This is a genomic window from Rhizobium sp. C4, assembly GCF_021026315.1.
GTDB lineage: Bacteria > Pseudomonadota > Alphaproteobacteria > Rhizobiales > Rhizobiaceae > Ensifer_A.
In genome coordinates this window covers 171,549-227,415 of the sequence record NZ_JAJNCX010000004.1, presented here as the reverse complement: position 1 = coordinate 227,415, position 55,867 = coordinate 171,549, and the positions used below count along the sequence as shown (strand labels likewise).

Sequence of the window (55,867 nt, the reverse complement as noted above, 5' to 3'; positions counted from 1 at the left end):
TCCTCGGCGGCGTGATCTTCCGCGAGCCGATCATCTGCAAGAACGTTCCGCGCCTCGTTCCCGGCTGGACCCAGCCGATCGTCGTCGGCCGTCACGCCTTCGGCGACCAGTACAAGGCCACCGATTTCAAGTTCCCCGGCAAGGGCACGATCACCATCAAGTTCGTCGGCGAAGACGGCCAGGTCATCGAGAAGGAAGTCTTCAAGGCTCCGGGACCGGGCGTCACCATGGCCATGTACAACCTCGATGAATCAATCCGCGATTTCGCCCGCGCCTCGATGAACTACGGCCTGATGCGCAAGTGGCCGGTTTACCTCTCCACGAAGAACACGATCCTCAAGGCCTATGACGGCCGCTTCAAGGACATCTTCGAAGAAGTCTACCAGAACGAGTTCAAGGCCGAATTCGACAAGGCCGGCATCATCTACGAACACCGCCTGATCGACGATATGGTCGCCTCGGCACTGAAGTGGTCCGGCGGTTATGTGTGGGCCTGCAAGAACTACGACGGCGACGTCCAGTCGGACACGGTCGCTCAGGGCTTCGGCTCGCTCGGCCTCATGACCTCCGTTCTTCTCTCGCCGGATGGCCGCACGGTTGAAGCCGAAGCGGCTCACGGCACGGTGACGCGTCACTACCGCCAGCACCAGAAGGGTCAGGAAACTTCGACCAACTCGATCGCATCGATCTTCGCCTGGACGCGTGGCCTCGCCCACCGCGCCAAGCTCGACGACAATGCCGAGCTCGCCAAGTTCGCCGACACGCTGGAAAAGGTCTGCGTCGCGACCGTCGAAAGCGGCTACATGACGAAGGACCTCGCCCTCCTCATCGGTCCCGATCAGCCGTGGCTCTCCACCACCGGCTTCCTCGACAAGGTCGACGAAAACCTCAAGAAGGCCATGGCTGCCTGATCGGCCCATTGCCACTCATCAAGAAGCCCGCGCGAAATTCGCGCGGGCTTTTTTCGTTGTTTGATCATCTCACATTGGTCGGTTCAAGCTGCGACAACGTGCAATTCAGTCAGGGCCATTGAAAACTCTTCTGCCGTCTTGAGATAATCCTTGCTCAGATTCTTCTCGAGGAGCTTCGTGTTGTCGTAGACAAGATCGCGGACGATCGCGAGCGGTGCGGGAAGGTGGTGAAAGACCCTGCCCAGCTTCCTTGCGAATTCGACGTGATGATTGCAATAGGCAACGCGTTGCGCCTCGTAGGCGCCAAAGGCGCTTCTCAACACGGACCGGTCGGCGAGGTCGCCTCCATCCAGATACTTTGCGAGAAAATATCCATCCTCGATGGCCATGCCCATGCCGTACGCCGCGTATGGCGAGACCGGATGGACCGCGTCGCCGAGGCAAACGACCCTCCCCTTGCTCCAGGACTTCAATGAAGGCCTGTTATAGACCTCCCAGCGGAACATCTGCGTGGAGAAATCGGTGTGCCCTGGGAATCGCGGCATCGGATCGGCAAACTTGCTCACGATATCGGTGATGTAGGCCTTCGGATCCGAGGGCACCGGGGCCTCAGGAGACGATGCCTCCACCACCCACCATTCGAAGCCGGGCTTTCCATCATGCAGCATCGGGAAAAAGCTCGCTTGATGAGTTCGCGAATGCGAGATGCATCCGACATTCGCAGGTATGCCTTCAAAGTGGTTGCACCAGGCAAGCCAGACCCGCACGCCGGCGTGAAAGAGACCCGCATCGCCGAAGGCCTGTCTTGACACTACCGAATTGACGCCGTCTGCACCAATCAGCATGTCGGCCTCGACCGTTTCCCCATTCTCGAAAAGGAGGATTACCGCGTCCCCTTTGTCGTTATAGGACGTCAACCCATGCGACCCGACGATCATGCCTTCCGGGATCAGCTTGAGCATATGGGCGAAGGCCGATGAACGCAGCACCCCATAATGCCAGCCGTTAATGCCGAATTGCTTCTCGACTACCGGGTTGAAGGGAAGCGTGGCGCGAAGCTTTCCCTTGCTATTGCGAAATTGCGTGACCGTATAAGAGCCGAAATTACTCAAATCGACGCCATATTGGCGAAGGATTGCCAGCACCGGGACGCTAAGCAACACAGCGCCGCCCAAAGGCCGTGGGGCCTGATGGCGCTCGAAAATCCTGACATCATAGCCCTTCGCATTGAGCGCCAAGGCCGCCGACAATCCTCCCGGCCCTGCCCCCACGATGGCCACACGTTTTCCTGCTCTCCATGAAAGTCCCATTGCCTGCTCCTCCTTGGCTCTGATATTTTCTAGATACTAGAATCATAATTCTAATTCAAGAAGGATTTGAACCGGAGCCCTGTTTGCGGTAACCCGAGCACATGAACGACATCGTCAAGACGCCCCGCCAAAAGCGCAGCCGCAACACGCTGGAACAATTGATGACTGCTGGTGTCGACCTGCTGATGCAGGGAGATGACGCGGAATTTTCCGTCGCCGCGCTGTCCATGAAGTCAGGCGTCTCGATCGGTTCAATCTATCAGCGCTTCGGCTCCAAGGACATGATCTATCTTGCGCTGCAGGAACGGGTTCTGGAGGCAATGGATCGTGAAGTGACCCAGTTGTTCCCTCCGCGGCGGCCAGACGACCTGGACGACGCGGGCCTCATCCGGGATGCTGTCGCACGTTTCTGCGGCCACGTTGCCCGCAACGAGAAAATCATCCTATCGCTGTCGCGTTTTGACGCGGGCAACCCACGTGCAATGGAACGTGGTGCGCGATCATGTGGCAAAGTCGGCGAAGCATTCAGCACCTACTTGGAAACAGCATTTGGCGTTGGGCGGCGGGATGACTACGACAACTGTTTCCGGATGATGTTTGCCTGCACCTGGACCCGCATCACCGGCGCACCACTCACCTTCGACCCCGCAAACGTCGACTGGGCGTCGCTTTCAGGCTTTCTCGGCGACCTCTGCGTCGCTTTCCTCCTGCCAACCAAAAAATGAGCGAAGGCGATTTGCCAGCCACGCTCACCGACGAACAGGCAGGACGTGTCCGTTGCAGGCTGTTTCAGGCCGTACCCTGAGTGGCAAGAGGGTCAAATTTCTGCGGTCGAGCCCTAGGTGAAAACGGAAGTTTAACCGTCGGACGCCATTATTCGCACAACTGTGGAATGAACGAATGACGCCGCAAACGCCCCGCTACAAGCATTATGATCTCGGCAGGCAGCCCGCCGGTACCGTGGTGGAGGTCGCTCTGTCGTCGATCAACAATGTTCGCTTGATGGACGAGCGGAATTACCGGCTCTATGCCTCGTCGAAGCCTTATAAATTTCTGGGCGGCCTCACGGTGAAAACGCCAGCGAAGCTCACCGTGCCGGCGGTCGGCCAATGGCATCTCGTGGTCGACCGCGAGGGATTGCCCAAGCTCGCCAATTCGAACGTCCGCACGATCCAGCCGGGACACAAGCAGTTCCGCGTTCAGGAAGCCGATGCCGTCGATCCGCAGAAGACGGGGGCGGAAGGCGAAGCCGTCGTGGCCGGACAGCCGCCATCCGAACCCGCAGCTGCCGCAGGCGAACACAGCCCGGCAGTGATGGGCGAAATCCTGAAAGAACTTCACCAGTACAAGCGCATCGCCAACACCGACGCGCTGACGGGCCTCGCCAACAGGCGTGCCTTCGACGAAAAGCTCGCTTCCATCTTTGCACCCGGCCAGCCGCACAGGGCGGCGCTGGTCATCTGCGATGTCGACCACTTCAAGAAATTCAACGACACCTATGGCCATCTGGTCGGCGACAAGGTCCTGACCATCGTCGCCGAGATCCTGCTCAAACATGCACGTGACGACGTCTTCGTGGCCCGCGCCGGCGGCGAGGAATTCGTGATGGTCATCGAAGGACGCGACGCGGCTGAAGTTCTGAGCATCGCCGACAGCGTGCGGATCGCCCTTGAGCAGACACCGTTCAGGGACGAAGAGGCAGGCGCGGACTATGGCCGCATCACCATCTCAATGGGCATCTGCATGAAGGCGGATGCCACGGATGCGAAAGACATCTACTCGAAGGCCGACAGCGCACTCTACGCCTCCAAGAAAGGCGGCCGCAATCGCTGCACCGTCTTTGACGCCGCCCTGCAGGCGGCGAGCTGACGGCGCATCAGACCTGAAAATCAGGCCTTGCGCCGCCCGACCTCATTGGCAAATTCCGAAGCGAAAAGCTCCAGCGCGGCCCAATCGGTAAATTCGCGATCGCCCTTCTCTTGCCCAGCCGGCGCGTTGCGCGACAGGCGCCGCACCATCCAGCGCTTGAAGAAATCATACTCGGCGAGCCGCAACGCCCCGCCCGCATGGTGGATGGCCAGCGGCTGCCAGCCGGTCTCGGCCAGCAACCCTGTCGGATAGTCCTCGCCCTCCTGGCGCTCATCCGCATTGTCGCTGACGATGGACAACGAAACGGAGACGAAGGCGGACGGAACGGAATTCAGCCAGTCGGCTTCCTGCCGGACGAAATGCGTAAAGGTCGTGGGATAACGCCCCGCGTGAACCGGCGCGAGCAGGATAGCCGCATCCGGCCGGTTGAGAATGAATTCCATCATCCCCGCCGTATTCTGCAGCGCGACCTGCCAGCCGCGATTCTCAAAGATTTCGGCAAGCTGCGCAGCAATCTTCCGTGTCTGCCCCTCGACGGTGGCATAGGCGATCAGAATGTTCATAGGTCCGCTCCCGTTCAATGTTGAACGGATCATGGACGGGAACAGGCAAGCGCGCTTTGAGGAAGATCAAGTCGCCTGAACTTCAGAACGCTCAGGCAACCGCGCGTTCAGTCGCCTTGAAACCCTCTGCATCCTGATGCGTCGCATTCAGCCGGCGCGCCACGATATCGTGGTTCAGCCACAAGACCGGACCCGACGGCTTCGAGGTTTCGCCGAAGATCAGCTTGCCGGTTGCCTGCACGACCAGCGCGCTCAGGTGATCGCTGATCAGCGCCTTCCCGTCGCGATGCATCTGGGTGATTTCGTTGGACGTGCCGATCGTCAGGTCCGCCTGTTCCTGGCTGTTGGCCTTCGGCCAGGCCGAGAAGTCGTAGAAGGGTTCCATGACCGGACTTGCCTGCATGTCGGCGATCTTGGCGAAGACATCCTTGAGGCTGTAGCCGTCGGCGAGAAGCGCCTCGCAGGCCTGCCACTGCGCCTCGGCCCAGGCGCCGCCGTTTTCCTGCTTCAGCGCCAGCAGAAGCGGGATCAGCGGCAATTCGATGCCGGCGAAGACGTCGGAAGAATTGGTGCGGATTTCCGGGCAATTGTAAACGGTGGCCTTGATGCCCTTTTCCCATGCCGCCTGCGCGACATTCTCGAGCCGCATCTTGGCATAGCCCTGCGTGTAGTTGGTATAGGTCTGCCAACGGTAGCTGCCGTCGATGAGAACGGCGGAACCGTGATAGCCATAGGCCGTGTAACGCACCTTCCCGCCCGAGGCGGTGATGCGCTCGCGGATCGCCGCGCTGCAATCGATCAGATGCTGGAACGTGTAGGCCGTGACCTCGTCGAAATTCTGCAGGATCAGCTTGCCGAGATCGCTGTCGAGCAGCGCCTGCGACGACATGTGACGCGCGCCGCGGCCCTTGTAGATCCGGTTTGCGAGAACCAGGAACACCTTGGCCTTCGGAATGCCGCCCGCCATCGTATGGGCGAAGAAGACATTGCGGCCATCGGCGATCATGCCGTCGAGAACGGCCATCACCTCGGTCAGCGTGTCCTTGAACCGCTTCGTGCCGATCTCCCGGCATTTGGCGATATGATCCCAATCCAGCTTCTCGTCCTGCCAGCCTTCGAGCGTCAGCTTTGCCAGAAGATCGGTCGGCGTCTCGCCGCCCTCGGGTGCATCAAGGTCAAATCCGGCCATCAGCGGCAGGTTGATGATTCGGCCGCCCAGCCGGGCTTCCGCTTCGGCAAGTTCATCGGCGTTCAGCGGACGCAGCGCGTTGTTCTCGTCGCGCCGGCCGACCGTGATACCGATGATCTCCATGCCCACCCGCCGGGCTTCGTCCAGCAGACCGGTTGCGTAACCGCGACCGAACAATTCCCCGAAAAGCACGAAAACGTCGCCCTTGCGAAAGACAGTGTTTTCCGCGATGCGATTCAACGAGACCGGATTTTCCATACTGTGCACTCTTTTGTTCTTGTCAGGTCAGGAGACGGCGAATGTAAGCGTTGACTATGACATGGCTGTAATGGTGCAAAATGGGAAGTCATTTTAAATAAACGTTTATTTCAGAACGTGAACGGACGCCGGAATGTGCCGGATTGGTGCACCGCCAGAGACGGTCCGACTCACGCTTTCCCGCCCCGTTCGGCTCTGAGTTTCGACCACCAGTCCAGCCTCTTGCGGATATCCCGCTCAAATCCCCGTTCCGGCGGATCATAGAAGGTCTTGCGGCCCATCTTCTCGGGGAAATAATCCTGGCCCGAGAAGGCATCCGGCTCGTCGTGATCATAGCGATAGCCCTCATTGTACCCCTCGGCCTTCATCAGCTTCGTGGGCGCATTGAGGATATGCTTGGGCGGCAGCAGCGAGCCGTATTCCTTGGCCGCGCGCATGGACGCCTTGTAGGCAGTGTAGACGGCATTCGATTTCGGCGCGGTGGCGAGATAGACGCAGGCCTGCGCCAGCGCCAGTTCCCCCTCCGGCGAGCCGAGAAAATCATAGGCGTCCTTGGCGGCATTGGCGACAACGAGCGCCTGCGGATCGGCAAGCCCAATATCCTCCACCGCCATCCGCACCAGCCGACGTCCCAGAAACAGCGGGTCCTCGCCCGCATCGAACATGCGCGCCAGATAATAGAGCGCCGCATCAGGGTCCGAACCGCGCACCGACTTATGCAGCGCCGAGATCAGATTGTAATGCCCGTCCTGCCCCTTGTCATAGACCGGCGCCCGGCGCTGCACGACCCGCGTCAGACCGGCTGTGTCGAATCGCTCCCCGGCCCGCGCCGCGCGCCAGACTTCCTCAGCCAACGTCAGGGCCGCGCGTCCATCGCCATCGGCCATGCGGATGAGGCTCACGCGCGCGTCCGGGTCGAGCGGAAGCGCTTTCCCCTCCTCTTCCTCAGCCCGTTTCAGGAGCGCCTCAAGGCTCTCCTCGTCATGCGGCTTGAAGGTCAGCACGCGTGCTCGCGAGAGAAGAGCGGCGTTGAGCTCGAAGGACGGGTTTTCGGTCGTGGCGCCCACGAGTACGATCGTACCGTCTTCCATCACCGGCAGGAAACTGTCCTGCTGCGCGCGGTTGAAGCGATGGATTTCGTCGACGAAGAGCAGCGTCTGCCGCCCCGACATGCGCCGGGCGCGTGCCGTCTCGAACACCTTCTTGAGGTCCGCCACACCGGAAAAGATCGCCGAAATCTGTTCGAAGGCCAGCCCCGTCTCGCCGGAAAGCAACCGCGCCACGGTCGTCTTGCCCGTGCCGGGTGGGCCCCAGAAGATCATCGAGCCGAGCGAGCCCGCCTCGATCATCCGCGTCAGCGCACCATCTGGTCCCGTCAGATGTCCCTGCCCGGAGACTTCTGCCAGCGATTTCGGCCGCAGCCGTTCTGCCAGCGGCCGCTTTGACGCAAAGTCTTCCGGTTCGTGCGCGGCAAACAGATCGCTCATCGGAAGACTTGCCGGATGCGCTGACCGCCGCGATTGATCTCGACGCGCCAGAGGTTCGGATCGCTGTTGGCGATCTGTGCCAGCGTCTTCGTATCCTCGATCGCTGTGCCATTGACGGAGACGATGATGTCGCCCTTGGCAAAACCAAGCTGATCGGCGGGCGAGCCATCCTCGACCTTGCGGATCGCAACGCCGGTATTGTCACCCGGCATCTGGAGTTCATCTGCCACGCGCGGCGAGAGGTTTACGGCGACAATGCCGGCAAACGGGTTGCGACCATCGATACGGCGCTCGTCACGCGGAGGATTTTCCGGTGCACGGTCGAGCTTCATCGAGACTTCGCGCTCCTTGCCATCGCGATAGACTGTGAGCTTGGCCTCGTTGCCGAGGCCCACCGTCAGCATGCGGTAGCCGAGCGCGTCGGGATGCTGGATCGGGATGCCATTCAGCGCGACAACCGTATCGCCTTTCACAAGCCCCGCCTGCTCTGCCGGCCCGCCCTTGGCCACCTTGGTGATGAACGCCCCGCCGGCGCGCTTGAGGCCAATCGCCTCCGCGACATCAGCGGAAACCGCATCGAATGAGGCCCCGACATAAGGCCGTTCAAACGTCTTGTCGCCACGCTCGGCTGCCGCGATGAAGACCTTGGCAAGGTTTGCCGGGATGGCAAAGCCGATGCCGTTGGACCCGCCGCCCTTGGAGAAGATGGCCGAGTTGATGCCGATGAGTTCGCCCTGCATGTCAACGAGCGCACCGCCGGAATTGCCGGGGTTGATCGAGGCATCGGTCTGGATGAAGAAGCCAAAATCGGACACGCCGATATTGCCGCGGGCGAGACCCGAGACAATGCCGCTCGTCACCGTCTGGCCGACACCGAAGGGATCGCCGATGGCCAGAACCAGATCGCCGACCTCCAGTTTGTCGGAATCGCCGAGCGGCAGGGGCGGTAGCTTTTCCTTCGTGTCGATCTTCAGTACCGCAAGATCGACCTTTTCGTCCTTGAGCATCACCTTGCTCGTGAACTCGCGCCCGTCGGAAAGCGCCACCTTGATCTCGTCGGCGCCCTCGATGACGTGGTTGTTGGTGATCACGATGCCATTCTCGCCGACGATGACCCCGGAGCCCAGCGAGCTTTCGGTCTGACGACGCCCCTGCCCGCCGCCGAAGAACTGGCGGAAGAAGGGATCGTTGTCGAAGATCGTGCTGCGCACCACGGTGCGCTCGGCATAGACGTTGACGACGGAAGGCGCGGTCTGCTTGACCAGCGGCGCATAGGACAGCCGCACCTCGCCCTGGCTCTGCGGCAGCTTGCGCACATCCTCGGAAACCGCCGTGAAGGCGAGACCACCGGCAACGAGAAGCGCGGCGGCGAAAACTGCGGGCATTTTGAAATTCATGGATCAACCTCGGCATTGGGTCGGAAGGGGTCGCATCCGACACGCCCGAAACTGGCCCAAAATGCCGGCCGTTTCAAACCCTTCCGGAGCTCAACTCACCGGAAAAGCGCATCGTTTGCCTGCCTCACGGCCAGAATTATGTGGGCTTGGGCCTTTCCATTTGAAAGGCCTGTGCGGCACGGATTTTGGGCCACCGGAATACGGCCAAAATGGGGATGCGGCTCAGGCCGCCAGCTCAACCGACTTGCCGATCGAAACGACGGCGCCACGAATATACTCCGCCAGCGCATCCACCGTCTCGGGCGCGCCCGTGCGCCGCGCCATTCCGACATCGTAATAGCCGATATCGGGAAGGCCATGCACCTCGCCCAGCTCCACCATATCGTCGGCGATCAGGAAGCGGGCGAGCGGCGCGATGGCAATGTCGGCACGGATGGCGGCGCGCTGGCCCATATGATGGGCACTGAGATAGGCAATGCGGTAGGGATGACCGGACTTGTCCAGCGCATCCAGAGCCTTGGAGCGCCAAATACACCCCGCCTCCCAAACCGAGATCGGCACGGGCGTGCGGGCGTAGGCCGTGCCGCACTTCTTGCCGGCCCAGACGAGCTTTTCACGATAGAGCAACTCGCCCTCGCCGTTGAAATTACCTGCCGTGCAGTTGAACAGCGCGATGTCGAGCTTGCCTTCGGCCACCTGCCGGCGCAGCGCGTCGCTGCTCTCGATGCGCACATCGACGGCAACCATGGGATAGGCCTCTGCAAAGCGGCGCAGAACCTCGGGCAGGACCAGATCGCCGATATCGTCCGGCGCGCCGAGATTGACCACGCCGTTCATATGCGGCCTCACGAAGCGGCCGACGATCTCGTTGTTCATCGCCAGCATGCGGCGCGCGGCGCTCAGCAGGATCTCACCGTGATGCGTGAGCGTGACGGCGCGGGCGTCGCGGCGAAACAATGTCGCGCCCAGCATGTCTTCCAGCTTCTTGATCTGCATGGAAACAGCCGAAGGCGTTCTCAGCACGGCTTCCGCCGCCGTCGTGAAATTGCCGGTATCGGCAATGGCGACGAAGGTCCTCAGAATATCGAGTTCCAGAAGCGGCAGGTTTTCACGGCGCGGCTCGTCCATCGCGGGACCCTTTTTCAATTTTTCTGAACCTTAAAGCGACTGCAATTCGTTTCATTGAACTTCGATCCCATGCGATAGTCAAGATGCAAGCTTGGCCAAGCGAACAGACGTGAAGATACATCACCAAATCGAATGTCAGAAATTCAATCAATTCGTTGGATTGATGAATTGCCCTGGCATAGGTTCCAGGCAAATCAGGTCGCAAAGGCGGCCGGGAAAGGAGAGCAGTCATGGCATCGTATTTTTGGGAAGTTCCGCTTGCAGCCCCCCGCCGGAGAAACATCGTCGCCATTGGCGTCGCCCTCGCCCGTGTCGCAATCGCGCCAATGGCCGCGGCTAACCGCTCCTGGAAGCGCTATCGCACCGAACGGCTTCTGGAAGGCCTGCCGATGGATGTGCGCAAGGACATCGGCTACCGCACCCCGGCCGACATCGATCATAAGCGTTTGCGCTGACTGGATTTTCCAGAATCACCTCTCGCCTTATGCACCGCCTCCGGCAAAACCGCGGGGCGGTGCTTGCGCATGTGGGCTCAACAAAATTTCGAACGGACAGCGACTATCCTCTTCACGACAGGGGTCTTTCATGCGAATGTCGCAATCAGGAAAGCAGACGCCGCCAGTCCAACTAGGCTGACAAGCGTCAATTTTCATGGTGGCGCCCGCCCTCACGCTTGGAACATGTCGCAATGAGCACACAACAAACGACCAAGCGCTGTCTGGTCTTCTTCCTCGTCAACGACTTCACCATCCTGCCGTTCACGGCGGCCATCGAGGCGCTTCGCATTGCCAACCGCATGCTCGGCTACCAGGCCTACAAATGGCGTCTGGCGTCTGCCGATGGCGAAAAAGTCTCCTCTTCGAGCGGCATCGAGATCGCCGTGCAGACCTCGCTTGCCCAGGAGCGCCGCATGCTCTCCGGCGCCGAGCGCCCGTCGATGGCGATCATCTGTTCCGGCATCGATGTCGAGAACTTCAACAACAAGGCAGTGCACGCCTGGCTCCGCGAAGCCTATAACCGCAGCGTCCAGATCGGCAGCCTCTGTACGGGCGCCCATATCCTGGCGCAGGCCGGGCTGCTGAATGGCAAGCGCTGTGCCATTCACTGGGAAAACCTGCCCGGCTTCTCCGAAGCCTTCCCGGAAGTGGAAGTCTATGCCGATCTCTATGAAGTGGATGGCAACATTCACACCTGCGCCGGTGGCACCGCCTCGCTCGACATGATGCTGAACCTGATCGGTCAGGATTTCGACGACAATCTCGTCAATCGCATCTGCGAACAGGCCCTCACCGACCGCGTCCGCGAACAGTCGGACCGCCAGCGCCTGCCCTTGCGCGCCCGCCTCGGCGTCCAGAACTCCAAGGTTCTTTCGATTATCGAAGTGATGGAGAAGAACCTTGCCGAACCGCTGTCGCTTCTGGAAATCGCCGATGATGCCGGCCTGTCGCGCCGGCAGATCGAGCGTCTCTTCCGCCAGGAAATGGGCCGCTCGCCTGCCCGCTACTATCTGGAAATCCGGCTGGAACGCGCGCGCCACCTGCTCGTCCAGTCGACCCTGCCGGTGGTCGAAGTGGCCGTTGCCTGCGGTTTCGTCTCCGCGTCGCATTTCTCGAAGTGTTATCGCGAAATCTACAATCGCTCGCCGCAACAGGAGCGCGCCGAGCGCCGCCTGCGGCAGGCGGCCTGAGGCCCCTCAGCTCGCCTTCTGGCGTTCGGCGAACAGCTGCGTGATCGAATAGTCGGAGAAGACCCGGTTGCGGCCGGAATTCTTGGCCATGTAGAGATACTGGTCGGCAGCGTGGAGATAGTTGTCGAACGTCTCCTCCGCCGAAATCACCGCAACGCCGATCGAGACGTTCACCGACAATTCCTCGTCCTCGAACACGATATGGGTGCGCGCGATTTCCTCGCGCAGCAGATCGCAATATTCGGTCGCCTCGCGCACATCCATGTTCCTGAGAAGGATGGCAAACTCCTCGCCGCCCAGTCGCGCGATCAGATGCATGTCACCGTCGATCATCTGCCGCAGCTTGCGGGCCACCGTCTTCAGCACAAGGTCCCCGGTTTCGTGACCGTAGGTGTCGTTGAACTTCTTGAAATGATCGATGTCCAGCACGACAGCGCAGCACGGTTCCTGGCGCGCCAGGCAATGCTGGACCAGAACGGGGCCGCGCTCGAAGAAATAGCGCCGGTTATAGGTGTCGGTCAGGAAGTCGCGCGATGCAATCGCCTGCAGCTTCTTGAACCGTGCCAGCGTATCGATGCTTTGCGCGACCCGGCACTGGAACTCTTCCTGGACGAAGGGATGGTAGAGAAAATCGCTGGCCCCCGCCTTCAGAAAGGAAGCGCAGGTCAAAGGATTATCGCGCGTCGAAAAGCCGATGATGCGCATGTCGTCGGCAGACGAACTGCGCCGGATCTGCTTGATCAGTTCAACGCCTCCGCCGCCGGGCAAGGCATCGTCGACGATCACCAGTTCGATGTCGCGATACTTGTCGAACCTGTCGACAGCCTCCTCCAGGCTCTGGGCATGGGTGACGAGAAATTGCTGCGCCTGCAGGAGCTGCACGGCCTCGCTCTCGGCCGGGTCGAAACCTTCCGCAACGAGAACCCGGATGTTGCGGTTCTGAAGCACGCGCCTGACCGCGTTGACGATGGAGTCAATCGCACGACAATTGTCCTTGAGCACGTAGTCGACCACATTCTTCTTCAAAATGCATTCGCGCACATGGAAATCGAAACTGGCCGTGAAGACGATGGTCGGCAGATCGGCGTCGAGCGAATAGTCCAGCACTTCGCCGTTGGGCGAGTCCTCGAGATTGAGATCGATGACGGCGAGCATGAAGCGACCGTGCTCGGAGGAGAGCAGCCGTTTCATGTCATGCAGCGTATGACAGGTCACGACATCGACGGCGAGTTCGGTCTCGAAGCGGTGCGCGAGCACGGTCGTAAAGGTCCGGGTATCCTCAACGATCAGAACGCATGGGCGGCTTCCCGAAAGAGCGCCGCCGCGGGTTCTGATCTGCGCTGTCCTCAGATTGCCGTGCAAGTCCAACCCTCTCCTCGGACCCGCACGCCTTCCCGCCGACTCGACGCGCGCCGGAAGCGCGCGACGGTGACGCTGGCAATTCTCCACCGAACCGACAGGTCGGTTCATGGGAAACACCTGAGGCATCAAGTCGATGACGGATCGGATTGCGACTTTCTTCACGCGCGCATCCGCCAAACGCATGAGAAAGCCTCTCGAACACCGGCAGCAACATGCGCCGCCTCAATGGTCATTAGAGACTTCTCATTTAACGTCAGGTAGATTGAGCAAAACTTAATAATCGCAGCGATTGTTTGCCGTGATAACAATTTCAGGCTGTTGCCCGGCGCCGGCCGCCGCCGTGCCGGACCTGTCCTAGCCCCGGGACTTAATGCGTTCCTGTGCGGACTTGATCTGCACCAGCGTGTCGAGGTTCTGGTTGACGCGGCAGTAGAATTCCTCGTCGATAAAGGGCCGCATCATGAAGTCGTTGCCGCCGGCCTTCAGGAAACGGGCCGAAAGCAGCCGGTCGTTGGAGGACGAAACACCGATGACGCGCAGCTGGTGCGAGCCGCGAACATGGCGGATACGCCGTGTCAGCTCGAAGCCGTCGATGTCGGGCATGTTATAGTCGGTGATGACCAGGGTGATATCGGGGTTCTTCTTCAGCGTCTCGATGGCGACTGCGCCGTTCTCCGCGGAGCTGACGCGGAAATTGTAACGCTTCAACCGGCTGGTGAGGAGCGCACGCGCGGTCGCGCTGTCGTCCACGATCAGCACATGATGGCGCTGGTTGGTCAGGAAGCGGCAGACTGATTCTGCCAGCATGTCGATGGCAAAGACGCTGTCCTTGATGATGTAGTCGACCACTTCCTTGGCCAGCAACCCCTCGCGGATACTGTCCTGGAAGGTCGCGGTGAAAACGATCGTCGGCACGCTGAGGTCGACGAGATAGTTCAGCGCCTCGCCACTTTCCGCCCCCGGAAGGTTGATGTTGGAAATGGCAAGCGTAATGGGCTCAGGATTGAGTTCATAGGCCTGCTGCAAGTCTTCGAAGGTGCGGCAGATCTCGACATCGATGTTGAAAAGTTCTTTCAGCTTCTGCCGGATCATGGAGGTGAAGACATTGGAGTCCTCGCCAACAATGATTCTGTGTTTCTCCAGCGTTTCGCCAGAATATTGCATGCCTGAAATGCCAAGGAAATTCATGATCCGCCCACTTTAACAACCGAATTTACTCAAGTCTTACGCAGCCGTTGTTGAATTTTCGTTAAGCGGAATCCCTGAGGATTCGGGGGGAGAAATCGTTCCCAGATTGCCGTTCAAGAAGCCCGGGTCGCTTCCCCGTCGCGCTGTTCAATGATTATGTCGTAGACAGGATTTGGTCGCGTCGTTTTGCGATCTAAGATCGCGCCAAAATACCAACCGGGGCATATTCCATGGCAGAGTTTCCGACCAAGGCAAAAGTGGTCATCATCGGGCTGGGCGGCATTGTCGGCGCCTCCATCGCCCATCATCTGATCGAACGCGGCTGGGACGACATTGTCGGCATCGACAAGTCGGGCATCCCGACGGATATCGGCTCGACCGCCCACGCCTCGGACTTCTGTTACACCACCAGCCACGATTATCTCTCGGTCTGGACGACGCAATATTCGATCGATTTCTACGAGAAGATGGGCCACTACGCCCGCATCGGCGGTCTCGAAGTCGCCCGCACCGGCGACCACGCCTGGATGGAAGAGATCAAGCGCAAGCTCTCCTCCGCCCGCGCCTTCGGCACCCGCGCCCACTATGTCTCGCCCGCCGAGATCAAGGAAAAGTTCCCGCTGATCGAGGAAGATCAGGTCATGGGCGGCCTCTTCGATCCGGATGCCGGCCTCGTCATCCCGCGCTCGCAGACGGTTGCCGGCAAGCTGGTCGATGCCGCTGAAAAGTCCGGCAAGCTGCAGATGTTCGGCAATACACCGGCCAAGTCGCTGATCGTCGAGAACGGCCGCATCAAGGGCGTGGTCACCCATCGCGGCACGATCATGGCCGATCACGTCATCGTCTGCGCCGGTCTCTGGGGCCGCCTGATTGCCGAAATGGTTGGCGAAGACCTGCCCGTCATGCCGGTCGACCACCCGCTGACCTTCTTCGGTCCCTATAACGAGTTCGAAGGCACCGGCAAGGAAATCGGCTTCCCGCTGCTGCGCGACCAGGGCAACTCCGCCTATATGCGCGACACCGGCGACCCGAAGACGACCGAAGGCGGCCAGATCGAATGGGGCTATTACGAAACCAAGGAACCGCGCCTGTGCCATCCGCGCGAGCTCCTGGAAAAGCATGAGGCCCGCCTTTCCCCCTCGCAGCGCGATCTCGACATGGAGCAGATCCTCGAGCCGCTCGAAAAGGCGATCGAACTGACGCCGATCCTCGGCGAACTCGGCTACAATGAAAGCCATTCCTTCAACGGCCTGCTTCAGGTGTCGGCCGCTGGCGGCGCATCCTGCGGCGAGAGCCAGAAGGTCCGCGGCCTTTGGTATTGCGTCGCCATCTGGGTCAAGGACGGCCCCGGCTACGGCAAGCTGATCGCCGACTGGATGACGGATGGCCGCACCGAGATCGACCATGCCTCCATCGACTATTCGCGCTTCTACAAGCACCAGCTGGAAGAAAAGTTCATCGAAGGCCGCTGCTATGAAGCGGCCCAGAAGATCTACTTCCCCGCAATCCACCCGCGCGAGCCCTATGCCACGGGCCGCAACGTCAAGCGCTCGCCCTTCTATGAACGCGAAGTTGAGCTCGGCGGCTATTTCATGGAACTTGGCGGCTGGGAACGTGCGCATGGCTACAAGGCCAACGAACATCTTCTCGAAAAATACGGCGACAAGGTTCCCGTCCGCGAGAACGAATGGGACAGCCGCCATTTCTGGCGCGTCTCGAATGCCGAACATCTGGCGATGAGCGAGGATTGCGGCATCGTCAACCTGTCGCATTTCTACATGTTCGACGTCGAAGGTCCGGATCATGTCGCGCTGATGGAATGGCTCTGCGCGGCCAAGATCGGTGGCGACGCCAATATCGGCAAGGGTATTTACACCCACTTCCTCGATGACGAGGGCAATGTCCGCGCCGACCTGACGGTCATCCGCATGGCCGACCGCTGCCGCATCATCGACGGCGCCGACGCCGGTCCGCGCGACTTCCACTACGTGAAGCAGGTGGCCGAGGACAAGGGCTTCAACGTCACCGTCACCGACGTGTCGGAAAAGTTCGTCACCATCGGCATCTGGGGCCCAAATGCCCGCGACACGCTGAAAAAGGTTGTTGCCGATCCGGTAGCCCTCGACCCGGAAAACTTCGGTTTCGCGGCAATCAAGCCGATCGAGATCGCCGGAAAGCACGTCACGGCCTTCCGCATCTCCTATGTCGGCGAACAGGGCTGGGAACTGCATATGAAATACGAAGACGGCCTCGCCGTCTGGGATGCGCTCCGCTCCACCGGCGTCATGGCCTTCGGCGTCGAGACCTATGCAAACTCGCGCCGCATGGAAAAGAGCCTGCGCCTGCAGAACGCAGACCTCATCACCCAGTATAACCTCATCGAAGCCGACCTCGCCCGCCCGAAAGTCAAGGAAGCCGACTTCCGCGGCAAGGAAAAGCATCTGGAATACAAGGCGCGCGAAAAGCAGCCAGCCATGCTCTGCACGCTGATCATGACCGAAAACACCGATGCGAATGGCGTCAAGCGCTACCCCGTCGGCTCGCTGCCGGTCGTTGATCCGGCCACCGGCGAAGTCCTCGTCGACAGCCTCGGCCGCCGCTCCTACACGACCTCGATCGCCTATGGCCCGACCGTCGGCAAGAATATCGCGCTGGCCTATCTGCCGGCCGAATATTGCGAAGTAGGCCGCAAGCTCAACGTCGAATATTTCACCGAGACCTACCCGGTCGAAGTCTTCGGCGTAGGCTACAAGCCGATCTACGATCCGGAAAACCTGAAGCCGCGCAGCTGATCGGCGCAGGTTTGGAATAGCTATGTGGCCCGCGCAGCAATGCGCGGGCTTTTTCGTTTTCGCGACCTCACATTGGGCACCGCGCTGACCCCATTCTCTCCGTCATGCCGGACCTGATCCGGCATCCAGCCAGCGCGCGTCCGCGCGCTGAGAGAACTCCTCAGGAGGAGCCCCCACGTGAAAGGAGTCTCTCGCGCGATAGACACCGCGCAGAGGATCCCGGATCAAGTCCGGGATGACGGCGGAGAGGTGGTGCCTCGCCCATCCCAAAGAGACCGATGCACGCTCCCAATTGTCACAGCGACAAGAGAGCGGTTGTCGCAAACACTATTTCATGCAAGGCGTAAACCACGCCCGATTTGAAGCAGACCCCGGCACCAAGGCGATTTCGGCCAACGTGCTGTGCGGTCTCACATCCGGAATTGCGGACAACAAAAGACAGAGCGCTTCAGCGTGTCCGGTGAAGCGCTCTATGGAGCATATACGCATGAGCCTGACACCCGCCCTCACCCGTCACCTGAGCAACCCCGACCTTTTTGGCGATCTCACCTCCATGCAGGCGCTGGCAAAGCCGGTCGGCAGCCGCACATTCCAGGTCTTCAACCCCTCGACCGGCGAACTGCTCGCCGAACTCCCCGACATGGGCGTCGCCGAAACGAAGGAAGCGATCGACAAGGCCTATGTGGCACAGGCCGAATGGGCCGCCATGACCGCACGCGCCCGCAGCGACGTGCTCTGGCGCTGGCACCAGCTGATCGTCGACCACACCGACGACCTCGGCGCGATCCTGACCGCCGAGATGGGCAAGCCGCTGGCTGAGGCGAAATCGGAAGTGAGCCACGCAGCCGCCTATCTGCAATGGTATGCGGAAGAGGCAAACCGCATCTATGGCGAAACGATTTCCGCCCCCTCGAATGACCGCCGCATGCTGGTGATCAAGCAGCCGATCGGCGTCGTCGGCACAATCACGCCGTGGAACTTCCCGGCCTCCATGGTCGCCCGCAAGATTTCGCCGGCGCTCGCCGCCGGCTGCGCCATTGTGCTGAAACCCGCCGAACAGACCCCGCTGGTCGCCGGCGCCATGTTCGCGCTCGCCGAAAAGGCCGGCTTCCCGGAAGGCGTGCTGAACCTCGTCTATGCCGCAGAAGGCGATGCGGTTGGCCATGAGCTTTGCACCAATGCCAAGGTGCGCAAGATCAGCTTCACCGGCTCGACCGAAGTGGGCCGGCTGCTGATGCGCCAATGCGCCGACCAGATCAAGAAGGTGAGCCTCGAACTCGGCGGCAACGCCCCCTTCATCGTCTTTGACGACGCCGATGTCGACGCCGCCGTCGATGGCGCGATCCAGGCGAAATTCCGCAATGCCGGCCAGACCTGTGTCTCGGCCAACCGGCTCTATGTGCAGGCGGGCGTTCATGACGAATTCGCCGAGAAATTCGCCGCCCGCGTCGCCACACTCACCGTCGGCGACGGCTTCACCCAGGATGTCGCCATCGGCCCGTTGATCGACACGCGCGCGCTTGCCAAGATCGAGGCACATATCACCGACGCGCTTTCCAAAGGCGGCACGATCCACTGCGGCGGGGCGCGCATCGACCGCGACGGCACATTCTTCCAGCCGACCGTGCTGACGGATATCTCGTCCGCCATGCGAGTCGCACAGGAAGAAACCTTCGGGCCGCTCGCCCCCATCATCCGCTTTGAAGACGCCGATCAGGTCGTGCGCGAAGCCAATGACACGATCTATGGGCTGGCCGCCTATTTCTACGCGTCCAACCTGAAACGCGTCTGGCGCGTCGCCGAAGCCCTCGAATACGGCATGGTCGGCATCAACACCGGCCGCATGTCTTCAGAGGCCGCCCCCTTCGGCGGCATGAAACAATCCGGCATCGGAAGAGAAGGCTCACGGCACGGGCTGGAGGACTATCTGGAGATGAAATATTTGTGCATGGGCGGGATTTAGAGGGATTGGTCGGCGCGGGTGTGATCGCTCGCGCGGCCGGATCGATGCCGGAAATCTCGTCCAGATAGACTTCAGTGCCGCCAGCCCTGCACCCGAGGCGCACCCCCTTTCAGCGCAGCACTCCCAGAGCCGCTACCCTATTTAATGGAAACAGCGGCTGCATTTCATCAGCAATTGCCGATTGCAACCTACGATAAATTTGATATAAATGCGCAATCTTTTATTGCATCAATATTGGGGAGGTTTGCATGCGTGGAGTTTTCGGACCCGTATTTTGCGTCGGTCTCACAATACCTGCTCTATGTTATTCACAGGACGATTGCTTTGAGGTTCTGCGATATACTGGGCGAAACGACGTGTCCCAGGCGCAAACTTATGCAATCGCAAATAGGATTTATTCGCAGCAATGCGAAGGCAGCACTTACAAAGAAAACAAAAGCCTGAACATAGGGCTGGAGGCCGTAGTAAAGGCAATACCTTTGAAATTCAACCTTGGAAAAGGTTCCGATTTGGAGAAGATGGAGAGCTTCTGCCAATCATACCATGGATTTCTTCAACAGAATTTCTCCGAAGCGATTACCGCTTCAACGGTGTCCGTCGATTCCGTCAAAGCCTGGGAGAGTTGCCAACGCTTCAAGAACTCGGGAATAGAGTTTTCGCCTAACGTACTCTCCAGCTTTGTGACAATCTCCGTCAGGAAAACGGATCCGAATCCGGTAACTGTTGAGAAGATAGAATATGACCCCAGCATTCTGGATTGCCAGACGACCAGCGATGACAGCAACCCGAAGAAATCCTTGCCGGCAAAGGCGTTCACGCGGAAAACTCTGAACTCCGGCGATCAATGGCATGTCAGCTGCGGGCGCATCGGACAGAAGCAAGGTGCGGAAACTTTCTACCCATCGACGTACCTATCCGTTCTAACCACGGCCGGACCATTCAGTCTGCCGATCCAGAGCGAAACTGAAATCGGCTCAACATCTGCACGTGAGATAAGCGAGAACATGAAGGTTCTTGCGGCGCGCCTTGATGACACGGCAAAAAGACGACTTAGCTGCAAAGTCTTCCACACGGATGAATCGGGCTGGGGTCAAGCCCCAAGCATAGTCGCGAGGTCTCCAGAGTTTTTGAACGAGGGCTATACTCTTGCCGGCGGCGGCTGCGAACTCGGCGGGGAAGGACGGCGAGCCCACAACGGTCCGATAACCCAGTCAATACCGACAGCCGAAGCTGACGGTTGGTATTGCAGAGCCATGGATCCACCAAACATCCCACTGGATTACTCGGTTAGAGCTTATGCAATTTATTGCCGCGTTAACTGACGCAGCTGCTGCGAAGCATAAATGGGACGGAAACCTGATATTGAGGCATAAAGCGGGGTGAAGCTTGAGAGCGCTCACCCCTCATACCCCCTGATCACCGCCAGAAACGCCTCCCCATACCGCTCCAGCTTCGACTGCCCCACGCCGGAGATCGAGAGCAGCGCCTCCTCCGTCATCGGCCGTTCCGCCGCCATCGCCGTCAGCGTCGTATCCGGAAACACCACATAGGGCGGGACGGACAGCGATTTGGCGATGGCCATGCGGGTGGCGCGCAGTTCCTCGAAGAGGCCCATATCGGCGTCCGGCAGTGCGGCCTTGGCCTTGGCGGCGGCGGGCGACGTACCCTTGGCGGTCTTGCCCTTGCCCGGACGGTCCTTGCGGAACAGAACCTGCCGCTCGCGCTTGAAGACGGCACGGGCGTCGGGTTCCAGCTTCAGGGACCCGAAGGCCGTATGATCGACGCGAACGAAGCCGGCGGCCAGCAATTGGCGATAGACGGATTGCCAGGTCTTGGCGGGAATATCCTTGCCCGCCCCAAAGACCGGCATTTCCGTATGGCCGAAACGCAGCGTGCGTTCGTTTTCGACGCCCATCAGCACATCGATCAGATGCCCTGCCCCGAAGCGCTCGCCGGTCCGATAGATGGCGGCGAGCGCCTTGATCGCGGCTTCACTTCCGTCCCACGTCTCCACCGGCTTGAGGCAGGTGTCGCAATTGCCGCAATGGCCGGGATGCGCCTCGCCGAAATGCGCGAGGATCGCCTGTCTCCGGCAGCCGGGTGTTTCGCAGATGGCCAGCAGCGCATTGAGCTTGGCGCGCTCGACGCGCTTGATCTCGTCTGCCGCACCCCCTTCATCGATCATCCGCCCGCGCTGGATGACATCGGCCATGCCATAGGCCATCCAGACTTCCGAAGGCAGGCCGTCGCGCCCCGCGCGCCCCGTCTCCTGATAATAGGCCTCCACCGAACCGGGCAGATCGAGATGCGCCACATAACGCACATTCGGCTTGTCGATGCCCATGCCGAAGGCGACGGTGGCCACCAGGCAAAGCCCCTCTTCTTTCAGGAACGCATCCTGATTGGCGTCGCGCACCGCGCGATCCATGCCGGCGTGATAGCCGAGCGCATTGATGCCTTGCGTGTTGAGCCACTCCGCCGTGTCTTCGACCTTCGCCCGCGACAGGCAATAGACAATGCCGCTCTCACCCTCGTGGCGGGAGAGAAAGCGTAGCAATTGCTGGCGCGGCTGGTCCCGCTCGACGATTTCATAGGCAATGTTCGGCCGGTCGAAGGACGAGGTGAAAACCTCGGCCTTTTCAAGCGCCAGCCGCTCGATAATGTCTTCCCGCGTATGCGGATCGGCGGTCGCCGTCAGCGCCATGCGCGGCACGCCGGGGTAAAGCTCGGCAAGCTTGCCGAGATCGCGATATTCCGGCCGGAAATCATGCCCCCATTGCGACACGCAATGCGCCTCGTCGATGGCAAAGAGAGCGATCTTCACGCCGCGCATCATCTCGGCAAAGCCGGGCGTCGCCGCCCGCTCGGGCGTCACATAGAGGAGTTCGAGTTCGCCCTTGGCGAGCGCACGCCGGACGGCTGCATATTCATCACCGCTCAGGGACGAATTGAGCGCCGCCGCCGGAACGCCCAGCTGTTTCAACGCCTCGACCTGATCGCGCATCAAGGCAATCAGCGGCGAGATGACAATGCCCACACCGTCGCGGCAGATGGCGGGGATCTGGTAGCAGAGCGACTTGCCCGCCCCCGTCGGAAACAGAACAACGGCATCCTTGCCGGAAACCACGGTCGAAACGACCTCGGCCTGCGAGCCGCGAAAGGCCGGATAGCCATAGACCCGCTTCAGGATGGAAAGCGGGTCTCTTGCCCCTCCCGGGGCCCAGTTCAGGTCTTCAAGCGCGCGTGTCATGGCCATCACATAGCAGCAGCGGTCGGGCCGCGGCTAGGCCAAAGGGTAACAGCGCTTACTTGACGATCGCCGCTCCACCGGAAATTTCGACCGTCTCGGCACCGCTGAGACCCACACGATCGCCATTCGGCGCGGTGATGAAGCAGCCCGAGGGGCAGATGCTTTCGGTGGCGCCGGGCGACAGCGGCACTTTGGAGCGATTGCCGTTTTCCACGACATCGATGACGACGGCCTTTTTGTCGCCATTGGTGATGTCAGCGGCGATGGCCGGCATGACGCCGGCGAGAGATGCAGTGGCAACAAGTACGATCGACAGGATCTTCATGAGCGCCTCCTCTCAAGAAACGGACAGACCCAAAGCTGCCGTCTTGAGAACAGACTATCGCCCTTTTTGGCTGAATGCGACCTGAATGCGGCGTTCAGCCTCAGTTGCCGTGAGAACCGCCGCTTGAACCGCCGCTGTGGCCGTCACCATCGCCGTCGCCGTCATCGTCATGATGGCTTCCGTCGTCGTCCTCGGGACGATGTCCAAGCCCGCCCATATTTGTGAAGACCTTGTCCGGATTGCCCCGGAACTGCCCGCGTTGCGAAATGGCGTCGCGCAGGATCGAGGTGACCCCATCCTCGATCTTCAGATGCAGTTCGCGCTGCGGGAACGGGAACTCGATCCCCTCTTCCTTGAAGCGCTCGAAGATCGCCAGACGGATATTGTTGCGCACTTTCAGGCCGTCGAGAACGTCGGCCAGATGCACCCGGATCTCGAAATTGAGCGCGGATTCGCCAAAACCCTGGAAGGCAACGACAGGTTCTGGAATTTTCAGCACATTCTCCTGCACCTGCGCGATCTCCAGCAGGATCTCCATCACGCGGCGCGGGTCGGCCCCATAGCTCACGCCAACGGCAATCTCGACGCGGCCGAGCCGGTTCTTGTGCGTCCAGTTGCCGACAGAGGCGTTGATCAGTTCCGAGTTCGGCACGATGATGGAGAGATGCTGGAACGTCTCGATCTCGGTGGCGCGCACAGAAATGCGGCGCACGAACCCTTCCGTCGTACCCGTCACCACCCAGTCGCCCACCTTGAACGGCCGCTCGACCAGAAGGATGAGGCCGGAAACGAAGTTCGAGACGATGTTCTGCAGGCCGAAACCGATACCGAGCGAGAGAGCACCGGCAACGAGCGCGAGACTTGAAAGATCGATCCCCGCCGCCGAAACGCCGAAGAGCGCGGCAATCGCAATCCCGACATAGCCGAAGCCGGTCTTGACCGAGTTGCGCACGCCGCTGTCGAGCTTCGAGCGCGCCAGCACGTTGCCGTCAAGCCAGCGCTGCAGCCAGCGCGTGACCCACAGGCCGATGAAGAAGAAGGCCACGCCGGCAAACAGGCCGATCAGAGAGAAATGGAACTTGCCGATCGAGATTTCGGTGAAGATCTGCGACACCCAGGTCCAGATTTCCGGCAGCTGGAAGCCCCATTGCACCAGAAGCAGCGGCACGCCGATGGCAATGGCGATACCGTAGAAGGCAAAGCCGACGGCGAGGCCAATCTGATCAAGCGTCATTTCCTCGAGCTTGAAGCGGCGCTGGCAATAGCGGCCGAACACCGTATCGCCAAATGCGCCCGGCCTGATGATGGCGCGGCCGGAGAGGAGGCCAAGGAAGGTCGTCACCACGACGGCACCCGCCATGACAATCTGGGTCGCGGCAAAGCGTGCCAGTCCCACATAACCGAGCAGCGCAGCGGCAATGAGGGTGAGACCCGCAATGGCGAGCGGCCAGCGTACGAAGCGCGGCCAGGCCCGCCCGTCATCCGATCCGTCGTCCGGCCGGATGGGCTTGATGAAGGACATCGCCAACATCATCGCGCCGGCGATGATCGAGGTGAAGTAGCTCTTCACCACCGTCAGCACGATATCGGCGCCGAGCGCCTTGCTCACCGCACTGAAGAAGAAGTCCAGGCTGATCATCACGGCAAGCGCCATGATGGCCATCGTCAGCAGCCGCGCGCCACGGTCGGTGACATTCGCAAGCCGCCAGTTCGGTTCAAGCGGCGCCAGAACCGCCGTCGTCAGCCGATAGACGAAGAAGATCGCCAGCACGAGGCCCAGGAAGGCACCGAGGATCGGCGCGATGTCGGCCCGCATGACGTTGAAATTGTCCAGCAGGAAAAGGCTGATGACGTCAAAGACAAGCAGCGCCAGCGTCGGCAGGATGGTCGACCAGAAGGCCACCGAAAGCCGGCTCAGATAGGCCGGGTTCTCGACGCCTGTGTTGCGTCGAACCAGCGGCGACAGCATGCGATAGGAGAAGGTCACGATGACCAGCGCCGCAACCAGCGAGAAGAACAGCGCGCTCATCAGCTGGTAGAATTTGAAATTCCAGACGAAGCGGAACCAGCTCGAGATCGACTGGACGAAATCCGTCTTCTCTTCGTTGAAGGCGCTCGCGGCCTGAGACAGCGTATCGAAATTGACGTCCGTCTTCTTCAGCAGCGTATTGGTGAAGAGCGTGCGGCGGTCTTCCGTAATCTGGTTGGAGAGCTTGCGCGAGGCAATCGAAAGGTTCTCGGCATCGCCCGTCACCGTGTTGATCGTGGCGCGCTCCGCATTGAGCTTTTCCCGCTCGGCCTTCACCGCCGGGTCTTCCGCAGTTCCTGCAGCCGGAGGCTCACCAAGCGCTGCCAGCCGCTCCCGGATCTGCGTCAGGCGCGGATTGAACGACACCGACACATCGAGGATCGACTTCGTCAGCCCGTCGACCTTGAGCTTCAGGTCGGCAAGCTGCTGGTCGTCATCGGACTTGTCGTCGACCTGATCCGTGAGGGCCTTCAGCGTACTGGCCGCATCGCTCAACTGCTTGCGCGCAACCTCGACCGGGCTCGGCTCGGGGGCGACGACCGTGTCGGCTGCAGGTGCTGTGGCCGCAGGTTGCGTATTCTGGGCAGAGGCAGCCGTCACGGCGCCCATGCCGATCAGCGCAAGCGCAAAGAGTGCGGCGGAAAATGCGGAAACTTTTTTCAAGGTCATCAAGGTCTAGCGTTCAATTCAAAAATAGTCGGGGTCAAGGCAAGGGTCGTCAGAAGCTGCTGCCGGGCTGCTTCAGGAACTCGATCTCCTCCTCAGTCGATTCCCGCCCGACAAAATCGTTTCGATGCGGGAAGCGGCCAAAGCGTGCGACAACGTCACGATGCCGCACGGCATAGTCGAGAAGTCGGGCGTCGGGAAGGTCAGAAAACAGCCGTACCGAATATTCCTGATCCTCAAGCGCCTCCGAATGCTCGAACGGCAGGTAGAAGAACGGCCGCTGCCGCCCATGCACCAGCAGATCAGCTCCAGCCGCAATCGCCAGACGCGCCTCGCGACGCGCCAGCCCGTCTGTGGCAAAGGCAAGCGGCGTGGCGCGATACATGTTGCGCGGCAACTGGTCGAGCACGATCACGGCGGCAAGCCGCGCCGAAGGATCGGCCCGCCAGAGCGGTTCGACGGAACGCGCCAGCGCAAGATGCGTGGCACGGAATCGGCGCAAGACCTGCTGGTCGAGCGCCGGCGTCGAATTGTACCAGTCGCGATCGGTCAGCTCCTCGAACCAGAAAGCCAGCACCTCCTGTGGAGAGACAATCCTATCACCCTCGGGCATCATCCGTGCTCCTCGCTGCGTCAGCATGTTCCTAAGACGTGCTCATAACGCACAAGATAGGCTTTTCCGTCAAATTCCGGGTATTTTATGTTCCCCGGATTCAGAAGCTTGAGCAGATTCAGGGCTTTGCACACGAAAAAGCGGGCGGAAACGAAAAAAGATTGAAACGGCGCTTGCCAACCAGAATGAACCTGTTTATACGGCCCCTCACCGAGACGGCAATGCCGCTTTCGAGTGTGGGTGATTAGCTCAGTTGGTAGAGCAGCTGACTCTTAATCAGCGGGTCCACGGTTCGAGCCCGTGATCACCCACCATCCTTTAAGACTTGAGATATCAAGTGGTTAAACAAGCGCCAGCCGGTGACGGCGGCGCTTGTTTCTGTTTTACGACCTCAGAATTCGAGAAGGCCCGAAGCGACCCGAACGGCCTGTCCGCCGATCCGCGCGCGGGTAATTTCACCGGCCGTCACATCGATGTGCAGATGGATCTTCGAGGCGCGGCCCATTTCGACTCCCTGCGCAATCACGAAGGCATGATGACCGTCCGGCAGCTTGTCGCAGGAATGGATGACGCCCGAAAGACCGGCCGCCGCCGCCCCCGTCGCAGGGTCCTCGGCAATGCCCATGTCGGGCGAGAACATGCGGGCCTGGAAATGGGCGCCATTGCCGCTGCGGCAATAGACATAGGCAGAAACGAGATGTCCGCCCGTGAACGGGGCAACCCGCTCCCAGAGCGCCGGATCGAACGCGACCTCGGCCAGTGTCGCCATATCCTTCACCGGGACGAAGAGGAACGGCACGCCCGCCGACCATACGCTCGGATAGTGATTCTCGAAGCCGACATGCTTGACGCTGATCGACAGCGCATCGGCGATCCCCTGCCGCTCCAGCGCGTTCTCGAGCTTGTAATGCGCCGATTTTGTCGGCAGGTCGAATTCTGCGAACGAGGCACCGGTTTCGGCAAGCCGCACGGCGCAGCGCACCGGCCCGACCTTCTCCTCCAGCACCGAAACCTGGTCGATCGCCTGCCCCGCCCCGGCCCGTTCGGCCAGCGCAATCGCCGTCCCGACCGTCGGATGCCCGGCAAACGGCAGCTCGCGGCCGGGCGTGAAGATGCGCAGGCGCGCGGTATGCGCCGGGTTTTCCGAGGCGAAGACGAAGACCGTCTCCGACAGGTTGAACTCACCGGCGATCGCCTGCATCGCCTCGTCGGAAAGGCCTTCAGCCTCCAGAACGATGGCCAGCGGATTGCCGCGCAGCTTTTCATCGGTGAACACGTCGTAGAGCACGTAGGGGCGCGCCATGTTCTAATCTCCTTGCAGAATGCGATTGATCGGCGAACCGCTCGAAAAAATCCTGTCGATTATCGGCGGCATGAAGGCGGGATAATTATGCGCGTTTCTGCTGGCATCGCGAATGACGACCGGACCCGCAATCTCCTGCTCGTGGTCGGTCTCCATGTGGTGACGTACGCGGGCGCAGGCCTCTTCGGCGTCGTAAGGCAGCAGAAACGTCCGAAACAGCGTGACGGCCCGGAAGACGCGGACGCCCAGACAGCCGCCGACTGGCGTGGCGGTGGAAAGATCGATCCCGGTCTCCTCCGCCACTTCGCGCATCATGTTGGCGTCGAGATCGACCTTGCCGTCGACGATGTCATGCGCGTCGAGTGAACCGGCCGCGCAATAGACCCGCCCGGCATTCGCCGTCTTCGCAGCCATCTCGATTGCCAGAATGGCACCGTCGCTGGTGATCGGCACGGCAATCGGGAAGAGATGTTCGGCAACGGGCCGGTCGGGCTGCTTGCGCCACCAGAGCATGGTTGCATAGGGCGTCAGATGGCCAGTCGCGACCAGCCGACCTGCGGCGTCAATGCGGACATCGCGATGAATGAGCATATCGCCGTTGAAGAGCGCCGGATTGGCCTCGTGCTCGGCAAGCCAGTTCGCCTCGATCTCGTCTCTCTTCTGATCATAGAGCGGATGCGGCCCGGCCGCCACGCTGATGTCGTAGCCCGACAGATCGAACAGCGTTCCGTCCTCTGGCCAGACAAATCCCTTGAGCGACATGTTCATGAAAAGACGTCCAGTTCGATGACGACCGGGCAATGGTCGGAGGATTTCGGCCGGTCCCAGCCGACGCGTGGATAGCGTTCCACCGCCTGCCCCGGCGGAAAGATGGTGCGGTAGGGCTGGCCGGCGCGGATGATCTCCGGAATGGCGTCGCGGTTCAGCCCGGCCAGATGCGGCGAAAGCCAGATATAGTCGAGCTGGCTCAGATGCCGCTCCAGAGGCCCCCGCTGATGGAAATGCGTCCAGCGATCCTCCACCGGCCGCCGCGCCACGACATTCTCGGCAAAGCCGTCGGCGGCGAGAATGTCGACGACGCTGCCCGGCTCCTCGACGGGGCTGAAGGCAAAACCGCTCCGCTTGTCGCCGGTGACCTGCAGCTTCTCGCCATAGTCGTTCATGTCGCCGCAGATCGCGTAGTTTGCGCGGCTTTCCGGCCCGTTGCCGAAGCGGCGCGTGACGATCTCGCGCACTGCCCTCGCCTCGGCATGTCGCACCGGCACGGAGGAACTGCGTCCATCCAGCCCGTTGCGCCCGCCATTCATCGACTTGAAATGCACGACATAAAGCGTCAGCGGCACGCCGCCGACCTTCAGGTCGGCTTCCAGACAGTCGCGCTTGAAGATGCGATCCTGCGGCTTGTAGTCGAGCCCGGCGAGTTCCGGCGTGAAGAGATCGAGATCGGCATAGGTGAGCCGCGCATGGCTCCTGATGTCGACAAGCTCGATCGGCGCGCCGGAGCGCGTCGTGTCGCGCATCATCAGCGCCACGTCGATGCCGCGCGAATCATTGCCTTCCATGAGGTATTTCTGCCGGTAGCCCTCGCCGATCATGCGGTAGAGATAGCCGTATTCGAAGGCCTTGAGCGCCTCGATATTGTCGACCTCCTGAAGGCAGAGAATGTCGGCGTCCATGTCGGCAATGGCGAGCGCCGTCAGCTGCCGCATGTCGTCCGTGGAGGCGATCAGACGCGCCTCTTCAAGCCGCTGGAACTCGGCCTCGCTGCGAATATCGAAGAGCCTGAGCGCCCGATCCTGGTGCAACTCGTTGCGATAGCCGCTGAAATCGAACCGCGAAAGCAGGTTCTCGATGTTGAAGGTTCCGAGCCTGACGCTCATCGGTCATCCCTGTCGCTACGGCGCCCACCGTAGCCAAAGGCGAGGCTTTGTCAAACCGTCGCCCGCGTGGCAACGGGCTTTTCCTCAAGCCGTGCGGCAGCCCGTGCCTTGGTCCATTGGCGAACCTTCTTCTCGGCCGGAAGCTCGATGAACGTGTAGCTGAAATGCGAAAGAACAATGATGACGACGACGGCGGCAGCGGCGAGCAGGTTGTTCCCGATCGGACCGAGGACAATGATCTTGGTCATCGCACCATGAAACATCTGCGAGTCGATCAGTTGCACATGGGTGAGCTTCTGGATGACCTCGGCCACGTTGACGAGCCGCAAGAGCACGAAGGCGTGGATCACATAGACCGACAGCGAAATCACCCCGAGATGGACAAGCCATGGGTGGCTCATGAAGCGGGAAATCGCCCCCTTCTGAAGCGCGAAGACGAGCAGGCAGAACGTGTAGCCCGCCGGAATGATGGCGGATACGCGCGAGGCGCCCAGCATTGCCGGAAGCGCGAAGATCGCGATGGTCGCAATCACCTCAAGCAGGTTCCAGACAGCCATCGGAACGCCCTCGTCAAGCTTCTTCGTCTTGATCCAGTAGAAGACGTAGAAGGTCAGCGCCCCACCGGCAAAACCGTAGGTCGAGCGCAGGAGACCATACTGGTAGTTTTCCCGCATCGGATGGTCGGAGAGGATCGCAAGCAGGATCGGCGACGCGATGAAGCCGACAATGGCGAAAGGCAGGAAGCGCTTGCCGGGCACGAGCATGCAGAGCGCGAAGAGGATATAGGCCGTCCACTCGGTCGAGAGGCTCCACGTCGGGTAGTTCCATGTCAGCATGTCATGGATGTCGAGGCTCTGGATCAGCAGCAGGTTGGTGAAGAGCGAGGGGATCGTGTTGCCGCCGCTGAAAGCCTCCCGGTCGACAAGACCTGCCCTGTTGCCGAAATAGACGAGCACCAGCTCGAACAGGACGAACAGCATGAGCATGACGAAGTGGATGGGATAGATGCGGGCGAGACGCTCGGTCAGGAAGCGCTTCACCCCATAGCCATTGGCGAGCTTCGGTTCGTAATGCGCGACGATCACGAAGCCGCTGAACAGGAAGAAGACGTCAATGATCGCAGAGCCGGAATAATAGAAGCTCGTATTCTGCAGGACCACTTCGCCGGGAAAATGGGCCAGCACGACGATGAGCGAGAGAACGCCCCGCCATCCATCCAAAGCCGTCAGTCGCATGCCGATCCGCCTCTTCGGCGTGGCAGCGCGCATTCACGCGTCGCCACGTCCGGTCATGGAACGGCCCAGCGCCGCTCGCGTCGCGCGAAATCTACGATCGTGCCGGTTGATATTTCATGAACCGGCAGCGCTTCACGCGGCCTGCTCATCCTTGATCAGCGCGCCAAGGCGGGAAATCCCGGTCTCGATCGCATCATCGGACGCGCAGGAGAAGGACAGCCGGATCGTATTCTCGCCCGTGCCGTCGGCATGGAAGGCCTTGCCGGGCACGAAGGCGATGCGGTGATCGCGGATTGCCTTGGCCAGCAGCGATGCGCCGTCGAAGCCCTTGGGCAGCGTCACCCAGACGAACATGCCGCCTTCTGGCTTCGTCCATTCGACGCCGGCGGGCATGTATTTCGTCATCGCTTCCAGCATGCGGTCGCGGCGGTGGCTGTAGGTCTTGCGGATCTTTTCGACCTGCGCATCGAAGATCTTGTGCGCGACCTTGCCCATGACGACCTGGTTGACCGTCGAGGAATGAAGGTCGGAGGCCTGCTTGACGAGGACGAGCTTGCGGATGACGTCCTGTGCGGCCACGATGTAGCCGAGGCGAAGGCCGGGCGCGAGCGTCTTCGAGAAGGAGCCGCAATAGAGCGTGCGGGTCTTGTCGATGTCACCGCCATTGCGTTCGATATCGAGCGCCAGGATGGGCTTCACCGTCTCGCCGCTGTAGCGAAGCTGCTGGTAGGCCGCGTCTTCGATGACGGCGATGTCGAGCGCTTCGGCAAGGTTCAGGATATTCTCGCGGCCCGCACGCGGGATCGTTTCGCCCGACGGGTTGGAGAATTCAGGAACGCAATAGGCGAACTTGACGCGGCCACCGGCCTGCGCTGCCTTTTCGGCATAGGTCGCCGGCTCGCGATTGGTCATCGGGTCGAGCTTGTCATAGTTCGGCTCGTAGGCGTTGAAGGCGCCGAGCGCACCCATATAGGTCGGCCAGGTGACCAGCGCCGTGTCCTTCGGCGACAGCAGAACCTTGCCGATATAGTCGAGGCCCTGCTGCGAGCCGGAAACGATGAAGATGTTGTCCGGGGCGCAAGGAATGCCGAGCTTGCCCATCTCGCCGACCAGCCATTCGCGCAGCGGCTTGTAGCCTTCGGAAACCGAATATTGCAGCGCCGGCACCGCTTCGGGGCCCGTCAGCACTTCGGCATAGGCCTTGGAGAATTCTTCAGCCGGAAACAGGGTCGCATCCGGAATGCCACCGGCAAATGAAATGATGTCGGGCTGCTCAAGAAGTTTCAGGAGCTCGCGGATTTCGGACGCCTTCATGCGGCTCGCGCGTGAAGCGAAGATCTTTTCCCATTCCATGGTGGTTCATCCCGTCGATTTGTTATTGGGGAAGGTAAACATGCCGCTCAGTTTATGTCAACAATGCTGACCTATCCAAACCGCGCAAAATCAGCGAATCTTAAGATTGCACTCCTAAGGTCGAGACACGTCCTCACTTCGTCGCAGCCGCCCGGCCCAATGGCAAGATCTTCATGTCCGACCGCTTCCAAACCGCCCCCGACCTGCCCTCGACATCGCCAGGGACAGCAAGCCCGGAAACGTCGATGCTCGCGACAAGGGGCCGCATCCTGCTGCTGGCGCTCTACGGGGTGGCGCTCGTCGCCCTGCTGGTTCTGACCGCGCCGCGCCACGGACCATGGTTTGACGAGTTCTGGACCCGCTTCTTCGCCGATCCCTCCGTTGGCTTCCTCAACGCCTTTGCCGTGCGCTGGGTCGCGGACGTGCATCCGCCGCTCTTCTCTGCGCTCGCCTGGCTGACTGCCCGGGTCGACAGGGTGCCCATCGAAGAGGCGCGCCTGCTCAACCTCATCCCGCTCGGCCTGCTCACAATCTATCTGGCGCTTGTCGGCCAGCATCTGCCGCGCGAGCGGTCCTTCATTGCCGTGCTGGCGATCTCGCTGGGATCGAGCGCCTTCTTCATCGACTATTTCATCGAATACCGGTCCTATTTCACCGGGCTTTGCGCCTTCGCCGGGCTGACGGTGACGCTTGTCGCGCAGGATCGCCGGATGGCGGACGACAAGAATGGCACTGAATTTCTCTTTTGGTGCGGCTACACCATCACCCTCCTCACCTGCCTCAACATCCATTACCTGACGATGGCCATGACGGTCGTCATCGTCGCGGTGTTCGGAATTGCCGCGGCAATCCGGGGAGACTGGCGGCGTTTCAGCATCTACCTGATCACCGGGATCCTGGCCTCGGCGCCCTTCATCGCCTTCGTCGCCTATCAATGGGCAACCATCCAGCGCATCTCGAGCGACTACTGGCTGAAGACCGACATCCCGTCAGCCGTGATGATGTTCGTGGCGGCCATCGCGGCTCCGATCGCGCACAAGCAGGGACTGGTCACCATCGCCTGGATCGCGGCCGCAATCCTGTTCCTGCGCAGCACGACACGACAGAGGCTCGACCGCACGGCCGTGGTGCTGCTCATCGCCATTGCTGCGGAAATCGCGATGTTGCTCGCCTATACGGCGCTCACCGCCGCCATGACCGAGCGCTATCTGATACCGCTGGCGATCCTGTCGGCAGCCCTGTTCGCGTCCATCCTGTCGCGCCCGATCTACGAGTCACGCTGGCTCCTCGCGCTTTTCATCGCGACCAACCTGCTCGCCGCCATCGCAACGGCCATGCCCCACTGGAGCGACCCGCGCTGGGACGAGGCCGCGCAATATCTTGCGGAGAAGCAGAAGGCCTGCAGCGGCGCGCGCATCGTGCCCATGCAGCAGGACCCGAACGACCACACGCCCAACACGGTCGAAAACTACAACGAGGCCTATGCCTACATGGCCCGGAAATGGAGCCTCACGCTCGGCCCGGTCGACACGCCGTCATCGCGCCCGAACGACCCGGCATGCGCCGACTATTACTGGGCCGACCACTTCTTTGCCGCCGGCAAGAGCAGGGATCTTCTGCTGACGCAATTCGGCAAGCGCTGGCCGGCGCTGAAGGGCTGCAGGATCGAGGTGACGGCATTCAGGTCGACAGCGGCGGTTTTCGAGGTCAGCGGCAAAGCGCCGGATTGCCTGCGTTGACGGCGAAGCCTGTCGGTCTTCGTGCCGCTGGCTCGGCATCAGCTGGCCCATCACCCCGAGCCCGACTGGTCTGATAAACCGCACACGAGGTCGCAGCCGCGAGCATCGAGCCCTGCCAACCTCAATCAGGAGCTCGCCCGGACCCCCGCCAAAAGTACCTTGGCGGTCCACAGTGCCGTCTCTTCGATCTGCTTGTTGTTCATGCCGCAGATATCCTTGAAGACGATAAAGGTTTCGATGCCCGTCAGCAGTGAGAGCGCGGCCATGAGATTGCGCATCTGCGACTTCGTCAACTCGCCCTCAAGCGGCTGAAGTGCCTCCGTCAGCCAGGCGATACGGCGCCCCCCTCGCTTCACGGGGCTTTTCCCAGTCGCCGAGCTCGCCAGAAATGACCGGAACATGGGCTCGTTGGAGGCCACCATGGCGGCGACCTGCTTGATCACCTCGGCGACACGTTCCTCCGCCGTGTTCAGTTCCAGCGCACCGCCGGTAATATCCATCGAAATCCCGGAGGCGACGGCATCCAGCAATGCCTCCCGCATCATGTCATCCGGGTTGGAGAAATAGCGATAGGCTGTGGCCCTCGAAATCCCCGCATGGTCGGCCGCCTCGGCAACCGTCGGCTGACCGCCCTTCTCCGACAGGGCGCGGGCCGCCCGCAGCAATTCGCCACGCGTCCGCTGCTTCTGGTTGATCCGTTCGAAACTTTTCTCTTGACTGCTCATGGCACCTCTCTTATGAGACTATTATCTCATAACGAGATTTATGTATCACAATTCGGAGAGGGTACAACATGAATATGATACCGTTCATTGACGAATCCCGGTGGGCAGGCACGCCCCCTGTGGTTCACTTTCTTGGCAACATCCTGACCTTCGTCGCCGACTGCGAGAAGACGGGCGGCAGCTTCACGCTGACCGAATGCAAGACGGCGCCTGGCGCTGGCGCGCCACCGCACACCCAGGAGGATGAGGAAGCCTTCATCGTCCTCGAGGGCGCCTACCAGTTCCTCATCGGCGACAGGATGGAGACGCACAGCATCGGCTCTGTCGTCCACATCAAGCCGGGCATGGTCCATGCATTCAGCAATCAGGGCGACAAGCCCGCCCGCATGCTGATCCTCAACCTGCCGGGCGGCATGCATGAAGGCTTCTTCCGCGCCGTCGGCGATCCGGTTCGTCCCGGACAGACGGAGTTTGCCGATCCCGGCCCACCCAACGTCGAGCTGCTGTGCGAAGTCGCCAGCCGCTACGGGATCCGCATCCTTCCGCCCCCGGCGGCGGCATGATGACAGGCGGCTCCGCGACCTCGCGGAAACCGCCATGGCAGCGCCGGTCGGGGGACGCGGCGCTGCCAATGCCCCAAAACTCAAGCCGATGGACACTTCCATGCGCACGCTTTCCTATTTCTGCTTTGTTTCCGCAGCCCTTTACGCCCTGATCGGAATGGCGATGGGCATATTCATGGCCGCGTCCCATGACCACACGCTATCGCCCGCCCACGCCCACCTCAACCTGCTGGGTTGGGTTTCCATGGGAATCTTCGGTCTCTTCTATCAAGCCGCACCCGGTGCAGCGAGCAGAAGGATCGCGAAGTACCATGTTGCCTTCGCAACGCTCTCGGTCTGGCTCCTGATCCCCGGCGTCGCCATGGCCAATCTCGGCATGAACGAAGGTCTAGCCGTCATCGGCTCCCTCATGACGATTGCGTCCATGGCGCTCTTCTTCTTCATCGCCATTTCGACGCCGCGCATCGCCAACGCGTGATCCAAAAGAAAAAAGCCGGGGAAGTTTCCCTCCCCGGCCTCGTTGTCTTGTCTCGGCAACTCGACAAATAGTTGCGAGCCTTGTCGACCAGCTTGTTCTTGCCGATCCCCGCATCGCCAGAGGCGTGCAAGCCAGATGGCCGGGATCGGCAAGCCGATATTAGTTGCGGGCCTTGTCGACGAGCTTGTTCTTGCCGATCCAGGGCATCATGGCGCGGAGCTTTTCGCCGACCTGTTCGATCGGATGCTCGTCGTTCAGGCGACGGGTTGCCTTGAAACGGGCAGCGCCCGAATGCCATTCCTGCATCCACTCGGAGGTGAACTTGCCGGACTGGATGTCCTTGAGGACGCGCTTCATTTCAGCCTTCGTTTCAGCCGTGATGATGCGCGGACCCGTGGCGTATTCGCCCCACTCGGCCGTGTTCGAGATCGAGTAATTCATGTTGGCGATACCGCCTTCATAGATCAGGTCGACGATGAGCTTCACTTCGTGCAGGCACTCGAAATAGGCCATTTCCGGAGCGTAACCAGCTTCGGTCAGCGTTTCGAAGCCAGCACGGATGAGCTCGACGAGACCGCCGCACAGAACGACCTGTTCGCCGAAGAGGTCCGTTTCGCATTCTTCGCGGAAGTTGGTTTCGATGATGCCCGAACGGCCGCCGCCAACGCCACAAGCGTAGGAAAGAGCGAGTTCAAGAGCATTGCCCGAAGCATTGTGATGAACGGCAACCAGGCACGGCACGCCGCCGCCCTTCTGGTATTCGCCGCGAACCGTATGGCCGGGGCCCTTCGGTGCGATCATGACAACGTCGACGGTCTTCTTCGGCTCGATGAGGCCGAAGTGAACGTTGAGGCCGTGCGCGAAGGCAATCGCTGCACCGTCGCGGATGTTCGGCGCGATGTCGGCCTTGTAGATGCCGGCCTGCAGTTCGTCAGGCGTTGCCATCATCAGGAGGTCGGCCCAGGCGGCAGCTTCGGCCACCGTCATGACCTTGAAGCCATCGGCTTCAGCCTTGGCAACGGTCGGCGAGCCTGCCTTGAGCGCGATCGCGACGTTCTGTGCGCCGGAGTCCTTCAGGTTCAGCGCGTGGGCGCGTCCCTGCGAACCATAACCGACGATGACAACTTTCTTGGACTTGATGAGGTTAAGATCGGCATCCCGATCGTAATAAACGCGCATTATTCGGTTCCTTCCCTTGATTAAGGCGTCTGTCTGTTGCGGCAAGAATTCACGCATGCCTGATGCGCGGCTCTTCCCATTTGTTCGCGGCTCCGTAAAGGCGCAGGAAGGCATCAACCGCCCGATCCGCCCTGGAACCGAATTCCTTGCGCGCCGTCTCCGGGGAAACGCCCAGCAACATGCGCACATGAAGATCGCTGACGGCCAGACCGTATAATGTCTGATAGGCCTCGCCGCCATCGGAAAAATCGAGAAGTCCGGAACGCCGGCCGGCATCGAGCAGCGTCATCGCGCGCTTGCCGATCGGCCCGCGTCCGCGCTCCAGCATCAGCCGGCCAAGCTTGCCGCCGCCCGCCCCCGCCTGCCCGATGGACAGACGGTTGAGGGCCAGCGAAACTTCGCCGGACAGCACATCCACGAGATCGCGAACGAAGGTCAGCAGATGGGCGCGCAATTCCTCGCGCGTCAGCTTGCCGCCCGCCGGCTCGTAGGTGCGAACCTTGGAGGCCTGATAGGCGATCATCGCGGCCAGCAGACCGTCGCGGTCGCCGAACCATTTGTAGAGGCTTTCCTTGGAGCAATTGGCCGCGCGCGCCACGCCCGCCGTCGTCAATGCCTTCTCGCCGCCCTCGACAAGAAGGCTCAGCGCCTCTTCCAGAACGGCGCTCTGGCGCGGGGAAAACTGGTCCTGCTCCGGCTTGCTCATGTTCGACCTCATTCGGTACCGTACGGTACGGTTCGTGTTCTAGTCGGATCTAATGCGGCTGTCAACGCGATGCAGAAAAGAGATCGAAGTTTTTTCAGCGGCGGAAAGCGGCAGAGACCATCTCGACCAGCGCGTCCTCGAAGCCCGGCGTCCCCGCCCGGCCGCCGCCGAACAGGACATCCGAGCGGATGGCCCCGATCGCGCCGCGCAGCATGATGAATTCCGCATCGGGCGAAGGTCGTCTGCCGCAATCCTCCGCCTTCGCCACCACCGTCTCGACCAGCGCACTGGTGATACGTGTCACCATCTGTTCGTAACACTGGACAAGTCCCGGAATTTTGACCGCCGCCTTCAAAAGGGCCCGCCGCACAGCTGGACGACCTTCGAATGGCCGCAGGGTCGGGCGGACGACGAGGCGCACGATCTCCGCAACCGATCGTGCATCCGTCGCCTCGAGCGCCGCGAGGATGTCCCGCTCCTGCCGCTCCATCTCGTGGAGCGCCATGGCCTTGAAGAGCGAGGGCTTGCCGGAGAAATAGCGGTAGAGCGTGCCGATCGAAAAGCCCGCCCGTTCCGCAACATGGTTCGTGGTGACCACGCCGTCGTCGGCGCGCTCGAGAAGTTGAGCAGTCGCCTCGAAAAATGTCTCGACGGTCTGCCTCGCCCGGTCCTGCCTCGGAGAATTCCGTTCGGATTCAAGTGGTTCGAGCATGCTCATCGGTCTGTCTTCCAGATGGTGGAAAGTGAGTAGCGCCGCAGCGGCAAGATTGCGATCATAGCTCAAAGATACCGATCCACGGAGCCCGTTCAAGAATGAAAAGATTTCGCCTCGCCGCCCTCTCTCTCCCCGCCCTCCTCCTCGCGCTGCCTGCGGTCGCCGATGAACAAGGTTCAAAGACCGGCCTTTTCAATACCCGCTATTGCGAAATCCTGACGCTGAACCGCAACGGACTGAAGGCCAAGGCCACCGTCTACAACACGATCGGTTTCAACGATTGCCCTGCCAGCGCCTGGAACGGCATCGACAAGAAGGCAGCCACGAAACAGCTGGGCGCCGACGGCCTCGACATGAACGGCCCGCGCTACTGGCTGATCGACGGGATCAAGGGCAAGGGCGTGTCCGCCACGGGCAAGACGATCACGGTCAACGGCATCGAGATGGGCGAACGCGCCACGCTGGACGTCTCCCTGAAGCAGGCGCTCGGCGGCAGGAAGCTCTACTCGCCGAATGAGGTGAAGCGCGAAACAGTCTTCACCTTCCGGGCAGGAAAGCCCGTGTTCGAGCTGAAGGACCCCGAAGGCAACGTCTACCGGATGCAGTCCTATTCCCAGATCGTCAACAAGAAGGAGACGCTGGAGGACCTCGCCGGGCTCGGCGCGAAGCTGAAACTGCCCAAGGGCTGGACCTATTCCACCCGCGTCCTCGACAAGGATTACGATCTGCTGGCGACAGGCCTTGCCTATGTCGTTCAGGACGATTTCCAGAACACCTATCAGCGGCTGCCCAAGCCCTGACCCGGCATGACACACCAATCAATTTAGTTGACTCAGTCCACCAAATGCGCGACACAGGGCGGCCAACAGCGAGTTCGCCGCCCATGCCAGGTCTCCAGACCATCGACGCCATCCGCGCCTTCAGCCGCTTCTACACCACCCGCCTCGGCGTGGTCGGGCCGACCTATCTCGGCACCGAACACACGTTGAGCGATGCCCGCGTGATCTTCGAGCTCGACGTGCGCAAGACGGCGCGCGCCGCCGATCTCGTCCAGGATCTCGGCATCGACCCCTCCTATCTCAGCCGGATCATCACGCGTTTCGGCAAGGCGGGCCTTCTCACTGCAACGCCCGATCCAGACGATGGCCGCAGCCGCCTTCTCAGCCTGACGGCAAGGGGCCGCGAGGAAGCCGCACGGCTGGCCGTCCTTTCGAGAGGCGAGATCGGCGCGATGATCGAACGCCTCTCGGAGCCCGAGGCGCAGTCGCTGGAAGTCGCACTCGGCACCGCCGAACGGCTTCTTTCGAAAGACACACCCCGCCCCGCCTTCGATCTGCGCCAGCATCGACCCGGAGACATGGGCTGGATCGTCGAGTCACAGGCCTCCTTCTACACGCGCGAACACGGCTGGAATGAAAACTTCGAGGCCTTGGTCGCCGAGATCGTGAGCCAGTTTCTGAAGAGCTTCAATCCGCGGCGCGAACGCGTCTGGATCGCCGAACGTGACGGCGCGCGCATCGGCTCCATCGTCCTTGCCGACGGCGGCGATGACACCGGCAAATTGCGCCTGCTCTACGTGGACGAAGCCGCCCGCGGTCTCGGACTGGGCAACCGGCTGGTCGAGGAGTGCATCGGCTTTGCCGCGTCCGCCGGCTATCGCAGGATCAGTCTCTGGACCAACCACACCCTGACCGCCGCGCGGTCCCTCTATACCCACAAGGGATTCCGCAAGATCGAGGAGGCGGAGCATGCGATGTTCGGCCCGCCCCTCGTCGGCGAAACATGGGAACTCGAACTCTCCGGAATTGGCTCTCCCTCGCCTTGATCCGTCGCTTCATTTGTGATCCAAAATCCTCCATGGGCGCGAGGGGATTTTCTGCGCCGGATGAGGATATGATGAAGACGTTTCTGCTTTCCAGCGTGCTTGCCGCAGCCTGCCTGATGTCCGCCAATGCCAATGCCGGCGGGCCGTTGACCCGCTGTGGCTGGGTGTCCAATCCGACGCCGGGCAACTGGTATCTCTCCGACAGCGACGGCGACTGGACGCTCGCCACCCAGGGCGGCGACGACGAAGCCATGGGCATGGACGTCATCGGCGACATCAGTGCCGGCGACTATGAGGCCACCAATGGCAATTACGGCTACGCCTGCGGCTGCATGAAGGTCCGCGACGATCCGTCCAGAATGCGCATTCTGGAAGTGTTCAGTTTCAAGCAGTCGCGGCTGGCAAAATGCACGAATGAACCGAACCTCCCCTCGCCGCAATGAGCGGAACGGGACAACGTCTTCCGTATCAATCTGAAACAGGGTACCCTAATATTACGGGGCAACCAGATAAACTTCTTTAGAGATTTCGGAGTAGACGATGCACCGTGTCGGGCGCCACTCGCGTGATGCCGCCTGAACAGAGGAATAGAGGCTCTCTTTTGACCACAGCAACCCTTCTGCTTGCGGCGATGTTCGCGCTCGGCTTGATTGCCTGCGGTGCGGCATTCCGGTCGCCGCGCGCGCCGGGCAAGCATGCGTTCATTCTCGCGGTCGTCGCCGCGCTGTGGTGGACGGCGATGGTGCTGCTGCGTTTGTGGACGCCTGAACTCGCTGGAAAGGTCTTTTTCAGCGAACTGGCCTGGTTCGGAATTGTCGGTGCGCCGATGTTCTGGTCGGCCGGCATCCTCAGCTACTCCGGTTATCGCTGGCTCGGCACGCCGCAGGCTGCGGTCGCGATAGCCCTCTATGCCGGCTTCGCAGGCATTGCCGCGCTGACCAACGACTGGCATCACGGCATTTACACGGGCATCACCAATGCGGAGCGGCCCAGCTTCGCCCACGGCTGGCTCTTTCAGCTGGTGGTGACGGGCACCTATATCTTCATGATCTGGGCCTGCATTACCGCGATTAGCCGGCTGCAGCTGTCTCAGGCCATTCACAGGCGGCAGCTTTACGGCCTCGTCGCAGCCATGCTGCTGCCCTGGGTCGCCAATTTCGCCTTCGTCTTCTTCGAATTCCGCCTGTTCAACGACGACCCGACGCCGTTCGCCTTCACCCTGACATCGCTTGCGATGCTGATGATGCAGGAACACGGCAAGCTGTTCGTTGCCCCGCCGATCGCCCGCGACGTCATCTTCAACGTCCTTCCCGACCCCGTGATCGTGGTCGACGGCGACGCCCGCGTGCTGGAGGTCAACCCGGCCGCCGGCAAGCTGCCGGGACTGACCGAAAGCGCGGTCGGCACCATTCTGCCGGCAAGCCACCCGCTCCGCGCCTGGCTCGACCGCGACGTGAACGCCGTGCAGCCGCTGCTGACGATCGATGAAATCGAAGCCACCTATGAAGTCTCCGTCCAGCAGCTGGAAAAATGGGGACGAGACGGGTCGCAGATGATCGTCCTTCGCGACGTGACCGCGCGCGAGGCCGCCCAGCAGCAGCTGGCGTCAGCCTCCCGCGACCTCGCAATCCGCCTGAACGAAAACCTGGCGCTGCAGAAGAAGCTGGCCGAAGACGCATCCCGCGACCACCTGACGGGGCTCTACAATCGCCGCCACGCCAGCAAGATGATTCCCGAACTCATCGCTACGCTTGCCCCCGAGCGCGCCATCGCGTTTTCCCTGATCGACCTCGATCATTTCAAGCAGGTCAACGACCAGTTCGGCCATGACACCGGCGACCGGGCCCTGATGGGCTTTGCCGGCATCCTGCGTGACAACATTCCCGAGGGAGGCAACGCCTTCCGATTCGGCGGCGAGGAATTCCTCATCGTCATGCCGGGCGTCGACGAGACAGAGGCTCTGGCGCTTGCCGCGCGCTGGCGCACACGCCTCGAAGAGGAATCCCCCAACATCGTTCCGGGCTTCAAACTGACATTCTCCTCCGGCATCGCTGTCTACCCGCATCACGGCCAGTCGCTTGGTGCCTGCACCAAGGCGGCAGACGTCGCCCTGTACGACGCCAAGGTCCAGGGCCGGAACTGCGACGTCGTCTGGCGCGCGAAGACCAGCCCGTTGCACATCGCCTCCTGACGACAGCTTCACCCCTGCTCCAGCCCTGCGTCCAGCGGCCTCGCGGCAGCGGGACGAGCGGTCACTCCGCGTAGTTGACCGGCAGTGCCAGCCCGGACTTCAGGATTTCCATGGAGATGGATGCAGAAACGTCGAACAGCGAGATATGCCGCACGATCTGCTTGTAGACCGTATCGTAGTGCTCCGCACTCGGCAGAACGATCTTCAGGATGTAGTCGAACGAGCCCGTCACCCTATGCGCCTCGACAATTTCGGGAATGGCGGAGATGACCTTGCGGAATTCGTCGATCCAGGCATCGTTATGCGTCGCCGTCTTGATCAGCGCAAAGACCGTCGTCGGCACCCCCATCTTGCGCCGGTCGAGAACGGCCACCCGCCGCGCCACATAGCCCGCCTCCTCCAGCCTCTGGATGCGTCGGGAACAGGCGGAGACCGAAAGACTGACCTCGTCGGCAATGGCCGCCACCGCCAGGCCGGCATCCTCCTGCAGGAGACGCAGGATCTTGCGGTCGCGATCGTCAAGCATGATTTTCCCCATTCGGACAGGTTGCGCCAGATCAAGGCGCGGACGGTTTGCGCGCGCGTATAGCTGCGCCGAAAATATTTGCACGGTTCGGCCCGAATCGCAAAATGTTTGCAAACAATTCGCCCAGCGCGTCGGGCATATTTGCACCATCACACGCAAACGCGCAATTTGAGAGACCATTATGAAGAAGATCGGCGTCATCGGCGGCATGAGCTTTGAAAGCACCGCAATTTATTACCGGATGATCAACGAAGAGGTCCGTGGCCAGCTTGGCGGTCTCACCTCCGCCGACATGCTGATCCACTCCGTCAATTTCGCCGAGATCGTGGCGCTGCAGAAGGCCGGCGACTGGGCCGAAGCTGCCGAACGGCTGGCAAAGTCTGCCGCCAACCTTGAAAAGGCCGGTGCCGACTGCATCCTCATTGCCACCAACACGATGCACAAGGTGGCCGACGAGGTCGCTCGCCACATCCATATCCCGCTCATCAACATCATCGACGTGACCGCCGAGGCGCTGAAGGCAAAGCATGCCAGGAAGCCCCTGCTGCTTGCCACCCGTTATACGATGGAAGACGGCTTCTATGCCGAGCGCATGGCACGCCACGGTCTCTCCCTGGTGACACCCGACCATCTCGGCCGGATCATCATGCATGATGTCATCTTCAATGAACTCTGCGCCGGCCACGTCTCGGAGGCCTCGCGCAAGCGCGTCATCGAAATCATCCAGAAGGCCAAGGACGCCGGCGCCGACAGCGTCATCCTCGGCTGCACGGAAATCTGCATGCTGATCGATCCGTCGATGAGCCCGCTGCCGGCGTTTGATTCCACCGCCATCCATGCCGCCGCCGCCGTCGATTTCGCCCTCGCCGGCCTGCGCGCCGAAATGACCGAAGCCGCCTGAAGTCGGGCCGCAAGAAACCTGCAGGCCGTCGGCACGCCCGGCGGCCTTTTCGTGTGTCGCAGATTTGACCAACCGGAAAAAACCTGTTGCGCCGACGTCATATTGCTGGAGTAATGCGACCCTGTCCGGATGGGGCCCGGCCTTGCCTGCACCTCTGGACCTATTGGTAACATCCTCTGGAGGTGATTGACGATGAAGCGATTTTCAAAACTGACGGCTGCGCTCTTTGGCGCAACAATGCTCTGTTCGGCGGCCGTGACGGCAGCACAGGCCGAAACGGTCAAGATCACCTTCCTCGGCGTCGGCGACGTCTACAATTTCGATGGCGGCAAGACGCGCGGCGGTCTGGCCCGCATGAACGCGGTCGCCAAGGCCGAAAAGGCCGCAAACCCGAACACGGTCTATGTGTTCGACGGCGACATGCTCTCGCCCTCGCTTCTCTCCGGCCTCGACAAGGGCCAGAACATGATCGAGCTCACCAACATCGTGCCCTTCGATCTGGCCGTTCCCGGCAACCATGAATTCGACTTCGGCACGCAGAACTTCCTGGCCAAGATGAAGGCCTCGAAATATCCGTGGGCCGCGATCAACATCACCGGCAAGGACGGCAAGCCGATCGAAGGCCTCGGCGGCGTGATGGTGAAGGACGTCGCGGGCGTGAAGATAGCCCTCATCCCGGTCGCGCAGGACACCTCGCCTGAAGTCGCCACGACCGATGACTGGAAGTTCGAATCCACCGTCGAGACCGCCGTCACCGCCGCCAAGAAGGCGCGCAAGGATGGCGCGGACCTCGTCGTCGGCGTAGTCCAGGCCCCGCATTCCTACGACCAGCTGATGTTCGCCTCCAAGGCCTTCGACGTGATCCTGTCCGGCGACGACCACGACATCGTGACGCAGTACAACGGCATCACCGCCTATATCGACACCTCGATCGACGCCAACTACATGATGCCGCTCGACCTCAACGTCACCGTCGAGGAGAAGGACGGCAAGCGCAAGGTCAGCTGGGAGCCGATCTTCCGCTTCATCGACACCGCCACCGTCAAGCCGGATCCGGACACGCAGGCCAAGGTCGACGAGTTCAAGAAGGAACTCTCCAAGGAACTCGACGTCGCCGTCGGCAAGTCCGAAGTTGCACTCGACAGCCGCCGCAACATGGTTCGCACCCAGGAAACGACCATGGGCAACCTGATCGCCGACGCGCTGAAGGAAGCGACCGGCGCAGACGCCACGATCATCAATGGCGGCGGCATTCGCGGCGACAAGCAATATGCGGCCAATATCGACGTCACCCGCAAGGACGTCCTGAGCGAGCTGCCATTTGGCAACAAGACCGTGCTCGTCGAGCTGACCGGCAAGCAGATCCTCGACGGCCTGGAAAACGGCTTCTCGCAGATCGAGGATGGCGCGGGCCGCTTCCCGCAGGTCGCCGGCCTGAAGATCGTCGCCGATCCGAAGGCGCCCAAGGGCAAGCGCGTCGTCTCCGTGACCATCGGCGACAAGCCGCTTGATCCGGCCGCAAAGTACAAGATCGCCACCAACGACTACATGCTCTCCGGCGGCGACGGCTACACCGCGTTTACCGGCGGCAAGGTGCTGGTCGACGCCAACAACGGCAAGCTGATGGCCAATGATGTCATGGTCTATATCCGCAAGGTCGGCACGGTGAAGACCGGCGTCGAAGGCCGCATCACCTTCAAGCAGTAATCTCTGCCTGAATACGAAATGAAAGAAGCCGCCGAAGGCAACTTCGGCGGCTTTGTCATGTCGTGATATAGGAGTGGACGTCAGACCGGCGGCGCGTCAGGCCGGTTCGCCTGATCCCTCAGACCTTCTCGCCGCAGGCACGGCGATAGCGCCGCACCGTCTCGGCCATGCCATGGACCAGCGCATCCGCCGTCAGGCCATGGCCTATGGAGACTTCCGCCAGCATGGGGAGATGGCTTGCCAGAAGCGGCAGGTTTTCCACCGTCAGGTCGTGACCGGCGTTGACGCCAAGGCCGAGTTCGGCGGCGATCGCTGCCGTTTGGCCGAGTTCGGCGGCAATCTTCTCCGCTTTGGCTGGATCATCGAAGCAACCACCGTAAGGTCCGGTGTAAAGCTCGATCCGGTCGGCACCGACCTCGCGGGCGATCTCAAGCGCTTCGCGGTCCGGATCACCATCGGCAAACAGCGAAATGCGGAAGCCCCCCGCCTTCAGCCGCCGGCATACCGTCGTCAGCCGCGCGCGGTTGGCGCGGAAGTCCCAGCCGTGGTCGGAGGTCGCCTGGCTCGGATCGTCCGGCACCAGCGTCACCTGTTCCGGCTGATGCTTTTCGACCAGTTCCAGAAAGTCATCGGTCGGATAGCCTTCGATGTTGAACTCGGCCTGCGGAAACTCGTCGTCAATCAGCGCGCGGAGCTCCGGCACGTCGGTAAAACGGATATGCCGCTGGTCGGGGCGCGGATGCACGGTCAATCCATGTGCGCCGGCTTCCAGAGCAATGCGGCCGATCCCCGTCACGCTCGGCCATGGCAGGTCGCGCCGGTTGCGCAGCATGGCAATGGCATTGAGGTTCACCGAAAGCTTGGCAGTCATGAGCATGAAATCCATTGAGGCAGGTCGAGATTACGGACTGCGACCATAGTGGACAGCGTTTTTCCGCGCCAGTCGCAATCGGGTGATCAACCATCTCGCGAATTTATGCATCCATGCTGCCAAATGGCCATTTTGCTGTTTTGGCGCGATTTACACGGTTTCCAGTTATTACGTGAAATGCAGGCCGGATTGCCCCTCATCTGGCCTCAGCCGCATTGCGCAGAAGGTGCGTACGTATATTCTCAAACTGCGAGATGGCGGGACCTGATGTCGCTTGAGACGGCGATGTGACGATTATGGAAATATATTTGGAAGAAAATATGGCGAAGCCATACCGAATAGTTCGATATTCGAAACATTTGCCGGTCTCGGGCAACGACTGACTGAAAGCGGGAACATTCATGTCAGACGGAAGTAAAGAGAGCTTGCGGAGCCCTGTTGCCCCGAGCAAAGGCGTTGCCAAAGCCGTTGATCGGATTGGTTTTTTACCCGATATCGATCTGCCGCCCAGCCTTCCAGCCCACGGCATCGGCATTGCCGAAATGGCCAATGCTTTCGGTGTCACCCACCGCACGCTGCATTTCTACGAGGAAAAGAACCTGATTGCCGCCGGCCGCTCCGGCCTGATGCGCGTCTATGACCGCAAGCAGGCCGTGCGCATGGCCATCATCAACGCCTGCCGCGAAATCGGCATGCCGGTCGCCGTCATCCAGGAATTGATGGAAGCACTTGACCGCGCCCACAGCCAGGAAGACGCCGACAATCTCTTCCTGCAGGCCCTTGAGACGCGCCGTCGCGAGCTGATGGCCGAGCAATCGACCATGCTGCGCCAAATGCATCGCATCAATGATCTCATCGAACAGGCGGCCGGCATTCCCGACAATGCGAACGACAATTTCGAGGCCTCGGACTTCGAGCCGCGCGAGTTGCACTGCCTGGCGCTGATGTCGGAAGGCTATGCCCCTGCCCGGCTGTCGCGGGCGCTGGGTCTCAACCTTGCCGAGATCGCCGAACTGGAAAACGCCATCATCCGCAAGTTCGGCGCCAACAACCGCTTTCAGGCGGTCGCCAAGGCCGTTCTGCTCGGCATCATCAAGTAATCACCGGACGATCGTCAGCCGCTCGGCCGCCCGCGTGATCGCGGTGTAAAGCCAGCGCTCCCGCGTGTCGCGAAACGCCCAGCTCTCGTCGAACAGCACGACATTGTTCCACTGCGAACCCTGCGACTTGTGCACGGTCAGCGCATAGCCATAGTCGAACTCGTCATAACGCTTGCGCGTCTGCCACGGAATTTCCGTGTCGATATCCTCGAACGCCGCCTTGAGCAGCTTGATCTTGGCCGCGCCGCGATCCATGTCGTCGTCTTCCGGCTTGACCAGAAGATTGATCCCCGGCTTCACCGTCTCGCGCGACGAGCTCATGACCTGCCAGAGCGAACCGTTGAGCAGCCCCTTGGCGGGGTCGTTGCGCAAGCAGACCAGCTTGTCGCCCGCCTGCGGATAATCCGCCGTGAACCCCTTCAGCTCGCGCAGCCGCTGGTTATAGCGCCGCCGCGTCTTGTTGGTGCCGACGAGAACCTGATCGGCCTCGAGCACGAGATCCTGCGTCACCTCGTTGCGCGAAATGACCTGGGCCGTTCCCCAATCACCCTGCATGATCTCCTTGCCCTCGCGCACATGCATGGCAAGTTCGATGATAGGGTTGTCCCGCGCCTGACGGTGAATGTCGGTCAGCAGAAAATCCGGCTCGGCATCGGTGAAATAGCCGCCACCCGTCACCGGCGGCAGCTGGCCGGGATCGCCCAGCACGAGGATTGGCGTGCCGAAGCTCATCAGGTCGCGCCCCAGCGCCTCATCCACCATCGAGCATTCGTCAACAATGATCAGCGCGGCCTTCGCCACCGGGCTCTGCCGGTTGATGGCAAACATCGGCGCAATCGAAGTCTTGCCGGTCTCCTCGTCCTCCACGGCCTCTTCGCCGCGCGGGCGATAGATCAGCGAGTGGATGGTCTTGGCATTCGTCGCGCCCTTGGAGCGCAACACCTGCGCGGCCTTGCCGGTGAAGGCGGCAAACAGCACATCGCCGTCAACATGCTCGGCAAAATACCGCGCCAGCGTCGTCTTGCCCGTCCCGGCATAGCCGAACAGCCGGAAAAGCGGCGACCGGCCCTCTTTCAGCCAGCGCGAAACGGCCTTCAGGGCCTCATCCTGTTGTGGTGCAAGTTCCATGGGCCCCGGCATGGCAGGATTCGTATGGGAAAGGCAAGAACAAAACGTGGCCGCAACCGCGCCACACAGGGCGAGGATCAGACGCGATCATCCGCCACGCTTGGTTTGCAACCCGCACCGACATAGGGTTGCACCATGAACATCCTGATTCTGGGCGCGACCGGCTTCATCGGATCGCATATCGCTGCAAAGCTCGCCGCCGAAGGCCATACCGTGACCGGTCTCGGCCGCGATACCGCACGCCTTGCTGCGCGTATGCCGCAGATCGCCTGGGTCCGTGCCGATCTCAGCAATCTCCTCACCGCTGAAAGCTGGAAAGGCCTGCTCGAACATCAGGAAATTGTCGTCAATTGCGCCGGCGCACTCCAGGATGGTTTGAGCGACCACCTGAAGGATGTGCAGACACGCGCGCAGCTTGCGCTCCATGATGCCGCCGGGTCAGCCGGCCTCAAGCTGCTCATCCAGATTTCCGCCGACACGTCCGGCCCCGCCGGCGAGACCGAATTTCTCGCGACCAAGCGCGCCGCTGACGAGGCATTGGCGGAAAGCGGCCTGCCCCATGTCATCCTGCGCCCCGTGCTGGTCATCGGCCGCAATGCCTTCGGCGGCACGGCGCTGCTCCGCGCGCTGGCGGCAGCACCGGCGATCCTGCCCTTAGTCCACACAGCTAGTCCGGTCGCAACCGTCACCCTGGATGATGTCGCCAAGGCCGTTTCCCTATGCATCAAGGGAGAGATCGCCACGGGCTCCGACCTGACGCTTGCAGGGCAAACCGGAACGCTGGCGAGCCTCGTGCGCGACCATCGCGCCTGGCTCGGCCTGCCGCCTGCCCCGACCGTCAGCCTCCCGGCCTTTGCCGCAGCGCCCGTTTCCGGCATCGCCGACGCCCTCGGCTGGCTCGGCTGGCGCTCGCCCTTACGCTCCACCGCCATGGCCGTCATGCGCCACGGCGTCAGCGCGGATGATAAAGGTGCTGCGCCACCCTTCCCACTCGAAGCGGCCTCCACCTTCATCGCCCGCATTCCGGCAGGCGCGCAGGACCTCTGGTTCGCACGGCTCTATCTGCTGAAGCCGCTGATCCTCTTCTGCCTTTCGGCCTTCTGGCTCGCCTCGGGCCTGATCCCGCTTCTCGACCCGTCACGCGCCGCTGGCCATTTCGAGGCCTATATGGGCCAAACGGCAGCGCTGGGCCTGACCGTCGCCACCTGCCTCATCGACACCGTGCTCGGCCTTGCCGTGCTGTACCGACCGCGAACGCGTCTGGCGCTCTGGGGCATGATCCTCGTCACACTCGGCTATCTGGCCGGTTCTCTCCTCCTGGAGCCCGCCCTCTGGCTCGACCCGCTCGGCCCCATGGTCAAGACCGTGCCATCGCTGGTGCTGACACTGGTGGCACTCGCCATTCTGGATGAACGCTGATGGATATCGAACTCGATTCAATCCTCCTCTTCCTGCATGTCATCGGCGCAACCGTATTGCTCGGCACCGGGGCCGGCATTGCCTTCTTCATGGTCATCGCCAACGGCACGCGCAATGCGGCACTGATCGCCCATGTCGCCTCGACCGTGGTTCTTGCCGATTTCCTCTTCACCGCCACCGCCGTCATCCTGCAGCCGATCACCGGCGTCGCGCTGGCGCTGCGCACCGGCTGGCCGCTCGGCGAAGGCTGGATCTTCTGTTCGCTGCTGCTTTATGGCCTCGCCGGGCTCTTCTGGCTGCCGGTCGTCCGCATCCAGATGCAGCTGCGGGATCTCGCCCGCAAAGCGGCAGCGGAAAACGCGCCCCTGCCCGCCCTTTATCACAGGCTCTATCGCATCTGGTTTGCCTGCGGCTTTCCCGCCTTTGCAGCCGTTCTCGCCATCATCTGGCTCATGCTGACCAAGCCCGATCTCGGCCGGCTTTTCTGACCGCCGATTTTTTTGCAGGAGGCGGGAATAAAACCCGCCCGCCGATTGTCTCACTCCCGTCCGCAGCCACGAGACCCCGCTGCGAAGACCTGAACCCTGGGAGATCATCATGAAAACGAGACTTATCCTGACGCTGCTCTTTGCCGCCGGCGCCTCCATCGCCTATGCTCAGCCGACCACCACCGTGAAGACGGACAAGGGCAATGTGCTGGCGGGTGAGAACGGCATGACGCTTTACACCTTCAAGAACGACAAGAAGGGCGTTTCCAACTGCTACGAAGCCTGCGCGCAGAACTGGCCGCCCTATATCGCAGCCGCAGGCGCGAAGGCGGAAGGCGCCTTTTCTCTCGTTGACCGCAAGGATGGCGCCAAGCAATGGGCCAAGGACGGCATGCCGCTCTATTTCTGGGTGAAGGACCAGAAGAAGGGCGACACGACGGGCGATGGTTTCAAGGGTATCTGGGATGTCGCAAAGCCCTGATCGGCAGAATAACGGGGGTTCCGGCGATGCCGGTCCCCCAAGCTTCGAGCGCGGCATGCTTGACCTCATGCCGTCGCTTCGCCGCTATGCGCGCTCGCTCACCCGCTCGGATGCCGATGGCGAAGACCTGTTGCAGGACAGTCTCGAGCGGGCGCTGGTCAAACGCGGCCAATGGTCAGGCAGCAGCCTCAAGGCCTGGGCCTTCTCCATCATGACCAATCTCTACCGCAATGACACGGTCCGCACCGCGCGCCGCCGGACGGCCCCGCTGGACGAGGCCCACGACGTGCCGTCGACCCTTTCCCCGGCCGGCGATCCGCTGGAACGGCGCAGGCTCACTGCGGCCATCGACAGTCTCGCCCCGGATTTCCGCGCCGTGCTGATGCTGGTGGTCATCGAAAGCATGAGCTATCGCGAGGTCGCCACGCTGTTGCAGATTCCCGAAGGCACCGTGATGTCGCGCCTTGCCCGCGCCCGTGCGCAGATCGCGCGCTATCTCGAAGCCGATAATGTCATACCGCTCAGGAGAAGCGAATGAGCGATGCTCTGAACCCCGTGACCGAAAATGACCTCCACGCCTATGCCGACGGCCAAATGGCAGCCGACGAACAGGCGCGCATCGAGGTCTGGCTGGCCGCAAACCCGGAAGACGCCGCCCGCGTCGCCGCATGGCGGAGCCAGAACAACGCGATCCGGGACATGTTCGCCCCCTATGCCACGACGCGGCCCGGTGACGCCGCGCGCGTTGCCGCGCCTCAACCGAAGCGCCTCCTAGACCGCCTGCCGATGCGCGCCGCCGCGGCAATCGCCCTCTTCGCACTCGGCACCGCGACCGGCCTCGCGCTCCCGTCCCTGCTCGGCAGCCCGGCCACCGCCACGCCGATCTTCGAACAGGCAAGCGACGCCTACGCGATCTATGCCCGCGAAGTCCGCCACCCGGTGGAAGTCTGGGCGGGTGAGAAGGATCACCTCGTCGCCTGGCTCGGCAAGCGGCTCGGCGAAAAGATCGTGGCGCCGGACCTTGCCTCGGCCGGCTACACGCTGGTCGGCGGACGTCTCGTCCCGGTCGACGGCGTTGCCGGCGCGCTGCTGATGTATGAGGACCAGAGCGGCAAGCGCCTGACGCTGCTTCTCGGCCGGACTCAGAAGAAGACCGAAACCGCCTTCCAGTTCGCCTCCAGCGGCGCAGTAGAAACGCTCTACTGGATGGACAACGGGCTCGCCTATGCCGTCAGCGGCGAGGTCAGCCGCGAGGCGCTGCGGACAATAGCGGACCAGTGCTACCGGCAGCTCCAGCCCGCCTGATGCTCACTTCAGCATCGGCCAGAGGCTGAGCACCAGAAGCACTGCCATGGTGATGTTGAACACCCTGAGACGGCGCGGATCGGCAAGCCAGCCTTTCAGCCCCGTGCCGAAGCCCGCCCAGGCGGCCGTGCAGAAGATACCGACCGCCATGAAGGCGAAGACAATGAGAAATGAATCGCGAATGTATGCGTCAGGCGTCTGATAGGCCGCGACCGCCCCGCCGGCCATGACCCAGGCCTTGGGATTGACCGCCTGAAACAGCGCCGCCTGCATCAGCGTCAACGGCCGCGCCTCTTCGTCGCCCTTGGTTTCCGCAAGGCTGCGCGTCGTCGCAATATGCCAGGCAATCCACAACAGATACCCGCCACCCAGAACCTTCAGCACGAGATAAAGCCGCGGCTCCGCCGAAAACAGCGCCCCAAGCCCCAGCCCCACCGCCAGGATCAGCAGCGCAAAACCCACCTCGATGCCGAAAATATGCGGGATCGTCCGCCGAAACCCGAAATTCACGCCCGATGTCAGCAACATCATATTGTTCGGCCCCGGCGTGATCGAGGACGAGAAAGCAAAGACGAGCAATGCAAGAAAAGCCTGGTAAGACATAACCCCTCCGAATTTATGTCAGTAATGCTGACCTAAATTGCACCGGGTGACAATGTCTTCATTGTGATGGTGACAAGATTGGGTGCATCAAGGCGAAGGAGATCAGGCGTCTTCCCCAAAACCGATCAATTGCGCGACATAACGGCGAACCAGCCAAAGCAGTTCCTTGTCCGCCCGCTCAATCACGCGGAGCACCCGCTCGCGCTCGTCGATGGCGCGCACCTGATCGGTCAGGATCATGCCCTTGGTCTTCAGACTGTCTGGCAGGGCAATCTTCGTCGGCCAGTGCGCATTGTTTCTCGTGATAGGACAAACGATCACACGCTTGGATCTGCCGTGCATCAGATCGGAGGAAATGATGATCGCCGGGCGAATGCCGGCCTGCTCTGTGCCCAACGCGGGATCGAATTCCACGAGGACAATGTCCCCCGCATTCAACGACAAGCGCTCAGTCATGATCGTAGAAGCGCTCGGAGCCGACATCAGGACCCCAGTCGACTGTATCCGGCTCGTTTTCGAAGCCAAGCCGCTCCATCTCTTCCACCATTTCCCGAAGCGTCGGCACACGCCGCGTCTCCGGTACTAGCGAAATCACCCCGTCCCGCTTTTCAAGCCGGACCACGCTGCCGTTCTTCAGGCCAAGATCCTCCATCATCGCCTTGGGAAGACGAATGGCGGAACTGTTGCCCCATTTGGAAATGACGACCTTCGGCATGGCTCGCTCCTGTCGGATATACATATGGATATCACGAACGCCGGCGAAAAGGAACGCCACCCCTTCCCTAGGCGATGGACAGACCTCTCAATTATGTTTATATCAACATAAAATCCGGAGGAGAGAAACCATGGCCACCGTCACCCAGCATCTCTGGTTCGAAAAAGGCATGCGCGAGGCGCTGGCGACCTATGTGGATCTCATTCCCGGATCCCGCATTGACTGGATCACGCCCATCCCCGGCGACACGCCGTCAGGTCCCGCCGGCAGCGTGCAGATGGCGGGCTTCCAGCTTGGCGACCAGCGCTATATGGCCATCGAAGCCGGCCCGCTCGACAGTTTCAACCATGCCTTTTCCATCATCGTCTCCTGCGACGACCAGGCCCAGATCGACCATCTTTGGGAAAAGCTTGGAGAAGGCGGGGCCTATGAGCGCTGCGGCTGGCTTCGCGATCGCTGGGGTCTCTCCTGGCAGATCATCGCCAGGCGGCTCGGCGAGTTGATGATGTCGCCAGACCCCGCTGCTGCCCAGCGTGTCACCCAGGCCATGCTCAAGATGGACAAGATCGACATTGCCGGGCTGGAGCGCGCAGCGGCCGGCTGACCGATAGCGGAGAGTTGAGGGCTAGCCCGACTACCGAAAGACAACAAGAGCGGCGCCCCGCAAGACTCAGGCCGCTCCCTGCCCGGCCACGCGCGGACGGAAATCGATGAGCAGCGATTTCAGCTCGATCTCGCGCACGCGCCGCGCCGCCTCCACCGGGCTCACCCAGGCAATGACGCGCTGGCCGAGTTCCTTGAAGCGGTCATGGATCGTCTCCACCTCGATCTGGAAAACATCTACGATGCAGGGCACGACCGCGCCGCCGTCGATCTCCTTGAGATAGGTATAGCGCCCGATCGCCCGCTCCAGCACCTTGCCGCGCACGCCCGCCTCCTCGAAGGCCTCGATGGCGGCGGATTCGGCCAGCGTCTTTTTCTTCACCGGCCAGCCCTTAGGGATGATCCAGCTGCGGCTGCCGCGCGAGGTGACGACCAGCACCTCGATCTCCGCCCCGCCATCCTTGTAGCGAAAACAGAGTGCGGCAGTCTGCTGCCGGAAGGCGCCGCTGAACAGCGTCTCCGGGCGCTTTGCCAGTTGCTGCAACAGTGATTGCGCTGTTCCCGCGGGTTTCGCCTGTGGCTTTCCAGCTTTTTTCTTAGATTTCATCAGAACCGAGATTGTCAAAATTTGCTTTTTGGAGCAATTGCCTGCGGGAATATATGACAGTTTTGTGACAGTGATCACAAATGCATGTCCACAACAAGATGTTCACATCAAGACGCTCACAGGAAGGGCCGCGACCATGATGGGTTTGTTCCGCAAGCTGATGCCGAGGGAAGACAAGTTCTTCGACATGTTCGTCCGCAATTCGAAGACGGTTGTCGGCGCGGCCGAGGCGCTTGAACGGCTACTCAAGGGCGAGGATGTCGAGGGCAATTGCGCCCGCATCGTCGCATTGGAAAACGACGCCGACGACATCACCCGCGAAGTGCTGCTCGCCGTGCGCCGCAGCTTCATCACCCCCTTCGATCGTGGCGACATCAAGGATCTCATCCAGTCCATGGATGATGCCGTCGACATGATGCACAAGACGGTGAAGACCATCCGCCTCTTCGAACAGACGAGCTTCGATCCGCTGATGCAGGAAATGGGTCAGGGCATCGTCAAGGCCGCGCATCTCCTGGCCGAGGCCGTTCCGCTTCTCGACAAGATGGGCGCCAACGCCCACCGCCTCTCGGCGATTGCCGAGGAAGTGACCCGCGTCGAAGGCCGCTCGGATGAACTGCACGAACAGGGCCTGAAGGACCTCTATCGCCGCCACGGCGCCAGCGGCAATGCCATGGCCTACATGGTCGGCAGCGAGCTTTACGGCAATCTCGAAAAGATCTTCGACCGCTTCGAAGACGTTGCCAATGAGATCAGCGGCATCCTGATCGAGAATGTCTGATGGACGCCTCGCTCGCCCTCCTGCCGCTCGTCGCCCTCATTGCCGTGGCGCTGTTCTTCGACTTCCTCAACGGCCTGCATGACGCGGCAAACTCGATTGCCACGATCGTATCCACCCGCGTCCTGCGCCCGCAATATGCGGTCGCCTGGGCGGCCTTCTTCAATTTCATCGCCTTCCTGTTCTTCGGCCTGCATGTCGCCAACACGCTCGGCACCGGCATCATCGACCCCGGCATCGTCACGCCGCAGCTGATCTTTGCGGCCCTCATGGGCGCCATCGTCTGGAACATCGTCACCTGGGTCTTCGGCATCCCGTCGAGCTCGTCGCATGCACTGGTCGGCGGCCTTGTCGGCGCAGGCTGGGCCAAGGCGGGCTTTCATTCCGTCGTCTGGGGCGGGCTCAACAAGACGATTGCCGCCATTTTCCTGTCGCCGGCCATCGGCTTCCTGCTGGCGCTGGTCCTCATCCTCATCGTCTCATGGATCTTCGTCCGCCAGACGCCGTTCGCGGTGGACAAGACGTTCCGCTTCATGCAGTTCGTCTCCGCCTCGCTCTACTCGCTCGGCCATGGCGGCAATGACGCGCAAAAGACGATGGGCATCATCGCCATTCTGCTCTACAGCCAGGGCCATCTGGGCTCGACCTTCTATGTGCCGCTCTGGGTGGTGCTGACCTGCCAGTCGGCCATGGCGCTCGGCACGCTGTTCGGCGGCTGGCGCATCGTGCACACGATGGGCTCGAAGATCACCCGGC

At 61.3% G+C, this 55,867-nt stretch carries 54 protein-coding genes and 1 tRNA gene (2 of these 55 only partly in view); 27 read left to right on the top strand and 28 right to left on the bottom strand.

Translation table 11 applies throughout. From position 1 onward, the window contains the following. Positions 1–911, top strand: partial view of an NADP-dependent isocitrate dehydrogenase gene (locus tag LQK84_RS09750; RefSeq protein ID WP_230828504.1) — the 3' portion only. The gene continues 304 nt to the left of window position 1, outside the view; only the last 911 of its 1,215 coding nucleotides appear in the window; its start codon lies beyond the left edge, outside the window; it ends in the stop codon at positions 909–911. 83 nt (positions 912–994) lie between these two features. On the opposite strand, the gene LQK84_RS09745 is transcribed toward LQK84_RS09750, so the two are convergent. Further along, complete coding sequence (locus LQK84_RS09745) at positions 995–2,221, bottom strand: FAD-dependent oxidoreductase (RefSeq protein ID WP_230828503.1); 1,227 nt, start codon at positions 2,219–2,221, stop codon at positions 995–997. Between the two features lie 101 nt (positions 2,222–2,322). On the opposite strand from LQK84_RS09745, the gene LQK84_RS09740 reads away from it, so the two are divergent. Both LQK84_RS09740 and LQK84_RS09735 read left to right on the top strand, forming a co-directional pair. Continuing rightward, positions 2,323–2,946 (top strand): TetR/AcrR family transcriptional regulator, encoded by a 624-nt coding sequence (locus LQK84_RS09740; RefSeq protein WP_230828502.1) that lies wholly within the window; start codon positions 2,323–2,325, stop codon positions 2,944–2,946. Between the two features lie 175 nt (positions 2,947–3,121). After that, positions 3,122–4,090, top strand: a complete 969-nt coding sequence (locus LQK84_RS09735; RefSeq protein ID WP_230828501.1) for a DUF1883 domain-containing protein — start codon at positions 3,122–3,124, stop codon at positions 4,088–4,090. Positions 4,091–4,110: 20 nt separating this feature from the next. Here the strand turns inward: LQK84_RS09735 and LQK84_RS09730 are convergent, their stop codons facing one another. From LQK84_RS09730 to LQK84_RS09710, 5 genes are all read right to left on the bottom strand, one after another. Continuing rightward, positions 4,111–4,653 (bottom strand): flavodoxin domain-containing protein, encoded by a 543-nt coding sequence (locus LQK84_RS09730; RefSeq protein WP_230828500.1) that lies wholly within the window; start codon positions 4,651–4,653, stop codon positions 4,111–4,113. A gap of 91 nt (positions 4,654–4,744) precedes the next feature. After that, positions 4,745–6,100 carry an enoyl ACP reductase FabMG family protein gene (locus LQK84_RS09725; protein WP_230828499.1) on the bottom strand — a complete coding sequence of 452 codons (1,356 nt, stop codon included), beginning with the start codon at positions 6,098–6,100 and terminating at the stop codon, positions 4,745–4,747. Positions 6,101–6,270: 170 nt separating this feature from the next. Further along, positions 6,271–7,587 carry a replication-associated recombination protein A gene (locus tag LQK84_RS09720; protein ID WP_230828498.1) on the bottom strand — a complete coding sequence of 439 codons (1,317 nt, stop codon included), beginning with the start codon at positions 7,585–7,587 and terminating at the stop codon, positions 6,271–6,273. After that, a complete protein-coding gene (locus tag LQK84_RS09715) occupies positions 7,584–8,984 on the bottom strand; it encodes a DegQ family serine endoprotease (protein ID WP_442966939.1) in 1,401 nt (466 codons plus the stop codon). Before LQK84_RS09715 ends, LQK84_RS09720 begins: the two co-directional genes overlap by 4 nt. Before the next feature lie 222 nt (positions 8,985–9,206). Beyond that, positions 9,207–10,112, bottom strand: coding sequence for a LysR family transcriptional regulator (locus LQK84_RS09710; RefSeq protein WP_230828497.1), 906 nt, complete (start codon positions 10,110–10,112; stop codon positions 9,207–9,209). A gap of 230 nt (positions 10,113–10,342) precedes the next feature. Here LQK84_RS09710 and LQK84_RS09705 point away from each other — a divergent pair, with 230 nt between their 5' ends. Both LQK84_RS09705 and LQK84_RS09700 read left to right on the top strand, forming a co-directional pair. Beyond that, positions 10,343–10,567, top strand: coding sequence for a hypothetical protein (locus LQK84_RS09705; RefSeq protein ID WP_230828496.1), 225 nt, complete (start codon positions 10,343–10,345; stop codon positions 10,565–10,567). 233 nt (positions 10,568–10,800) lie between these two features. Beyond that, positions 10,801–11,799: a GlxA family transcriptional regulator gene (locus tag LQK84_RS09700; protein ID WP_230828495.1), complete on the top strand. Its 999-nt coding sequence runs from the start codon at positions 10,801–10,803 to the stop codon at positions 11,797–11,799. Positions 11,800–11,805: 6 nt separating this feature from the next. On the opposite strand, the gene LQK84_RS09695 is transcribed toward LQK84_RS09700, so the two are convergent. Both LQK84_RS09695 and LQK84_RS09690 read right to left on the bottom strand, forming a co-directional pair. Further along, positions 11,806–13,149, bottom strand: coding sequence for a GGDEF domain-containing response regulator (locus tag LQK84_RS09695; protein WP_230828635.1), 1,344 nt, complete (start codon positions 13,147–13,149; stop codon positions 11,806–11,808). 366 nt (positions 13,150–13,515) lie between these two features. Continuing rightward, positions 13,516–14,349 carry a response regulator gene (locus tag LQK84_RS09690; protein ID WP_230828494.1) on the bottom strand — a complete coding sequence of 278 codons (834 nt, stop codon included), beginning with the start codon at positions 14,347–14,349 and terminating at the stop codon, positions 13,516–13,518. 230 nt (positions 14,350–14,579) lie between these two features. On the opposite strand from LQK84_RS09690, the gene LQK84_RS09685 reads away from it, so the two are divergent. The 3 genes from LQK84_RS09685 to LQK84_RS09675 all read left to right on the top strand — a co-directional run bounded on the left by LQK84_RS09685 (position 14,580) and on the right by LQK84_RS09675 (position 20,426). Next, on the top strand, positions 14,580–17,141 hold the full coding sequence (locus LQK84_RS09685; RefSeq protein ID WP_230828493.1) for a GcvT family protein: 2,562 nt from the start codon (positions 14,580–14,582) through the stop codon (positions 17,139–17,141). 487 nt (positions 17,142–17,628) lie between these two features. Next, positions 17,629–19,104 carry an NAD-dependent succinate-semialdehyde dehydrogenase gene (locus tag LQK84_RS09680; RefSeq protein WP_230828492.1) on the top strand — a complete coding sequence of 492 codons (1,476 nt, stop codon included), beginning with the start codon at positions 17,629–17,631 and terminating at the stop codon, positions 19,102–19,104. 356 nt (positions 19,105–19,460) lie between these two features. Then, positions 19,461–20,426 carry a hypothetical protein gene (locus tag LQK84_RS09675; protein WP_230828491.1) on the top strand — a complete coding sequence of 322 codons (966 nt, stop codon included), beginning with the start codon at positions 19,461–19,463 and terminating at the stop codon, positions 20,424–20,426. Between the two features lie 74 nt (positions 20,427–20,500). Here LQK84_RS09675 and recQ read toward each other — a convergent pair whose 3' ends face one another. The 4 genes from recQ to LQK84_RS09655 all read right to left on the bottom strand — a co-directional run bounded on the left by recQ (position 20,501) and on the right by LQK84_RS09655 (position 25,987). Beyond that, a complete protein-coding gene (gene recQ, locus LQK84_RS09670; RefSeq protein WP_230828490.1) occupies positions 20,501–22,354 on the bottom strand; it encodes a DNA helicase RecQ in 1,854 nt (617 codons plus the stop codon). A gap of 55 nt (positions 22,355–22,409) precedes the next feature. After that, positions 22,410–22,679 carry a hypothetical protein gene (locus LQK84_RS09665; protein ID WP_230828489.1) on the bottom strand — a complete coding sequence of 90 codons (270 nt, stop codon included), beginning with the start codon at positions 22,677–22,679 and terminating at the stop codon, positions 22,410–22,412. A gap of 100 nt (positions 22,680–22,779) precedes the next feature. Continuing rightward, complete coding sequence (locus LQK84_RS09660) at positions 22,780–25,377, bottom strand: mechanosensitive ion channel family protein (RefSeq protein ID WP_230828488.1); 2,598 nt, start codon at positions 25,375–25,377, stop codon at positions 22,780–22,782. Between the two features lie 49 nt (positions 25,378–25,426). After that, positions 25,427–25,987, bottom strand: a complete 561-nt coding sequence (locus LQK84_RS09655) for a DUF924 family protein (protein WP_230828487.1) — start codon at positions 25,985–25,987, stop codon at positions 25,427–25,429. Positions 25,988–26,225: 238 nt separating this feature from the next. On the opposite strand from LQK84_RS09655, the gene LQK84_RS09650 reads away from it, so the two are divergent. After that, positions 26,226–26,301 (top strand) — tRNA-Lys (locus tag LQK84_RS09650). A 77-nt stretch (positions 26,302–26,378) separates the two neighbouring features. On the opposite strand, the gene LQK84_RS09645 is transcribed toward LQK84_RS09650, so the two are convergent. The 5 genes from LQK84_RS09645 to LQK84_RS09625 all read right to left on the bottom strand — a co-directional run bounded on the left by LQK84_RS09645 (position 26,379) and on the right by LQK84_RS09625 (position 31,758). Further along, positions 26,379–27,290: a PhzF family phenazine biosynthesis protein gene (locus tag LQK84_RS09645; protein WP_230828486.1), complete on the bottom strand. Its 912-nt coding sequence runs from the start codon at positions 27,288–27,290 to the stop codon at positions 26,379–26,381. A 3-nt stretch (positions 27,291–27,293) separates the two neighbouring features. Continuing rightward, the gene (locus tag LQK84_RS09640; protein WP_230828485.1) at positions 27,294–28,058 is read right to left on the bottom strand and encodes an NUDIX hydrolase; all 765 of its coding nucleotides are present in this window, start codon (positions 28,056–28,058) and stop codon (positions 27,294–27,296) included. Further along, a complete protein-coding gene (locus tag LQK84_RS09635) occupies positions 28,055–29,170 on the bottom strand; it encodes an endonuclease/exonuclease/phosphatase family protein (protein WP_230828484.1) in 1,116 nt (371 codons plus the stop codon). Before LQK84_RS09635 ends, LQK84_RS09640 begins: the two co-directional genes overlap by 4 nt. Positions 29,171–29,220: 50 nt before the next feature. After that, positions 29,221–30,438, bottom strand: a complete 1,218-nt coding sequence (locus LQK84_RS09630) for an acyltransferase family protein (RefSeq protein WP_230828483.1) — start codon at positions 30,436–30,438, stop codon at positions 29,221–29,223. Between the two features lie 99 nt (positions 30,439–30,537). Beyond that, positions 30,538–31,758, bottom strand: coding sequence for an aminotransferase-like domain-containing protein (locus tag LQK84_RS09625; protein ID WP_230828482.1), 1,221 nt, complete (start codon positions 31,756–31,758; stop codon positions 30,538–30,540). A gap of 245 nt (positions 31,759–32,003) precedes the next feature. On the opposite strand from LQK84_RS09625, the gene LQK84_RS09620 reads away from it, so the two are divergent. After that, positions 32,004–33,497 carry a hypothetical protein gene (locus LQK84_RS09620; protein ID WP_230828481.1) on the top strand — a complete coding sequence of 498 codons (1,494 nt, stop codon included), beginning with the start codon at positions 32,004–32,006 and terminating at the stop codon, positions 33,495–33,497. A 125-nt stretch (positions 33,498–33,622) separates the two neighbouring features. On the opposite strand, the gene LQK84_RS09615 is transcribed toward LQK84_RS09620, so the two are convergent. Continuing rightward, positions 33,623–34,222, bottom strand: a complete 600-nt coding sequence (locus tag LQK84_RS09615; RefSeq protein ID WP_230828480.1) for a TetR/AcrR family transcriptional regulator — start codon at positions 34,220–34,222, stop codon at positions 33,623–33,625. A 68-nt stretch (positions 34,223–34,290) separates the two neighbouring features. On the opposite strand from LQK84_RS09615, the gene LQK84_RS09610 reads away from it, so the two are divergent. Further along, the gene (locus LQK84_RS09610) at positions 34,291–34,785 is read left to right on the top strand and encodes a cupin domain-containing protein (protein ID WP_230828479.1); all 495 of its coding nucleotides are present in this window, start codon (positions 34,291–34,293) and stop codon (positions 34,783–34,785) included. A 34-nt stretch (positions 34,786–34,819) separates the two neighbouring features. Beyond that, a complete protein-coding gene (locus tag LQK84_RS09605) occupies positions 34,820–35,263 on the top strand; it encodes a cbb3-type cytochrome c oxidase subunit I (RefSeq protein ID WP_230828478.1) in 444 nt (147 codons plus the stop codon). A 159-nt stretch (positions 35,264–35,422) separates the two neighbouring features. Here the strand turns inward: LQK84_RS09605 and ilvC are convergent, their stop codons facing one another. The 3 genes from ilvC to LQK84_RS09590 form a co-directional block, all read right to left on the bottom strand. Continuing rightward, positions 35,423–36,442, bottom strand: a complete 1,020-nt coding sequence (ilvC, locus tag LQK84_RS09600) for a ketol-acid reductoisomerase (RefSeq protein WP_230828477.1) — start codon at positions 36,440–36,442, stop codon at positions 35,423–35,425. Between the two features lie 49 nt (positions 36,443–36,491). Next, complete coding sequence (locus tag LQK84_RS09595) at positions 36,492–37,160, bottom strand: TetR/AcrR family transcriptional regulator (RefSeq protein ID WP_442966938.1); 669 nt, start codon at positions 37,158–37,160, stop codon at positions 36,492–36,494. An 82-nt stretch (positions 37,161–37,242) separates the two neighbouring features. Then, complete coding sequence (locus LQK84_RS09590) at positions 37,243–37,866, bottom strand: TetR/AcrR family transcriptional regulator (RefSeq protein ID WP_230828475.1); 624 nt, start codon at positions 37,864–37,866, stop codon at positions 37,243–37,245. A 95-nt stretch (positions 37,867–37,961) separates the two neighbouring features. Here LQK84_RS09590 and LQK84_RS09585 point away from each other — a divergent pair, with 95 nt between their 5' ends. The 4 genes from LQK84_RS09585 (at position 37,962) to LQK84_RS09570 (ending at position 41,879) form a co-directional block, all read left to right on the top strand. Then, positions 37,962–38,663 carry a hypothetical protein gene (locus tag LQK84_RS09585; protein ID WP_230828474.1) on the top strand — a complete coding sequence of 234 codons (702 nt, stop codon included), beginning with the start codon at positions 37,962–37,964 and terminating at the stop codon, positions 38,661–38,663. Positions 38,664–38,746: 83 nt separating this feature from the next. Next, positions 38,747–39,688 carry a bifunctional helix-turn-helix transcriptional regulator/GNAT family N-acetyltransferase gene (locus tag LQK84_RS09580; protein WP_230828473.1) on the top strand — a complete coding sequence of 314 codons (942 nt, stop codon included), beginning with the start codon at positions 38,747–38,749 and terminating at the stop codon, positions 39,686–39,688. 68 nt (positions 39,689–39,756) lie between these two features. Next, on the top strand, positions 39,757–40,131 hold the full coding sequence (locus tag LQK84_RS09575; RefSeq protein ID WP_230828472.1) for a DUF4087 domain-containing protein: 375 nt from the start codon (positions 39,757–39,759) through the stop codon (positions 40,129–40,131). A gap of 158 nt (positions 40,132–40,289) precedes the next feature. Then, positions 40,290–41,879, top strand: a complete 1,590-nt coding sequence (locus LQK84_RS09570) for a diguanylate cyclase (protein WP_230828471.1) — start codon at positions 40,290–40,292, stop codon at positions 41,877–41,879. A gap of 61 nt (positions 41,880–41,940) precedes the next feature. On the opposite strand, the gene LQK84_RS09565 is transcribed toward LQK84_RS09570, so the two are convergent. After that, the gene (locus tag LQK84_RS09565; protein ID WP_230828470.1) at positions 41,941–42,405 is read right to left on the bottom strand and encodes an Lrp/AsnC family transcriptional regulator; all 465 of its coding nucleotides are present in this window, start codon (positions 42,403–42,405) and stop codon (positions 41,941–41,943) included. Between the two features lie 181 nt (positions 42,406–42,586). On the opposite strand from LQK84_RS09565, the gene LQK84_RS09560 reads away from it, so the two are divergent. Continuing rightward, positions 42,587–43,306 carry an aspartate/glutamate racemase family protein gene (locus tag LQK84_RS09560; protein ID WP_230828469.1) on the top strand — a complete coding sequence of 240 codons (720 nt, stop codon included), beginning with the start codon at positions 42,587–42,589 and terminating at the stop codon, positions 43,304–43,306. A 192-nt stretch (positions 43,307–43,498) separates the two neighbouring features. After that, positions 43,499–45,013 (top strand): bifunctional metallophosphatase/5'-nucleotidase, encoded by a 1,515-nt coding sequence (locus tag LQK84_RS09555; protein WP_230828468.1) that lies wholly within the window; start codon positions 43,499–43,501, stop codon positions 45,011–45,013. A gap of 118 nt (positions 45,014–45,131) precedes the next feature. On the opposite strand, the gene LQK84_RS09550 is transcribed toward LQK84_RS09555, so the two are convergent. Further along, entirely contained in the window at positions 45,132–45,884 is a 753-nt protein-coding gene (locus tag LQK84_RS09550; RefSeq protein WP_230828467.1) for a pyridoxine 5'-phosphate synthase, read from the bottom strand. Between the two features lie 401 nt (positions 45,885–46,285). Here LQK84_RS09550 and LQK84_RS09545 point away from each other — a divergent pair, with 401 nt between their 5' ends. Further along, a complete protein-coding gene (locus LQK84_RS09545; protein ID WP_442966937.1) occupies positions 46,286–46,984 on the top strand; it encodes a MerR family transcriptional regulator in 699 nt (232 codons plus the stop codon). On the opposite strand, the gene LQK84_RS09540 is transcribed toward LQK84_RS09545, so the two are convergent. Beyond that, positions 46,985–48,112: an ATP-dependent DNA helicase gene (locus tag LQK84_RS09540; protein ID WP_230828634.1), complete on the bottom strand. Its 1,128-nt coding sequence runs from the start codon at positions 48,110–48,112 to the stop codon at positions 46,985–46,987. It abuts the gene before it with no gap. Positions 48,113–48,247: 135 nt separating this feature from the next. Here LQK84_RS09540 and LQK84_RS09535 point away from each other — a divergent pair, with 135 nt between their 5' ends. From LQK84_RS09535 to LQK84_RS09515, 5 genes are all read left to right on the top strand, one after another. Continuing rightward, complete coding sequence (locus LQK84_RS09535) at positions 48,248–49,531, top strand: SDR family oxidoreductase (protein WP_230828465.1); 1,284 nt, start codon at positions 48,248–48,250, stop codon at positions 49,529–49,531. Continuing rightward, the gene (locus tag LQK84_RS09530) at positions 49,531–50,019 is read left to right on the top strand and encodes a DUF2269 family protein (protein ID WP_230828464.1); all 489 of its coding nucleotides are present in this window, start codon (positions 49,531–49,533) and stop codon (positions 50,017–50,019) included. Before LQK84_RS09535 ends, LQK84_RS09530 begins: the two co-directional genes overlap by 1 nt. Before the next feature lie 109 nt (positions 50,020–50,128). Next, positions 50,129–50,500 carry a COG4315 family predicted lipoprotein gene (locus LQK84_RS09525; RefSeq protein WP_230828463.1) on the top strand — a complete coding sequence of 124 codons (372 nt, stop codon included), beginning with the start codon at positions 50,129–50,131 and terminating at the stop codon, positions 50,498–50,500. Further along, positions 50,484–51,038: an RNA polymerase sigma factor gene (locus tag LQK84_RS09520; RefSeq protein ID WP_230828462.1), complete on the top strand. Its 555-nt coding sequence runs from the start codon at positions 50,484–50,486 to the stop codon at positions 51,036–51,038. Before LQK84_RS09525 ends, LQK84_RS09520 begins: the two co-directional genes overlap by 17 nt. Beyond that, positions 51,035–51,805 carry an anti-sigma factor family protein gene (locus LQK84_RS09515; protein ID WP_230828461.1) on the top strand — a complete coding sequence of 257 codons (771 nt, stop codon included), beginning with the start codon at positions 51,035–51,037 and terminating at the stop codon, positions 51,803–51,805. Before LQK84_RS09520 ends, LQK84_RS09515 begins: the two co-directional genes overlap by 4 nt. A 3-nt stretch (positions 51,806–51,808) precedes the next feature. Here the strand turns inward: LQK84_RS09515 and LQK84_RS09510 are convergent, their stop codons facing one another. The 3 genes from LQK84_RS09510 to LQK84_RS09500 form a co-directional block, all read right to left on the bottom strand. Beyond that, the gene (locus tag LQK84_RS09510; RefSeq protein ID WP_230828460.1) at positions 51,809–52,408 is read right to left on the bottom strand and encodes a LysE family translocator; all 600 of its coding nucleotides are present in this window, start codon (positions 52,406–52,408) and stop codon (positions 51,809–51,811) included. Between the two features lie 102 nt (positions 52,409–52,510). Then, positions 52,511–52,864, bottom strand: coding sequence for a type II toxin-antitoxin system PemK/MazF family toxin (locus LQK84_RS09505; RefSeq protein WP_269071935.1), 354 nt, complete (start codon positions 52,862–52,864; stop codon positions 52,511–52,513). Then, positions 52,857–53,123 (bottom strand): AbrB/MazE/SpoVT family DNA-binding domain-containing protein, encoded by a 267-nt coding sequence (locus LQK84_RS09500; protein WP_230828458.1) that lies wholly within the window; start codon positions 53,121–53,123, stop codon positions 52,857–52,859. The genes LQK84_RS09505 and LQK84_RS09500 overlap by 8 nt, the downstream gene beginning before the upstream one ends. 130 nt (positions 53,124–53,253) lie before the next feature. Between LQK84_RS09500 and LQK84_RS09495 the strand changes: the two genes are divergently transcribed. Next, on the top strand, positions 53,254–53,727 hold the full coding sequence (locus tag LQK84_RS09495) for a VOC family protein (RefSeq protein ID WP_230828457.1): 474 nt from the start codon (positions 53,254–53,256) through the stop codon (positions 53,725–53,727). Positions 53,728–53,793: 66 nt separating this feature from the next. Here the strand turns inward: LQK84_RS09495 and LQK84_RS09490 are convergent, their stop codons facing one another. After that, positions 53,794–54,333 (bottom strand): NUDIX hydrolase, encoded by a 540-nt coding sequence (locus tag LQK84_RS09490; RefSeq protein ID WP_230828633.1) that lies wholly within the window; start codon positions 54,331–54,333, stop codon positions 53,794–53,796. Positions 54,334–54,469: 136 nt separating this feature from the next. On the opposite strand from LQK84_RS09490, the gene LQK84_RS09485 reads away from it, so the two are divergent. Both LQK84_RS09485 and LQK84_RS09480 read left to right on the top strand, forming a co-directional pair. After that, positions 54,470–55,114: a DUF47 domain-containing protein gene (locus LQK84_RS09485; protein WP_230828456.1), complete on the top strand. Its 645-nt coding sequence runs from the start codon at positions 54,470–54,472 to the stop codon at positions 55,112–55,114. After that, on the top strand, positions 55,114–55,867 hold the 5' portion of the coding sequence (locus tag LQK84_RS09480; protein ID WP_230828455.1) for an inorganic phosphate transporter. The gene runs 251 nt beyond the window's last position; 754 of the gene's 1,005 nt are visible here — the first part of the coding sequence; it begins with the start codon at positions 55,114–55,116; its stop codon lies beyond the right edge, outside the window. The genes LQK84_RS09485 and LQK84_RS09480 overlap by 1 nt, the downstream gene beginning before the upstream one ends.

Coding starts and splice junctions, on each gene's coding strand:
- LQK84_RS09745 (WP_230828503.1), bottom strand. CDS start 2,221: ATGGGACTTTCATGGAGAGCAGGAAAACGTGTGGCCATCGTGGGGGCA.
- LQK84_RS09740 (WP_230828502.1), top strand. CDS start 2,323: ATGAACGACATCGTCAAGACGCCCCGCCAAAAGCGCAGCCGCAACACG.
- LQK84_RS09735 (WP_230828501.1), top strand. CDS start 3,122: ATGACGCCGCAAACGCCCCGCTACAAGCATTATGATCTCGGCAGGCAG.
- LQK84_RS09730 (WP_230828500.1), bottom strand. CDS start 4,653: ATGAACATTCTGATCGCCTATGCCACCGTCGAGGGGCAGACACGGAAG.
- LQK84_RS09725 (WP_230828499.1), bottom strand. CDS start 6,100: ATGGAAAATCCGGTCTCGTTGAATCGCATCGCGGAAAACACTGTCTTT.
- LQK84_RS09720 (WP_230828498.1), bottom strand. CDS start 7,587: ATGAGCGATCTGTTTGCCGCGCACGAACCGGAAGACTTTGCGTCAAAG.
- LQK84_RS09715 (WP_442966939.1), bottom strand. CDS start 8,984: ATGAATTTCAAAATGCCCGCAGTTTTCGCCGCCGCGCTTCTCGTTGCC.
- LQK84_RS09710 (WP_230828497.1), bottom strand. CDS start 10,112: ATGGACGAGCCGCGCCGTGAAAACCTGCCGCTTCTGGAACTCGATATT.
- LQK84_RS09705 (WP_230828496.1), top strand. CDS start 10,343: ATGGCATCGTATTTTTGGGAAGTTCCGCTTGCAGCCCCCCGCCGGAGA.
- LQK84_RS09700 (WP_230828495.1), top strand. CDS start 10,801: ATGAGCACACAACAAACGACCAAGCGCTGTCTGGTCTTCTTCCTCGTC.
- LQK84_RS09690 (WP_230828494.1), bottom strand. CDS start 14,349: ATGAATTTCCTTGGCATTTCAGGCATGCAATATTCTGGCGAAACGCTG.
- LQK84_RS09685 (WP_230828493.1), top strand. CDS start 14,580: ATGGCAGAGTTTCCGACCAAGGCAAAAGTGGTCATCATCGGGCTGGGC.
- LQK84_RS09680 (WP_230828492.1), top strand. CDS start 17,629: ATGAGCCTGACACCCGCCCTCACCCGTCACCTGAGCAACCCCGACCTT.
- recQ (WP_230828490.1), bottom strand. CDS start 22,354: ATGACACGCGCGCTTGAAGACCTGAACTGGGCCCCGGGAGGGGCAAGA.
- LQK84_RS09665 (WP_230828489.1), bottom strand. CDS start 22,679: ATGAAGATCCTGTCGATCGTACTTGTTGCCACTGCATCTCTCGCCGGC.
- LQK84_RS09660 (WP_230828488.1), bottom strand. CDS start 25,377: ATGACCTTGAAAAAAGTTTCCGCATTTTCCGCCGCACTCTTTGCGCTT.
- LQK84_RS09655 (WP_230828487.1), bottom strand. CDS start 25,987: ATGCCCGAGGGTGATAGGATTGTCTCTCCACAGGAGGTGCTGGCTTTC.
- LQK84_RS09645 (WP_230828486.1), bottom strand. CDS start 27,290: ATGGCGCGCCCCTACGTGCTCTACGACGTGTTCACCGATGAAAAGCTG.
- LQK84_RS09640 (WP_230828485.1), bottom strand. CDS start 28,058: ATGAACATGTCGCTCAAGGGATTTGTCTGGCCAGAGGACGGAACGCTG.
- LQK84_RS09635 (WP_230828484.1), bottom strand. CDS start 29,170: ATGAGCGTCAGGCTCGGAACCTTCAACATCGAGAACCTGCTTTCGCGG.
- LQK84_RS09630 (WP_230828483.1), bottom strand. CDS start 30,438: ATGCGCGCTGCCACGCCGAAGAGGCGGATCGGCATGCGACTGACGGCT.
- LQK84_RS09625 (WP_230828482.1), bottom strand. CDS start 31,758: ATGGAATGGGAAAAGATCTTCGCTTCACGCGCGAGCCGCATGAAGGCG.
- LQK84_RS09620 (WP_230828481.1), top strand. CDS start 32,004: ATGCTCGCGACAAGGGGCCGCATCCTGCTGCTGGCGCTCTACGGGGTG.
- LQK84_RS09615 (WP_230828480.1), bottom strand. CDS start 34,222: ATGAGCAGTCAAGAGAAAAGTTTCGAACGGATCAACCAGAAGCAGCGG.
- LQK84_RS09610 (WP_230828479.1), top strand. CDS start 34,291: ATGAATATGATACCGTTCATTGACGAATCCCGGTGGGCAGGCACGCCC.
- LQK84_RS09605 (WP_230828478.1), top strand. CDS start 34,820: ATGGCAGCGCCGGTCGGGGGACGCGGCGCTGCCAATGCCCCAAAACTC.
- ilvC (WP_230828477.1), bottom strand. CDS start 36,442: ATGCGCGTTTATTACGATCGGGATGCCGATCTTAACCTCATCAAGTCC.
- LQK84_RS09595 (WP_442966938.1), bottom strand. CDS start 37,160: ATGAGGTCGAACATGAGCAAGCCGGAGCAGGACCAGTTTTCCCCGCGC.
- LQK84_RS09590 (WP_230828475.1), bottom strand. CDS start 37,866: ATGAGCATGCTCGAACCACTTGAATCCGAACGGAATTCTCCGAGGCAG.
- LQK84_RS09585 (WP_230828474.1), top strand. CDS start 37,962: ATGAAAAGATTTCGCCTCGCCGCCCTCTCTCTCCCCGCCCTCCTCCTC.
- LQK84_RS09580 (WP_230828473.1), top strand. CDS start 38,747: ATGCCAGGTCTCCAGACCATCGACGCCATCCGCGCCTTCAGCCGCTTC.
- LQK84_RS09575 (WP_230828472.1), top strand. CDS start 39,757: ATGATGAAGACGTTTCTGCTTTCCAGCGTGCTTGCCGCAGCCTGCCTG.
- LQK84_RS09565 (WP_230828470.1), bottom strand. CDS start 42,405: ATGCTTGACGATCGCGACCGCAAGATCCTGCGTCTCCTGCAGGAGGAT.
- LQK84_RS09560 (WP_230828469.1), top strand. CDS start 42,587: ATGAAGAAGATCGGCGTCATCGGCGGCATGAGCTTTGAAAGCACCGCA.
- LQK84_RS09555 (WP_230828468.1), top strand. CDS start 43,499: ATGAAGCGATTTTCAAAACTGACGGCTGCGCTCTTTGGCGCAACAATG.
- LQK84_RS09550 (WP_230828467.1), bottom strand. CDS start 45,884: ATGACTGCCAAGCTTTCGGTGAACCTCAATGCCATTGCCATGCTGCGC.
- LQK84_RS09545 (WP_442966937.1), top strand. CDS start 46,286: ATGTCAGACGGAAGTAAAGAGAGCTTGCGGAGCCCTGTTGCCCCGAGC.
- LQK84_RS09540 (WP_230828634.1), bottom strand. CDS start 48,112: ATGGAACTTGCACCACAACAGGATGAGGCCCTGAAGGCCGTTTCGCGC.
- LQK84_RS09535 (WP_230828465.1), top strand. CDS start 48,248: ATGAACATCCTGATTCTGGGCGCGACCGGCTTCATCGGATCGCATATC.
- LQK84_RS09530 (WP_230828464.1), top strand. CDS start 49,531: ATGGATATCGAACTCGATTCAATCCTCCTCTTCCTGCATGTCATCGGC.
- LQK84_RS09525 (WP_230828463.1), top strand. CDS start 50,129: ATGAAAACGAGACTTATCCTGACGCTGCTCTTTGCCGCCGGCGCCTCC.
- LQK84_RS09520 (WP_230828462.1), top strand. CDS start 50,484: ATGTCGCAAAGCCCTGATCGGCAGAATAACGGGGGTTCCGGCGATGCC.
- LQK84_RS09515 (WP_230828461.1), top strand. CDS start 51,035: ATGAGCGATGCTCTGAACCCCGTGACCGAAAATGACCTCCACGCCTAT.
- LQK84_RS09510 (WP_230828460.1), bottom strand. CDS start 52,408: ATGTCTTACCAGGCTTTTCTTGCATTGCTCGTCTTTGCTTTCTCGTCC.
- LQK84_RS09505 (WP_269071935.1), bottom strand. CDS start 52,864: ATGACTGAGCGCTTGTCGTTGAATGCGGGGGACATTGTCCTCGTGGAA.
- LQK84_RS09500 (WP_230828458.1), bottom strand. CDS start 53,123: ATGCCGAAGGTCGTCATTTCCAAATGGGGCAACAGTTCCGCCATTCGT.
- LQK84_RS09495 (WP_230828457.1), top strand. CDS start 53,254: ATGGCCACCGTCACCCAGCATCTCTGGTTCGAAAAAGGCATGCGCGAG.
- LQK84_RS09490 (WP_230828633.1), bottom strand. CDS start 54,333: ATGAAATCTAAGAAAAAAGCTGGAAAGCCACAGGCGAAACCCGCGGGA.
- LQK84_RS09485 (WP_230828456.1), top strand. CDS start 54,470: ATGATGGGTTTGTTCCGCAAGCTGATGCCGAGGGAAGACAAGTTCTTC.